The sequence below is a fragment of the Bacillus cereus group sp. BceL062 genome (genome assembly GCF_051780025.1).
In the GTDB taxonomy this organism is placed as follows: Bacteria; Bacillota; Bacilli; order Bacillales; family Bacillaceae_G; genus Bacillus_A; species Bacillus_A toyonensis.
In genome coordinates this window covers 57,672-115,342 of sequence record NZ_JBPWGY010000009.1, presented here as the reverse complement: position 1 = coordinate 115,342, position 57,671 = coordinate 57,672, and the positions used below count along the sequence as shown (strand labels likewise).

Genomic DNA, 57,671 nt, shown 5'->3' with positions numbered 1-57,671 from the left:
CTCTCTTCATATGCAGCAATTGTTTCGTCATATCCTTGATCTGCGTTCCATACTTTTGAAGTGATAAATAATTCTTCTCTTGAAATACCAGTCGCTTCAATACCTGCACGGATTCCTTCACCTACAGCTTTTTCATTTCCGTAAATTGCAGCTGTATCGATGCTACGGTATCCTGCTTTAATCGCTGATTTAATTGCTTCTACAAGTTCTGGTCCTTCTTCTACTTTAAATACACCTAAACCGAACCAAGGCATTTCTACACCATTATTTAATACTGTTTTACTTTGTAAGTTTTTCATTTTATTTTCTCTCCTTTTATTTTACTTGATCTCTTTTTTCTAATGTCATACTCCATGCTGTTAAAATAACAGCACCTACTACCATAAGGCCGCCTACCCAAGCAGTATGGATTAACCCTAACGAATTCGTTACAAGGCCACCTATATAAGAACCTAAAGCGATTCCTCCGTTAAATGCGGCAATATTAATTGCTGAAGCAACATCAACCGCACTTGGAACAAAGCGCTCTGCCAATATAACTACATATACTTGTAGCCCCGGAACATTCATAAACGCGAATAGTCCCATGAAAATAATTGTGATTAATCCAGCTACTTTAAACGGCGCTGTAAATGTTAAAACAAATAATATAATCGCTTGAATAAGGAACATGTAGAATAGCGCTCGAATTGGATTATGATTCGATAATTTTCCGCCGACCATATTCCCTATCGCAATGGCGATTCCATACACTAATAAAATGATGGTAACGGTACTTGCTTCAAATCCTGTTACTTCTTGTAATAACGGTGATAAATACGTAAATGTTACGAATGTACCGCCGTATCCTAGTGCAGTAATAATGAAAACAAGTAACAGTCTTCCATTTTTAATTAGTTTAAATTGATCACGAAACGATACAGGTACACCATTTTTTAAATTAGATGGGACGAGTATACTATTTGCGATGAAAGCAATAATTCCAATTACAACGATCGCCATAAATGACGCTCTCCAGCCAAACTCTTGACCGATAAATGTTCCAATTGGCACACCAGTAATAGTCGCAACTGTTAATCCAGTAAACATAATCGCAATTGCGCTAGCACGTTTATTCTCTGGTACGATTGCAGCCGCAATTGTAGATCCTATCGACATAAACACACCGTGTGCAAATGCAGCTACAATCCTTGCGATAATTAATACAGTGAAGCTTGTTGCTACCGCCGCAATGCCATTACCAATAATGAAAATAACCATAATCCACATTAATAATGTCTTTCGCGACATACTAGCCGTTAACGCTGTTAAAACAGGAGCTCCTACTGCCGCTCCTAACGCATATAAGGAAACCGTTAAACCAGCTGTTGTAACCGAAACATTTAAATCTTTTGAAATAGATGGTAGTAAACCGACACTAATAAACTCGGTCGTACCAATCCCAAACGCACTAATTGCTAGTGCTAATAAAGCAAACATACTTCTTCGATTCGTCTGAACTTCCGAAGATGGTACTGTATATGAACTCAATTGAATTCCTCCTTATTACAAGAAATCCAATCATAATAGTATGATAAAAAGGCCCTTCTATCTTCTAAAACATATATTTCATACTTACAAATGCTATTATGAATGGTTTCATTCTTTTTTTGAAGAACGCACTTTAAAGTACGATAGGCACCAAAAAGTAACATAGTCACTTTTCAGTACCGTACTACTCATTTGCCTCTTACATGTGCTATTATGAAACATATTTAACATAATAAAAAGTACGTACTTTAAAGTGCTATAGGTACTAAAAAGTAACATTTATATTATTTAACTTACTTTGCTCACAAAAGGAGGGTTTCATATGAAGAAATACAATATTCCTGTAGAGGCGACTTTAGAGGTTATCGGCGGCAAATGGAAAGTTGTTATTCTTTGTCACTTAACTAAAGGTACAAAGAGAACGAGTGAACTAAAACGCTCAATGCCTGGTATTACACAAAAAATGTTAACGCAGCAATTACGTGAATTAGAAGACGACGGCGTTATTCAAAGAAAAGTATACAATCAAGTCCCACCAAAAGTAGAATATTCTCTTACTGATTACGGTTGGTCTTTAGAATCGATTCTTGATTCTCTTTGTTCTTGGGGCGAATGCCATCTTGAAAAAGAAGGTAACACATCGCTGCTAATTGCGGAAGGTGAATAATAGGAAAAAGGAAAAAACGAACATGAATTTGTTCGTTTTTTCCTTTTTTTCTATATATATATGTACATTTCTAACTGAAACAAAATATTTTATACGCTTTCATACCTTGTCAGCACTACGTTATACACTCAATATCAAATAATTAGGAATCATTTTTATGTTAACATAGGTGTATATAGTATATAATATAGGATATATATTATATACACTTTCCGGTAACGGAGCTTTTCCATTATGCGGACAAGCCATATATCGGACAGTTCATAAATAATAAGTAAGACGTTATGGTTTTAGATTTATGTTTGCAGCTTAGTTGCTGTCATAAATTTAAAGGCATTTTATTGTGTTTTGTGAAACTTTGTATAAAGTTTCGTAAACGGTTACTATCTTACTTATAAAAAATAAGAGTATTGCTATCGTAAAGGAGAATTGGAGATGCCAGAAACTATGACTCAAACAAAGCCAGAACAAGAAACTGTACAAATTTCTGCTAGCCAAGGACAACTTGATGTACTTGATCAGTTGTTAAAACCTGAGGTACAAGAATCATTAACAACACTAGTAGAACAGCTTCCAAAATTAACTGAGCTTGTTAACATTTTAACTAAGTCTTATGACTTCGCTCAAACTGTTGCTACTGATGAAGTATTAAAAAGCGACACTGTTGGTGCAATCACAGAGCTTGTAGAGCCTGTAAAAGATACAGTGAAAAGCATGGCTGCAACTGCAATCGAAGCGAAAGATCGTGCTGACGAAAGCAACGAAGTTATCGGCCTATTCGGTCTATTAAAATTACTAAAAGACCCACAAGCACAAAAAATGTTCCGCTTTGTGAACGCATATCTTCAAATTAGTGCAGAACGTAACAATAAATAAGTTAACTTATAACAACAATTAGTAAAGACGGGGGATATCATACTATGTCAAAACAAATTGTCATCTTAGGCGCTGGTTATGGCGGTCTTCTTGCCGCTTTAAACGTACGTAAATTTTACAGCAAATCAGAAGCACAAGTTACAGTGATTAACCAATACCCAACACACCAAATCATCACTGAACTACATCGCCTTGCAGCTGGTAACGTTGCTGAGCAAGCAATTGCAATGCCACTTACAAAGCTTTTCAAAGGTAAAGATATCGATCTTAAAATCGCAACAGTTGAGTCATTCTCAGTTGATAGCAAAGAAATCAAACTGGCTGGTGGCACTACATTATCTTACGATGCACTTGTAGTTGCTTTAGGAAGTAAAACTGCTTACTTCGGTATTCCAGGACTAGAAGAAAACAGCATGGTATTAAAATCTGCTGCTGATGCAAACAAAATCTACAAACACGTTGAAGACCGTATTCGTGAATACGCGAAAACGAAAAACGAAGCTGATGCTACAATCGTAATCGGTGGTGGCGGATTAACTGGCGTTGAGCTAGTTGGTGAGCTTGCTGACATTATGCCTAAACTTGCAAAAAGCCACGGCGTAAATCCAAAAGAAGTTAAACTTCTTCTTGTTGAAGCAGGTCCAAAAATCCTTCCAGTATTACCAGACCACTTAATCGAACGTGCAACTACTAGCCTAGAAGCACGCGGTGTTACATTCTTAACTGGTCTTCCTGTAACAAACGTTGCTGGCAATGAAATCGACTTAAAAGACGGTCAAAAACTTGTTGCTAACACATTCGTTTGGACAGGCGGCGTACAAGGTAACCCATTAATCGGTGAATCAGGTCTTGAAGTAAACCGTGGTCGTGCAACAGTTGATGCATACCTACAATCTACTTCTCATAAAGACGTATTCGTTGCTGGAGACAGCGCTGTTGTCTTCGCTCCAGACGGACGTCCATACCCACCAACTGCACAAATCGCTTGGCAAATGGGTGAGTTAATTGGATACAACTTATACGCAGCACTAGAAGGCAAAGCATTCGAAGAGTTCGCACCTGTAAACTCTGGAACGCTTGCTAGTCTAGGACGTAAAGATGCTGTTGCTACAATTGGAGCAAGCAATACTCCACTTAAAGGCTTACCAGCATCATTAATGAAAGAAGCAAGTAACGTTCGTTACTTATCACACATTAAAGGTCTATTCAGCTTAGCTTACTAATCTGAATATAAGCCCGAATCATGCCCTGCATGGTTCGGGCTATTTTTATCCCGCATTAACGGGCAGTAAAACCTCCACCTTAAAATCCAGTGAATGCAGGGATGAAGTCGGAAGATTAACTGCCCGTAAAAGCCCGATTGGTTCAACTAATAATCAGTGGGGAGGAACAACCCCCCCCACTGATTAAAGTTTCACTTTATCCGTAATTTTCTCTAACTTATTTATTCGGCAGAAGAATCGTATAACCCTTTTAATTATCTAAATTTACTGATTATTTTATGTCTAAATTGTGTATATGAAAGGATGGAAGTATCCTTCCTACTCCCATCCCCTTCACACAAACTATTCTCCTAATTTCACAAGGCTGTAGTTCTTCTTCCCTTTACGAATAATAATAAATTTTCCATCAAATGAATTTTCTACAGTAACATCCGTACCTACATCCGTTACTTTCTCACCATTCATAGAAATCGCACCGTTATTAATGTCTTCACGAGCTTGACGTCTAGATGGTTCAATCCCTAAATCAACTAGCCACTCTACAATATTTTTCGTCTCTTTGGAAGACTGGAATGTCGGCATCTCTTTAAAGCCTTGTTCAATTTCATCAGCTGTTAACGATTTAATATCTCCGCTAAATAATGCCGAGGTAATTTTCACAGCTTGCAATAATGCCTCTTCTCCATGAACGAATTTCGTCATTTCTTCGCCTAACACTTTTTGCGCTTCACGTTTATGAGGCTCGGCTTCTACCTTCGTTGCCAATTCATCAATTCGCTCTTTCGCTAAGAATGTAAAGTATTTCAAGTATTTAATTACATCACGATCATCTGTATTCACCCAGAACTGGTAAAATTCAAATGGCGTTGTTTTTTCAGCATCAAGCCAAACCGCACCACCTGCTGATTTTCCAAATTTCGTACCGTCTGATTTTAATAATAACGGAATTGTTAGTCCAAATACTTTCGCCTCATGCCCTTCTAACTTACGAATTAAATCTAACCCGCTCGTAATATTTCCCCATTGATCACTACCACCAATTTGCAGTTGAACATCTTCTTTCGTGTATAAATGATGGAAATCCATCGCTTGCAAGATTTGGTACGTGAATTCTGTAAAAGAAATGCCTGTATCTAAACGACTTGCTACAATATCCTTCGCTAACATGCTATTGATGCTAAAGTTTTTCCCGTAATCACGTAAAAACTCGATAATGTTTATTTCATGTGTCCAGTCGTAGTTATTTACCATCTTCACTTCGCTATTTCCGCCGAAATCAAATAGCTTTTTCATTTGCGCTGTTAACGCATCTACATTATGCTGCACTACTTCTAAAGTTTGCAGTTGACGCTCTGATTGACGTCCACTTGGATCACCAATTGTTCCTGTTGCCCCGCCAATTAAAATAACCGGATGATGACCAGCTAATTGGAATCTCTTCATCATCATAAACGGAATCAAATGTCCGATATGCATACTATCACCAGTCGGATCAACTCCGCAGTATAGTGAAATCTTTTTCTCTTCTACTAACTTACGTAAACCTTCTTCATCCGTCTGTTGATTCACAGCACCGCGCCATTCTAATTCATCAATAATATTCATCTTTTGTCATCCCCTTTATTTTTTTAAAACAAAAAAGCCCCTATGTCTATGACATAGGGACGATTATTCACCGTGTTACCACCCAGTTTGCATAAATAGCATAGCTATTCATACCACTCTTAGCAATAATATCGATTGCTACTCCGCTTAGCGTTACCTAAGATACTCCAGAGTGTAATTCACAAGTTTGTTTGTGCTAGGTTCCAGCAACCCCTAGCTCTCTTTGATAACAGTGACAAACTGCTACTGGGCTCTTTCAACGTATGTTATTTGTTAAATTATTAGCCATTATATTGAATTGAAAACAAATTGTCAACAATACCCAAATGTTATTTTAAAATAATTCATACTTTTATACGCTTTTAATTCAAAAATTATTGTAGATCTTCTCCAATAATCCTTACTTCTCTCTCTAACTTCACACCGAATTTTTCTTCGACTGTCTTTTGTACGAAGTGAATTAAATCGATGTAATCTTGTGCTGTTCCATTATCAACATTCACCATAAATCCAGCATGTTTTAATGAAACTTCTACTCCGCCAATTCGCTTTCCTTGTAGTCCTGATTCTTGAATCAACTTACCAGCAAAGTTATTTGGTGGACGCTTAAATACACTACCGCATGAAGGATATTCTAAAGGTTGTTTCGATTCACGCTTATACGTTAAATCATCCATTTTTTCTTTAATCTCTTCATGTACACCTTCTTCAAGTTCAAATCTCGCTTCAAGAATAATGTAATGATTGTTCGCAAATACACTCTTACGATATCCAAATTCAAATGCTTCTTTCGTTAAAGTGCGTAACTCTCCATCACCTGTCATTACGACAGCTTCTGTTAATACAAACGATACTTCACCACCGTAGGCACCAGCATTCATATATAATGCTCCGCCAACTGAACCTGGAATGCCACAAGCAAACTCAAGACCTGTTAAATTGTGGTCTAATGCAATACGTGATACATCAATAATTGCTGCACCGCACTGTGCTACAATCGTTGTTCCTGTTACAGTAACACCTGTAATATGAATTAAACTGACCGTAATTCCGCGAATCCCACCATCTTTAATAATGACATTTGATCCATTTCCTAAAAACGTAACTGGAATATTATATTGGTTAGCATACTTAATAACTTCTTGAATTTCATCATAATTCGTAGGCGCAACGAACACATCTGCTTTTCCGCCAACTTTAATATGCGTATGATTCTTTAACATTTCATCTTGTGTAACATGACCTTCAGGCAATACCGTACTTAAATATTTATAAACCTCTTGCATATTCATTTTACGATTCCTCTATTTCTATATTCTTTTTATCCCGCTATACGGGCCCATAATATCCCCACATACATGAAATAAAACTAAAGTGGTGGATACAGTGTACCCAAAATCAATTCGAGACACCTATAAACCTCTTAAATTATAAGAGGTGCCACTCATATTAAAATATATATTGCATAATAAAGCAACCCAAATGGACTACTAAACTTGACATGTCATCAGAAAGACAACAATTTGTAAAATATATAACTTTTACAAAACACTATCCTTCAGTATCTTACTATACCACACGAAAATAAAGTGGTATTTTTTTGTAATCTTTACTTTATTTTCTTCAATATAAAAAAAGAGCACATCCCACAGAATGCGCTCTTTCTATACTCTTTACATTACTTTTCGTTCTCTTCTTTTTCCTTATCAAACCATAATAGTTCATCGTCATCAACTTCACCATTATAATTGATTAAAATCTCTTCTCCAGCTTTTATATCCTTATAAGCAAAGAAGTTAAACGTATGGTTCTCGAAGACGATATCATACGTTGCATTCGGCTTATATGAATGATTAAATAACATGCCGTATCCTAAAAGGAATGCCGTATGATTTACCCCATACTCAAATGCGTAGTCAGCAAGTAACGTTTTCTCAATATGTTCATGCTGTTCATTCGGATAAGAGATAACTGGTGCTGAATGTATCAACTCACCCTTTTTAATATCACGAGTTGCAAATACACCTCTATTAAATTCTCCATCACTAAGTTCAGAAGTCTTGACTTCGATCATATGTGTCACCTATATAATTCTTTCTTTGAAGTATTTTATCTCGCTATCCGCGAGGTTTAACTAATAATCAGTAGCTATTAGTTAAATTTTATCTCCTTAAGCTTGGCAGAAAACTCATAGAAAAGCAATTAAATTCCTATCAAGTATTCGTTCAACTGAAAAAGAGCACATCATTTGTGCTCTTTTTCAGCGATATTATTTTTCTAAAATATCTTCTAGCAACTTCACTTGCTCACTAACAGTATGTAGCGTCTTCACCGACGTATCATTTCGATTCTTTTCTTCTTCAATACTTGCTAACACTTCTTCCGTAGCTGCAGAAGTTTGCTGAATTACGTTAGAAGCATGTGTCACATCTTTAACGATATTCGTCGTTTTAACTTGGAAATTTTCTTGATGACCAACAATCTCTCTCATTACATCATTAATCGTATCAATAAACTTCCCTAAATCCGTTACATTCGTTAAAACACTTGCTAACATTTCGTTACACTCTTCTTGTACTCTTTCTGACTTCTCTACCTGCACTTCTACTTTACTTGCTTGATTACTAAACTCCTTCAAAATCCCTTGAATTCTCCCCGCAGAACGATTCGATTCTTCAGCAAGCTTTAACACTTCATTCGCTACAATAGCAAAACCTTTTCCATGTTCTCCTGCCCTTGCAGCTTCAATATTTGCATTTAAAGCTAGCAAACTCGTTTGACTTGAAATATTCGTTATTACATCTACAATTTCATTAATTTGTTTCGATTGTGTCATCAATTCTCTAAATATCGTTCCTGATTGTGAAACAACATCATTTAAACTTCTCATGTTAGCTTCAAAATTTCTTAAAGTGTTTACACTGCCCTTTGAGATTTCCAAACTTTTATCAACACGCATCGAAGCATTTCTTACTTGAGAGATGATTTGGTCAATATTTCCCTCCATATCATTCAATACTTCTACTGAACGTGACATCATCTCTGATTGTGATTGAGTACCAACTGCCACTTCTTCAAAAGCAAAATTAATTTCACTCATCGACTCCATCGAAGTGTTCATATTCTGTCTTAAATGATTGAAATTACTATCTAACTTCACAACAGTTTCCTCAATAAGCCTTTGCGTTTCTTCTAACTCCTGAGCTTTCTTCATCACTGCTTGCTTCTCATCACTTAAACGAGCCAAAAGATTAGAACCAATCTTTGTGACACCCCACATTGCGATCGTTACAATCGCTAACAAGCTTGCAAAATTTGCAGCTTCAGATGATGCTGTATAAGCAAAAAATTGATTTGGCCAATAACTACAAAGTATAAATGTAACAACAACTGCTACCCCGCCAAGAATTAAAATAAGACGTTCACTCAAATAAATAAGTGAAACTGCTAATGTAAAATAGACCATTTGAAATACAGCTGGGCTTTCATTAAATGCTTGTACCATAATGAAAGACATAATAAGTAGCATACATGTCATGATGTATTTATACATTGCTTCCATACTTTCTATAAAAGTAAGTAGCGTTCCAAATACTACGATAGAAATACCACACATCCAAAATGCTACTGCTCTCTCTGTAAAAATATATCCGTAATACCCAATCGCGAGTACCCCGAGGAAGAAACTGCAAATCGTGATAAACAGCAATAAATGATTTTTCTGTGATTCTTTCTCAAGGTTAGAAAAACAAGTTCTCTTTAACCACTCCATATATGAAGCCCCACCTTCTCATACGTATCGATTACTTCAGCTTGAATACCGCACTCACTGGGTTATGATCGCTATTTTCAAACTTCAAATCTTTCCCTTGTACATTTACAATTTCAACATTCGGTGAAACGATAAAGCCATCAATAATCGTGACAAAGTTTTCACCTTCCACGTATTTCTTTACATCATCTCTCACAGTCATAACAGACGGATCTACAGCCCACTTAAAGCCACCATCGGTAAAGTCCTTCGGTAACTCTACTAACCACTCAGGACGCTCCTTCACGAACTTCGGATCACTTAACTGAACGTTAGAAATTAATTGATTCCAGTCCCCGCCCATTATTACGTAATCACCATTTTTATAATGTTTGTTCATATATTCTTTTAAATACTCCACTTGTTGCTTTCTAATTTTTCCGCCTTCATCATAAGCAGACAAATGTAAATTTACGAGTCTAACAAATTTTCCATTATTAACAGGAATTTTATGTTCAACAATCGCTCGGTCTAAATCAAATAAACGCTTTGGCCACGGCTCCATTCCTGGTAATTGGAACCTCTTCGCTGTTTGAACTGTATATTTAGAAAACGTACTTAGTCCAGCATCAGCATATCCCATTGGACTTGTGATTGGCACCGGAACCCATTTTGTATCATAGTTCTTTCCGAACGAAGAAGCATAATCAGGCAGTCCTTTTTTCAAAAATTCATGCCCATTTATATCAAATGATCTCATTGATTTTATATCTACTTCTTGTAATAGCGCAAAATCACTATTCTCATTTTGTAAAAACGAAAGCATATTCTTTAAATTCGTTTCCGTTTGTTCTTTACTACTTGAACCAGACCCTTTTCCTCCATCCATAAAGAAGTCTTGATCCTTATCTAGTCCAGCATATCCAATATTAAACGTTGTAACTTTAAATTCATTTCCCTGCGCAATTACGCGCTTCTTATTGTTTTCCACCTTCAAGCTTATAACATCAGCTGGCTGTTCTTTTGTAAGTGTCATATACGCTAAAAACCCACCTACAACTCCCACACCTACTAAAATACATATAAGTATTATTTTTAATAACTTTTTCAAACAAACGACTCCTTTTCTAAAACATACGATTTTACTTTTCTTTATTTTCAGTCAAATAAAAAATGACAGATATACGAAACATTTTATCACACTGAAAACCTTATATCACTATATTTAGTTTATAAGTAATAATTCTCTATCTTAAACGATTAGAGAACTACAAAATACACCAACTTCTTCACTGGAAATCAAACGCAATTTTTAGTACACTATATGTAATAATTATAGGCGATGGAGTTCGCCATAACCGCTGCTTAGCTAATGACTCCTACCAGTATAACTACTGGTAGGAGTCTATTTTTTTGAGCAAGCTATTTAAAGAGGTGAGGAATTTGATTTATATTATCGTCGGTATAGCCGGTATATTAGGAGCCCTTTCTCGTTATTATTTAGGTCTTACTATCCATGAATTTTGGCATCATTCATTTCCATTAGCTACATTACTCATTAACTTAATCGGCTGCTTCTTATTAGCATGGCTGACTACATATGTTGCACGGCTAAACATCTTACCTTCGGAGGTTATCACAGGCATCGGAACTGGATTCATCGGTTCTTTTACGACGTTTTCAACATTTAGTGTAGAAACCATGCAATTAATTAATCATGCTGAATGGAGCCTGGCTTTCCTATATGTATCATGTAGCATACTTGGCGGTCTCATTATGTCTGGACTTGGCTATACACTAGGTGATTTCTTAATTAAGAAATCAGTTACGGAAGGTGATCACTTATGATGGAAGCTTTATTAGTGGCAACTGGAGGGTTTTTCGGTGCGATTACACGATTTGCAATTAGCAATTGGTTTAAAAAAAGAAATAAAACATCCTTTCCAATTGCTACATTCCTTATTAATATAACAGGAGCATTTTTACTCGGATATATAATTGGCAACGGAGTCGCTACAGGCTGGCAATTATTATTAGGAACTGGATTTATGGGCGCATTCACAACGTTTTCGACGTTTAAATTAGAATCCATTCAGCTTCTCAATCGCAAAAAAATTTACACATCCCTTTTATATGTAAGTACTACTTACATAATCGGTATCCTCTTCGCATTCCTTGGAATGAAGCTCGGTGGAATATAAAAAAGCGACTCTATTGAGTCGCTTTCTTTCATAAGAAGTAAGTCCCGCCATATGGAATGGAAAGTAAACCCGCTGGATACACATCATAATGCACACTTTGCATTGGAAATTGTGAGTATTGCATATACTGTCCTTGCATCATTTGTGCAAAATATGCTTGTTGCTGCATTTGAATCACTTGATTCACAGCATGAATTGTCCCCTGTGCCCCGGCTAGCGTTATAGCCGCTCCTACTTGTCTACCATTATAAAAATAATGATTCATCATTATTCAGCTCACTTATTATTTTTCTTCCATATGGTATGTTTCTATTTCATAGTGAGTATTTTGTCCCGATTGGGGAATCCATCACTAATTAAACTTCACTTTATCTATTACTTTTTCTCAGCTTTGAAGTAATATATCCAAATAGTAATACACCAATACCACTAAAGAACAATACATAACTTACCGGTACTAGGAAAAAGAAAGGTTCTTCAAGAAATCCATCCGCTCCTACTTTACTGTTTGAAGCATGTATAGTTAAAGAAATAATCGCTAAGATCATGAAAGAAATAGCTACTACGTATTTATTTTTCATTTTACATTCTCCTCTATTCATATAATTCTTCTTAATTAACATCATATTATCCAAAACAAAATCATTAGTCAATAACATTTTATCGTTTTACAATAAATTATTATTGACTAAAATGAAAATAAAAGGTTTATGAAGCATCTTAAATTGCCTCACAAACCTTTTATAGACAATAAATATTTACACTTCAAACTTCCTGCTTAATACAATATACATTGCGCAAAATAGTACGAATATCCCAGCATAAATTAACAAAACCTCTACACTAAACACATCAGCCAAAGGACCAAATATAATCATCCCTAAAGGTAAAGCACATGAATTCGCAATCTGTACGAGGCTAAACATTCTGCCATGCATAACTGGATCTACTTTCTCCTGCAATAACACAGTAACTGGCGTATTAAAACATGGCATTGTTATACCAATTAAAAAATTAAAGACTAAATACATAATAAATACCGGTGCAATTCCTAGTCCTACCATAAGCAGACCATATAACGCACAGGCCAACGCTGTTGTATGCATACGATTACGGAAACCACCCCATGCTGCAATCAGTACGCCACCAGCTGCTGCACCAGCACTAAAGGTCATCTCACTAGCAGTAAGTCTCCACATTTCCGCCCCGAAGGAACGAGTCACCATTAAAGGTGTTAAAAAGGCGGCTGGACTTATTAAAATCATAATAATGATTAATAAAACGAGTAGCCTTTTCATACATACATTTTCTTTTAAATAAGCAAACCCTTCTTTTATACCTTGTAGATTAGATTTTTGCTTAACCCCTACATTCGCATGTCCTTCCACTTGAATGATAAACATAATACTAATTCCGATTATAGCTGTAATAACATCAATAAAAAATGTCGTTTCAATGCTAGTAACAGAAAGAATTACGGCACTTACCGCCGGTGATAGAAACATAATTAAAGATGTAATACTACTATTTATCCCATTTACTTTCATAAGATAATCTTTCGGAACAATTTGTGGAATTAACGCATTCACAGCCGGCGTTTGTACACCTGTACCAGCTGAGCGAATGAGTAATACTATAAACAGCATCCAAATACTTTTATATCCTGTTAAAAATAAAATTGCCAAAATTAACGTAGCAATCGCTATAATTCCATCCGATAACATAATCATCTTTTTACGGTCATAACGATCAATCCACACACCAGCAAATAAAGATATCGCAATTTGTGGTAGAAAACCGCAAACAGTTGAAATGGTCAACATCGCCCCTGATGATGTTGTAAGGGTGATATACCATATAATCGCGTATTGCACGAGAGATGAACCGAACAACGAAATAGTTTGAGCGGTTAAAAATAATATAATGTTCATTCTCCAATTATTTTCATTCATATATTTCACACCCCCTTAACTAATCCCGTCTCTATATTGAAAATACTATCCGCCCAATCAAGATAAAAACTCGCTTCATGAGATACGAGTATAATGCTGCCCTTAAACTGTATTAGCGCCTTTTGCAAAGCTTCCTTCGCTTCTGCATCTAAATGATTTGTCGGCTCATCTAAAATTAAGAAGTTACAAGGTGATAGTAATAATCCACACAGTTTCACCTTCGATTGTTCACCACCACTTAACGTACGAATTTCTTGCGAGACATGAGTATCTTTCACACCACACGCAGCTAAATGATGACGTATTTCCTTCATATTCAATGTAGGAAACTGTTCCGAAATAATTTGAAGCGGAGTTAAAGAATCATTGCTCCAATTTAAATCTTGCTCATAATATCCAATCTTTATTTGCTCTGAGAAGTGAAATTCTCCAGCAATACTAGCAATAGTGCCAACAATTGTTTTTAATAAAGTAGATTTCCCTACTCCATTGAATCCTGTAATAACAAGTTTTTGCCCACTCATTACTGAAAAATTCAATTTTGGTAAGAGAGCAAAGTCATAACCAACTTCGAGATTATTTACCTCAAGAACTGTTTGAACTGAAATAGGAAGTTCCCGAAAATGAATAGACGGTTTATGGGTAAAACTTGGTGGCGCAATTCTTTCCATACGTTGCAACTGCTTTCTACGTCCTTGTGCTATTTTTGAATTCACTCCAGCAATATTTCTACGAATATACTCTTCCGTTTTTTCAATTTTCTTCTGTTGTGCATGGTATTGGCGAATATAATCTTTTCGCAAATGCTCCTTTTGTCTTACAAAATCTGAGTATTTTCCGTAATACTTCTTAACTGTTCCAAACTCTACATCACATATGCAAGAAGTCACCTTTTCCAGAAAATCAAAATCATGTGACACTACAATAAACGCCCCTTCAAAATTCATTAAATAATTAGCAAGCCACTCCACATGCTCCTTATCAAGAAAATTCGTCGGTTCATCTAGTAATAAAATAGTCGGCTCTTCTAATAAAAGCTTCGCTAAAATTACCTTTGCACGTTGTCCTCCACTTAATTCACCAATAACACGATCCATCCCGATAGCATCAATACCTAAACCAGCTGCCACCTTATTCGTTATACTGTCTACCGAATAAAAATCACGAGCCTCAAGCTGTTCTTGAATCTCTGCCGCTTTTAATAGTTGATTCTCATCTCCAGTCCTAGCACTTTCTTCATATAACTTGTTCATTCTATCTTCCATTTCATACAAATCATAAAAAGCTCTCTTTACATATTTTGAAATGGTATAGCCCCCATCAATTTCTGCGTATTGATCCAGATGTCCAATTTGAATATTAGGTTGCCACTTTATATCTCCTTTATCAGGAATGATTTCTCCAATCAATATTTTCATTAACGTGCTTTTTCCTGCACCATTCTGTCCAACAATCCCCATATGTTCTCCTTTATGCAAACTAAAAGAAGCATTTTCATATAAGGCTTTATCTATAAAACTATGTGATAAACTTTCAACTTTAAGTAAACTCATTCGTATTCCTCTTTTCCTGAAATTAAAAAAAGCAGAGAGATAGCGTCATTCGACACTAGCCCTCTGCTTCGTGGTTTTTCCTATACTACTCCAATTTATAGTAAAAGCTCATTGGAATAATATACACAAAGGGCCATAGACAAAGCATTGTCTATGACCCTTAATCTATTTTATACATCGACTTACAAACCGTAACCAAATAAGCATAGATAAACTATACTTTTTTAGAAAAGTTATTCAGCCGATGAATATAGGGGATTTATGCCCCTTGATTAAGCTCCGTACAACGCTTCACCGTATACATTTGTGCGGAGCAAAGTTTTCTAATGAGTTTTACAAATTTTATATAAAGCATGTTCTGCACCTTCCTTAATACTTAAAAGGGATTTTAGCATACGGTTTTGCGAAGCGTCAACATTACTTCCAAATCATTCAACTACTTACTTTCAAAATATTGCTTCTGAAACATACACATTCTTATCGCATTATGATAGTTACCATCAACGAAAAACTCGTCGAGAAGCTCACCTTCTACCATAAATCCAACCTTTTTATAAACATGCACAGCCTTTTCGTTTTCTTTATCGACAACTAAATATATCTTATGCATATTTAAGACAGCAAAGGCATAACCCATCGCTAAACGCGTCGCTTCTGCTGCGTAACCATGCCCCTGATAATTTGGATCAATAATAATTTGGAATTCTGTTCTTCGGTGAATATAATCAATCTCCACTAACTCAACCAATCCAACCATTTCATTATCTTTCTCAACGATAAATCGGCGTTCACTTTGATCGTGTATATGTTTATCATACAAGTCCTGCAATTCTACAAAGGCCTCATAAGGTTCTTCAAACCAATACGACATAATATGCGCGTTATTATTCAGTTCGTGTACAAACTTTAAATCTTCTCGTTCTAATGGACGTAACTTCAATTCCTGACTCATTTCTATAACCTCCAAGTAAAAGAAACCTCTTCACTTAATTTCTCAATTTTTTTCAATTTCAAACGCCCTAATTTCATTGTAAACTTTCAAGTAACTTGAAGGTCAAGGTGAAAAAAGTAGTGCAAACTTATGTCTGCACTACTACTCTTTTCTCAAATCTCTCATATTCGATATGTATAAAGCAATGACTAAAACAAGAATGGATCCCGCATATAATAACGTCTCCATCGGTTCCTCATGAGATACAATAATTAACCGAATTAATGCCGTAATTCCGATATAAATAAAATAACGTAACGGGAAATGATAGTTCGATTTAAAATACTTAATAATTAATGCAATAAACTCGAAGTATAGGAAATATACGATGATACTTTCAACCAATTTATACGATGTATATTTCTTTGTTGAAAAGATGTATTGAATAAATGTGATTGTCTCATTAATTAAAAAGATAGATAAGACAATGGATAATATAATTAGCGCTATATTTAATATCCATTGCAAAACACTAGCTATAAGATGATCGATATTAAATGACTTCATTTTCTCTTTAAACTCCCCTTCGTATACGTACGTATTTATTATAGCAAAATTATCATTGGAAAGAAGTTAAATCATATATTCGTCCTTTGTTGTTGCCAGTGTAGGGAAGATTTAGTGTGTGGAGAATTCTGTTTACAACCATACCCGACGAAACATGGAGAAACTCTTTCAAATTACCGTTCGTACATGTCGTACTAATGAGCAATGCATAATCTCGTATAGCATCCTCATGTGCCACTTTTGAAAAATCTTTACAACTTGTACAACGCCAGCCCTTCTTCACTTTAACCATTGGAATAACTAAGCATTTCTCACATTGTACTCCATTTAACAACTCCTCTTTTTCTATTTTATATTGCTCAAGTATATTTTGTTGAAGTGGAGAATGCTCCGTTATTATTTGATGAATGAGCCTATCTACATTATCTATAACTTTTCTTTTATATTTACTTTCAAACCACTTTATTTTATGAGGTAAATTTGCACTATGAATAATTGTATGAAGAAGATTGTCATCTGAAGATTTTATAATGGTACGAGGCGAGCTAATAACAACAAGGGACTCAATTGGAAGACTAGAGGAAAATCCATGTAAGCTTAACCATTTTTTTAGTTGTATTTCTTGCCTTTTTATTTGTAAAACCGGATCTGGAAATCCCTCTGAATTTCCTTCTGTTATTCGGATAAGTTGATTAAACTTTGTATCAAATATTAATGTACCTGCTATATTTTTTATCTCAAGAAAAAGAAGAAACTTTGTGGAAAGGATAATAGTATCAATTTGAAAGTATTTATCATAATTAGATAAGCGAACATCATGTAAAATACTATACTCTTTCTCAGAAATAAAACTAAGTGGATAATCAATCGATTGCTCCCCTTTATACCCCGCCATGTGTTTTACCAAGTTTTCTCCAATTAAATTTCGTTTCGGATGATGTACAGGTAACCTTCTAAGAAGTGCTTCTAACTGCCTTATATAAATCGGCATTTTTCTTTCTTTCACAATCACCTCAAACACCCCTTTACAAATATATCAACGATTTTTTCAATATATCTATCATAACTCACAATATATCAACGATTTTTCCAATATATCTATCACAACTCACAATATATCAACGATTTTTCCAATATATCTATCACAACTCACAATATATCAACGATTTTTCCAATATATCGATTGGTCGACAATATCCGACACTACCTCACTCCAATCACTCACAGCATATCCTAGAAAAACACCTTCAGCAAAAACTTAAAATCGCATTTCCTCATAAAAAACCATAACCCGCTCCTCCAGCAAAGTTATGGTTTTTACCTTATAATGCCACTCTACCTATAACTTTGCCGTGAATTCCACAAAATCCATTTGTACTTATACCAACTTTCACTTTTTTCACACTGAAACTATATACCTCAAAATCGTTTCATAATGTTATTACTTCAGCATAGCTACAATTTATATAATAACGGTACAGTACAAATAACGTGCTAAATCACTAAGTATGGGGGAATAACGATGAACGAAGCATTACTATTAGTCGACATACAAAATGATTACTTTAAAGGCGGCAATATGGAATTACATCACCCTGAAAAAGCCGTCCAAAAAGCGAAAGAAGTATTGAGAGTGTTTCGTGAAAAACATAAAACAGTTATTCATGTACAACACATTGCGAACAATGAAGGAGCTACCTTCTTCCTACCCGAGACAATAGGTGCTCAAATTCATGATGATGTACAACCGATCGCTAATGAAAGAGTCATACAAAAACACCACCCTAACAGTTTTTTAAGAACAAATTTATTACAAACATTAAAAGAAGAGAAAATAGACCAACTAGTCATTTGCGGTATGATGACTCATGTATGTATTGATGCAACAGTACGGGCTGCCAGTGATTTAGGATTTCAATGTATTGTAATTGAAGATGCTTGTACAACAAAAGATTTAGAATTCCAAGGAAATCTAATCCCAGCAGTACACGCTCATCAATCGTTCATGAGCGCATTAGAGTTTGGTAATATTTACGCAAAAGTCATGTCAGCAAAATGTTTTATAAACAAAAACAAATAAAGAATTACAGTTCCATATGAAAAAAAGAAAGAATAAATATCTTATTCTTTCTTTTTTTCATATGTCTTAATGACAGTGTTTATACGATAATCACCATAATGTAAAACATCTGCAAGCGTCTCTTCTAATTGCTGATGCGAAGATGTGTGAAGAATCATGATATAACACCCATCGCCACTTATACGATACATTTCAGTAATTACGTCTGTTTTTTCGAAAAAACTTTGAATTTGATTATGATAATGTGGTGCATGCAAAAATAGCGTAACAAACGTCATAATGGATCCTTCCAGCTTAGCTCTGTCGATATCTATCGTATATTTTTGAATGACACCTGCCTCTTCTAATTTGTTAATTCGTTTTCCAACGGCTTGGCCAGTCAAATGTACTATCTCTCCAATTTCCCTCCAGTTCATTCTAGCGTTTTCTTGTAGTAACTGTATAATTTTAAAATCTGTTGAATCAAACATGGACATCCCCTTCCTATATGAAGCGACTTCTATAAAATCTTCATTTCCCATACAGTTCAGCTCAAAAATTTTGCACTACAATCGATTAACTCTATTAGGAATTACATTATTGTTAACGGCTTTCCTTCTTCTTTACAATGTATTTTTTTGATTACTCGTAGGCATCAGAAACAACTTTGGTAAATATTCGAAAGATCCCTGCAGCAAGCTAGCGATTGCTTTTTTATAAATATGAAAATTTTTTAGGAATTAGTTTATCTTTTTTTAATGTTTTATTTAGAGGGAGTTTATACTCTGGGATTAACATAATAAACGTAGCAACTAAGTTCATTGATTCAACCTAAATCTTTTCATATAACAAAGATTCAGAAGGATGAACTACTACTATAATCACAAACCGCACTACTTAAAACCATGTGAATAACATGAAAATCATACAATGAGGAGACGATAAAAAATGAACCAAAAAACGAAAGCACTATCATCAATACTGCTCGGATTCACATTAGCATTAACAGGGTGTGCTGGTACTAAAGCCGAAGAAAATCATGGTAAACAAAAACAAGAACAAGCTGCTAAAGAGACGAAAAAGGAAAACAAGTTAACGAAAGGCCAAAAAATGGCTAACATTCTTAGCGATACTAATTGGCAAGGTACAAGAGTATATGACAAAGATAAGAATGACTTAACAAAAGAGAATGCAAACTTCATTGGCCTTGCAAAATATGATGCGAAGTCCGGCAGATATGAATTCTTTGATGCTAAGACAGGTGCAAGTCGTGGCGATAAAGGAACTTTCTTTGTCACAAATGATGGGAAGAAGAGAATATTAATTTCAGAATCAATGAAGTATCAAGCTGTTGTTGACATGACAAAACTAAATAAAAATGTATTTACTTATAAACGAATGGGGAAAGACGCTAACGGTAAAGATGTAGAAGTTTTCGTTGAACATGTTCCATATAAAGAAAAAGAACTTTCTTTCACTGATCCGGACAAGCAACTGAACACTACTACAGGCGATATTGTTAAAAATGTTGATGGAGATAAAATTTTAGGCGGCACCCTTTGGCATGGAACAAAAGTATTAGATGAAGCTGGTAATGATGTAACACAGTTTAATTCTAATTTTATAAGTCTAGCAAAATTTGATGACAAGTCTAATAAATACGAGTTCTTCAATAGCGAAACAGGTCAAAGCCGCGGTGACTATGGTTACTTCGATGTTGTACACGAAAATAAAATAAGAGCTCATGTATCAATTGGAAATAATAAATATGGTGCCGCTCTTGAACTTACTGAACTGAATAATAAGAAATTTACGTATAAAAGAACTGGTAAAGACCAATCTGGTAAAGACATAACTATATTCGTTGAACATGAACCTTATAAAGGTGATGTTAAACCACAATTTAGTTTTTAATAAAGTTTACTTAAAAATCCTGTACTGAGCTACAGGATTTTTCTTATGAGTCTACTTTTTATATTCGAAACATGAATTAGCTGTAAAATGAAATAGGATCATACCGTCAGATAAGTAATAATAGAACCCCTGTTGCATACAGCGCAGGGGTTTTGATGTTAAAAAATTCCCCTTCACTAGTCAAAGGCAAATAATGAAAAAAGAAAAATCAGATGTAAAATAATCAATAATTATTAAAAACAAATAAAAGGAGTATCTCTTATTTAATAAGAGATACTCCTTTTATTTTTGGAAACATGTCTTAGCCACAAGCAAAAGGAACCATAAACTTACATAAAGTTTATTTTAACTTCCCTATTGATAGGTTAACACGGTAATTCCCATACTTTAATAGTCGTCCTAGAAAGTTATCCAATTCTTCATTGGAAGCAAAATGTGTTTTTAATAAATAACATCCGTCACCACTTATACGATGTACTTCAGAAATCCCTTCTTCTCCTTGAAAGAAATTCATAAACTCTTGATGGTTAGCTGTTGTTACGAACAAAGTAACAAACGCAGTTACTACTTGTCCTAATTTGATTCGGTTTATTGCGATTGTGTATTGCTCAATAATCCCTAAATCCTCTAACCTTCGAATTCGATTTCCTACCGCCTGTCCCGTCATATGTATTTTTTGACCAAGTTCTTTCCATTGTATTCTTGAGTTTTCTCCTAATAATTTCAGTATCTCAAAATCTGTTTGATCAATGATATAAACCAATCCTTTCACCGTGAAAGTAGAAAGCCAGAAAGTGTTTCGCCAGCTTATTCTGCTTATCGATACAATTCACTATACTTAGTTTATCCTCTTACATCACATTGTTTATCAGTTATATTCACTTATAACATAGAGGACGCAACAAAAAATACATCTAGATTTAAAGGAGGTTACAAATATGTTATTACAAGAAATCCTATCGTTCAATGAACAATTTGTAGAAAATAAGGAATACGCTCCTTTTGAAGCAACAAAAATGCCTAAAAAACGTATGGTTGTTGTTTCTTGCATGGATGCTCGTTTAATTGAGCTACTTCCAAAAGCTTTAGATATACACGATGGTGATGCAAAAGTTATCAGAAATGCAGGTGGTAAAATTGCTTCTCCTTTCGATAGCGTTATGCAAAGTGTTATAGCATCAGTATATGATCTAAATGCAGATGAAATCTTTCTTATCGGACACCATAAATGTGGTGCAAGCCAAACTAATCCAAAAGGAACAATTCAAAAAATATTAGATCGTGGAGTAGCTTCATCCGAAATTTTATCAGCAATTGAATATGCTGGTGTTGATCTTGAAAAGTGGTTATTTGGATTCGATGATGTCTGCGATTCAACTCAAGCTAATGTTGATTTAGTAAGAAATCATCCACTTATTCCAAAAGATGTTCCTGTACATGGTTTAGTCATTGATCCTCACACAGGTAAATTAGATTTAGTAGTTGATGGATATAAAACATTAAATGGTATGAAAAATTAATTATTACTCAAATGAAGGGAAGTTATTAAATATGAATAGACAAGAAGCTACGCAAAAAATTATGGAAGCAAAAATTGCAAAAGGTTTAACATGGGAAGAAATTTCAAAAGTAAGCGAAAACTCTGAGACTTGGGTTGTAACAGCATTATTAGGACAAGCTACAATGACACGTCCGGAAGCAGAAAAAATCGGTAAATTATTAGAATTAGATGAGGAAGTGGTTCAGGCATTAACAGTAGTTCCACTTAGAGGTCAAGTAATGCAAATGCCTCCTACTGACCCAATCTTATATCGACTATATGAAATGATGTTACAATACGCACCAACTCTTAGAGAATTAATCTTAGAAAAAGCTGGCGAAGGTGTAATGAGTGCAATTAACTTCAATCTAGGTGTGGATACACAAGAAGATCCAAAAGGTGGCGATCCTCGTATCGTTATTACACTTAACGGTAAATTCTTACCATTCCGTACATGGTAATTAATTTTAAATCTATATATATAATTAAAATAATTTTATAGATTTACAAAATCCATCCTTTTTAATCTAACTGTATAGAAAGGATGGATTTTTACTATGAGATTCTTTTTCGACAAAGGAGAATAATATGAACAAAAAATACTTTAATACGAGCTTTAGTATTCTACAGTGGTTTGTGTTTCTATTAGCAAATGCAATTGCATTGCCTATCATTATTGGTGGCATATTTCATTTATCAATAGAAGATATCTCAACATTAATGCAGCGAACTTTTTTAGTCGTGGGAGTAAGTTCATTTATACAAGCATGGTTTGGGCATCGCTATCCCATAGCAGATGGTCCAGCAGGTTCATGGGTAAGTATATTTGTCATACTGGGACAAGTAGCTATGCATCAGGGACAAAGTGCAAAAGACGTGTTGCAACTTTTAGAAGGCGGGTTAATTATTGCAGGTATATTACTCTTCATACTTGGTATAACAGGGCTTGTGCATCGAATCTTGCGTTTATTTACCCCTTTAGTTACAGGAACTTTTCTTTTAATCTTAGCACTTCAGCTTAGTGGTGTGTTACTAAAAGGAATGATGGGATTACAAGGATCTGTAACTCATCCTGATTATACAACAACTACTATTGCACTCTTTGTTTTTACCACGATTACCTTCTTATCAATTAAAGGGAAAGGCTGGATGAAAAGTTACGCTGTGTTACTTGCCATTTCATTTGGTTGGCTTTTGTATGCTTTATTAGAAAAATCGTCTCATATGCCTTCACACACACCGTTAGTTAAGTTACCACAGATATTTGCTTGGGGCATGCCTAGATTCGATATTGGAATGACTCTAACTGCAATTTTATTTACATTTCTTTTAGTTGCAAATACGATTGCTGCTATTTCGGCTGTAAAACAAGTGGCTCCATTATCTAAAGAAAATGAAAAGCAAACACTGAACCGTGGTATATGGGTTGGAGGTATATCACATATTATCTCGTCGTTGTTTTCTACAATTGGAATTGTACCATTACCTGCATCAGCTGGATTTATTCAACTAACAGGACAAAGAAAAGTGAAGTCATTCCTTATAGCAAGTCTCATATTAGCAGGAATTTCTTTTATCCCCTCAATTGTAAGCTTTATATCCTTACTTCCAGGCCCTATTGCTAATGCTGCACTTTTAGCAACATTTGTCCAAGTAATAGGCCTTGCATTTCAATCAATTTTACGTGAAGAATTAAATCAACGCCGATTAACTATATTAGGAATTACATTATTAATCAGTTTAGGAATAATGTTTCTGCCAGAAAGTGCATTTAGCAGTATTCCTTCTTCCTTACAATATGTTTTAAGTAACGGATTACTCGTAGGTACTATGATCAGTATTCTGCTAGAACAGTTTTGGAAAGAGTAAAGTGTTTAGACAATGCAATAATACTCCTTGCTCAGTCCTAACAAAAGGGATCACACCAGACGGTTGATCCCTTTTGTTTTTATAATAATCTCTCTTATTTTTCTACAATATCTTTTGCTTATAAAGCTTTATGTTAACACAGCTATTAGTTAGCTTGTCCTGACATATTATGAATTTCCGTTCAATTTATCTAAGATACTCTTATCTATTTTTGTTTGATCCACTTTAGCTATTTTAGAAACAATCCCACGGCGATCTTCCCAATCAATCAAATAATATTGATTTTTTTCCAATTCATTTTGCACGGAAATTTTCAGTTTTCTTTCTTCCCCTTTTTTATCGTACACCTTCTCATCGTAAACATGATACGTAAGAACTTCTCCATTACTCAATTTTTCGTTTTCTACTATAGAATCCGTCATTACTTTTACATAATATTGTTTAGTTGAATAGTATCCATTACCTGACTTCAGATAGTAGAAAGCACCTCCTATTATAGCTAATAACACAAAAATCCTAATGATCCATTTCATATGATAATACCTAACCTTTCTATCCTACTTGTAAAATTTATATTCATTAACATATAAATCTTCCCTACCTTAAGTATGCTTTATCTAAAAAGAGGGTACAATCCAGTTTCCTTACACCCACATTACACTTTTGTAATCCTATCATTTTGGATTAAAACATTTTTATCATTTTACAAAACAAGCATAATTTTTTCGCAAACAAAAGAACCATACCCCTACCAACCTGGAAAAGTTATGGTTCTTATCATATAAAATTGTAATTTGAATATTATTGCCGTAAACGCCAATCTCACAGGATTATTTGCATAAGGTGTTCAGCAATTTTGTCCCCACTTATCTTTTTATTTTTTCCTTTTCTACCAGGGCTGCCGCCCACATTTTAACGAAAATATACGCTAAGGATTATCTTACAGCGTAACAAGCTACTTCTCCCTTACATGTAGACACACTATACCGAATCTTAACTACATCACAACTTCTTATATGAGAACGGACGAAACCTACTTTGTCTAACACAATTGTGTTAGCTTATGAGTGGATAACCAAACCAGAATATAATGATTCCCTTACATTCACCGTCCGAGTGTTCAACACGTCGCAGGACTGGGAGTAATGACATATCTGTGGAGCTATTACCAACAGCCAGAAAAATTAAGAGTTATCATGATGGGCAATCGCATAAAAAAAGCTGCTGCCCATAAAATACAGACAGCAACTTCAACTAGAGTAGCTAGCATAATTTACGCAAGCTACAGTATACATTTTGTAACTAATAAACAGCGATTGGCCCATAGGGACCATTGATAATTTCTATTTTGGTTTCAAAAATATCTGTCAAAAGTGTTGGATCCATTACCTCTTCTACTGTTCCAAAAGCAGCAATTTGACCATCTTTCATAGCACAAATTTTGTCAGAGTACTTAGCCGCAAAATTTATATCATGCATAACAGTCAAAATTGTTCTTCCGAATTCATTAGCTGCACGTCTCAAATGCTCCATCATTTGAACAGATCGAGCAACATCAAGGTTGTTCAGAGGCTCGTCCAAAAGTACGTATTCGGTCTCTTGGCACAATACCATCGCTACATATGCCCTTTGTCTTTGACCACCAGAAAGCTCATCTAAATATCTATTCTCTAAATTAGTTAAATCTAGAAAGTCGATATATTTAGAAATAATAACTTCATCCTCTTTCGTTAATCTTCCCTTTGAATAAGGAAAGCGCCCAAATCCAACTAGTTGCCTAACAGTAAGCCTAGTTACAAAATGATTTTCTTGTCGCAATATAGTCAAAACCTTTGCTAAGTCTTTTGATTTGGATTCAGAAACATCCATATTTGCTACTTGAATGTGACCTTCATCCATATCTAAGAGTCTTCCAATCATCAAAAGTGTCGTGGACTTTCCAGCGCCATTTGGTCCAATTAAAGAAGTAAAGCCTGCTTTTGGTATTTCAATATCCAAAGGTCCTATTTTTACCTTATCACTATAGAACTTTTTAACGTTATCAATTTTTATCATAAAGCCCTCTTCCTTAAAACTATAGTTAAGAATATGATTCCACCAAATAATTCAATAATAACTGAAACTACACCTTGAGCATGGAATACATGATACATTAAAAAGTATGCACTCGTCATTATCAAAAATCCTATTGCAAAAGCCATTGGAAAAATATATCTATGATCATAAGTTGACGCCGCCTGATAACTCAAAGTTGCTACTAAAAAGCCATAGAAAGTAAGTGGCCCAATTAGAGCTGTTGAGATGGACATTAAAATAGCTACTAATACAAGCGTATAAATTACACTAGGTTGATATTTAACCCCGAAAGAAGTAGCAACATCCTTTCCTAGTGACAAAACATTCAAATTCTTAGAATGAGCAAAAATCAATACTGCTACAATTATGATCATAGGAATTACAATAGGAAAATATGCAGGATCTGCATGATTAACAGAACCAAATAATCTTGCTTGTAAAATATCAAATTCTGAAGGCGCAAGTAGTTTTCTCATAAAAGTTGACACAGAATTTAGCCCGGTACCAATAATAATTCCAACTAAAAGCATAAGTTGTAAATTCCCGTATTTACCGGAAAGTAACCATCCATAAAGTATCAAACTCATGAAGACCATAACAACAACTTGGAATAAAAATGATCCAATTCCATTAAAATTTATTAACGCACTAGCACCAAAGAAGAATACTGTACTCGTTTGAATTGCTGAATAAAGTGATTCGAAACCTAAAAGTGAAGGAGTAATAATTTTATTATTCGTAATAGATTGGAAAGCAACTGTCGACAAGCTATGGCAAACCGCAGCAATAATCATTGCAACAATAGCTACTATCCTTCTCTTAACAACTGGGATAAAAGATGGTGAATCTATCGGAACTGGATTGTTATACACTAAAAGTCCATATGAAGAAAGGAGACCTAAACCAATCAATGTTATCAGTAAAATCCAATAACGTCTTGCTTCCTTCTTAGAACGAAAAGCGCTAGCTGATCTACTTTCATTATGAAGGCTAGAATCGATTTCGACATTTTCTTTATTTCTATATTCTAATGTGATCATCGTAGCCTCCTTGGTTTTCTTTGTCTCAATAAAATAGTAATAAATACGACTGCTCCCACTGTTGCAAGTATTAAAGAAACAGGTAATTCAAAAGGCTTTATAATTGTTCGAGAAATGATGTCACAGGCAGTTATTGACCCCATTCCGATCACACAAACCCAAGGTAAATTACTCCTAAGATCATCACCTCTAAACATTGAAACGATATTTGGCACAATTAATCCTAAGAAAGGTAAGTGTCCAATAACAGCTGCAACAATTCCAACTGCAACAGAGATAAGACCAGTCCCAAAAAGAACAATTCTATTGTAATTAACTCCAAGGCTTGTTGCGACATCTTCTCCTAGTCCAGCTAAAGTCAATCTATTAGCATACATAAAAATAAGAAAAGTAATGATAACAATCAGCCATAAATATTCATATCTTCCCACCTGAATGTTAGCAAATGAACCTACGAACCAAGTTTCAATACTTTGTGTCTTTTGAAAAAGGAGTCCCAAAAAAGTAGACACTGCAGAAATAACTGCTCCAAGCATCAATCCAATAATCGGGACAATTAAAGACGAACGAAGTTTAACTCTTCTTAAAAATAAAAAGAAAATCATAGTTCCTATAAAAGAAAAAATGATTGCACCAGTCATTCTTTGCACTAAAGTCGGGGCAGGGAATAATAAATATACAAAAAGCAGGCCTAAGCCTGACCATTCAATAGTCCCCGTTGTAGTAGGTTCAACAAAACGATTCTGTGTAATAAGTTGCATGACGAGCCCTGCCATCGCCATTGCAGCTCCAGTAAGCATTAATGCAACTGTTCTCGGAACACGAGTTATGAAAAACATCTCCATTCCGTCCTCTTGTCCACGTATATCATAAACTCCAGTAAACAGTGATATAATCCCTAAAATTATAACAACTATAATCGCTATTATAAAAGATTTTGTCCATAATTTATTGTGATTATAAAACTGGGGTTGAGAAATATTCTCAACCCTAGAAATTATATTTTTTGACACTGTTTCGTACTCCTTTACACTACTTAGCTAAAGTTTTTGCAAGATTTCCAAACAACTCTACATAAGTCTGAATTGATTCATTTGTGTAAGTATCTTCTGGTGCATAAACAACTTGTTTTTTAGAAACAGCAGTTGTGTTTTGAAGAGCTGGTGATTTAGAAATAACATCCTTAGCAGGTGTTGAAGTAGCTGCATCAGATGTTGCAGCATCACGATCTAATACGAAAAGCCAATCAGGATTTGTTTGTGCAATAGCTTCAACAGAAACGTCATCACCTTTATGACCTGCAGTAGAATTTGAAACTTCTAGTGCTGGAACCCAACCGAAAATTTCATACATTGGTCCCCAAACACGACCAGAATGTGGAGCAGCAAAACCAATATTCCCACCAGTAACGATAACACTCATAACTTTATCTTTTCCGTTATAAGCAGATTTTGCAGTTTCAATAGATTTATCAAAATCAGCCACTAATTTTTTAGCTTCTTTATCTTTATCAAAGATTTTTCCTAAAGTAATTGTAGAATCTTTAAGTCCTTTTACTAAGTTTTTCCCAGGCGTAGTAGATTTCTCAGAAACATCAAAATTAAGATCAATAACAGCTGCATTTGGCACTAATTTTTTGATCTCTTCGTAATGATCAGCAAATCTTTGACCAACGATTACAAGGTCAGGGTTTGCAGCTGCAATAATTTCAAGATTTGGCTCACGGTGATTCCCAATATTTTGAACTTTTTCATCCTTTTTATATGCTGAATCAGCAGGCATGATATCCTTTGGAGCAGCCGCTAATTTAATTCCCCAATCAGCTAAAGTTTCAAACGTTCTATTATCTAAAGCAACTACATTCTTTGGATTTACAGGAACAGTAACCTTTCCATGTGCATCAGTGATTTCAACCGTTTTTGGCTTATCACTACCATTATCTTTATTATTAGCCTTCGAAGTTTCTTTACTTGAATCCGAGCAAGCCACTAACATTAAAGTAAAAATTGCTAGAATACTTACTAATTTTAAAAGCATAGTTTTTTTCATACGTATACTCCTTATTATGTAATTTAGTTCGAAAATGATAAAGTTCATAGATTAAATTAGATAGTAACTTTTATACATCTAAATTGCTATTGATAATCATTTTCATTTGAACATCCTGTAAATAAGTATAGTCATTAATTCTGTGAAAATCTTGTGAATGGTGTGAGTTAATAAAATTAAAAATAAATTTGATACGGTCTCAACTAATGCGCATCAGATCCATCCCCCACACATACTAACCGATAGGCTCACACCTTATAAACCATGATTTCTACTGCAAAAAAATGACCATTTCCTGATAGCAATCTTCTTTTTATAGTTTCTGTCTTTTCATATTTCACAGAAACTACTTTATTATCTTATTTTTATCATTCAACCATTGAATAGCCTCTGCCATGTATCGTTTGAATATATCTGTCTTTCTTCTCGCACTTTAACTTTTTTCTTACATACCCAATATATAAGTCTACTACATTTGGATTTACTACTACGTTATATCCCCATACTTGATTCAAAAGCATTTCACGGCTCAATATTGTGTTTTTATTCTTGATTAAAAATACAAGTAAATCGTACTCTCGCTTAGTAAGCGAGAGGTTTTCGCCACCTTTTTTCACAATATTGCTAGATGCATCAACAAAGAGATCTTTAAACTGAAAAAAGTTTATCTCCTTTTGCTGGTTACAATCACTTCTCCTTAAAATTGCTTGAACCCTTGCTACTAATTCTTCTTTCGCAAATGGTTTTCTGATATAATCATCTGCTCCTGCTTGTAACCCTGCTACGCAATCCTTGCTAGAAACATTGTCGGTCACAATAATGATCGGTGTCGTTTTAACTAATCGTATTTGTCTACAAATTTCTGGTCCGGATATACTTAATGAATCCCAATCCAATATGATAATATCCCAATCTTGTTCATATATTATATTTAAACCTTCGTTTTCATTGTGAAGTTTTAAAATGAAATAGCCTTCTTGCGTTAGACCGCTTACGATTTTCTTCGCTAAAGACCGTTCATTCTTAATTACTAAAACCTGCTTCACCGATGGTTCACCTCTACTTCAATATCACTTAGTTAAATAAAAAATTATCCTAAAAAAATAATTTAAGATTTATAAATATTAAATTCCTAAAAAAACCATTAAAACAGCTTATTAGGAGAACTCTATATAATCTTACAATAGGTATAGATAAAAACACAAAACATATTAATATTCGAATAAATTGAATTTTTAATAGAAACTTACTACTTGGGCGTTTACGAGCAGCTATAGTATCTACCTGCTTATCATCAATAACCATTTCTTCATTTTCTGTTTCCGGGATACCGCCCGATTCCTATCAACTTAAGCATTTTATAAAACCACAAACAAAAAGAACCATAACCTCACCAATCTGGCAAAGTTATGGTTCATATCATACAAAATAAAAAAACCACCAAATATGTATTGGTGGAGACGGTGGGAGTCGAACCCACGTCCAAAAATATCGGCACTTAAGCTTCTACGAGTGTAGTCGATATATTAGCATTTCGCAAACTCTTCGGCCTATCGACAGGCTTCCAAGTTGCTAGTCTGATTGTTCTCTTCCTTCGCCCTCAGACGGCGAACTCCGGCGTAGTCCACTTAGTTTGAGTCCCTTACCCTACCACATGGACGATGGAGGGAGGAACCTTTAGTGCAATTAAGCAGCTAAAGAAAGATTGTTTTGTTTGCCAATTATAGGCTTTGACGTTTTAACGAGGCCGATCCCCTCGACTCGCAACCTAAGCTCGAACTATCCCTGTCGAATCCGTAACGTCCCCATGATAAAAATGGAGCATACGAAGAAAATATCGTGATAGCTACTAAGAGCTGTTTTTCAATGTGCAATAACCTTACATAAGTTATTATATCATACGCGCGCCGTTTTACAAATGTAAATATCTGTATTACATCTTTTGGCGATCACGGAACACGCGTGCAATTTCACGTTTCGCTTCTTTCTCTTTTAAATCATGACGTTTATCATATTGTTTCTTACCTTTTGCTAAACCAAGTGCCATCTTTGCAAATCCATTTTTCAAATAGATTCTAAGTGGAACTAATGCGTAACCTGTTTCTTTTGCAGCTCCCGCTAGTTTATCAATTTCTTTTTTATGAAGAAGTAATTTTCTCGTGCGAAGCGGATCATGGTTGAAACGATTCCCTTGCTCGTACGTATTAATATGCATATTATGAACCCATACTTCACCATTATGTATACGTGCAAACGCATCTTTCAAGTTCACGCGACCAGCGCGAATCGACTTAATTTCCGTTCCTTGAAGGACAAGCCCTGCTTCGTATGTTTCTTCGATGAAATAATCATGAAATGCTTTTTTATTTTGTGCAATAACCTTACCTGTACCTTTTGGCATATAACGTCCCTCCTCTATTTTTACTATTGTAACAAATGTAAACAAAAAGCGAAAGTAGCTCGCTCAGAATCTTTGGACATTGGAACTCCCGACAGAGAAGCGTTTTTTGCTTCGTTCGAGGGAGTGAAATGACCAATAAAAAGAAAAACGGCCCCGCTTTTCATCAAAGCGAAGCCACTCTTTTCTTACTTACGCTTTTTCTTTTTCTTCTTGAATCCTGGTACGTTTTCAAAGAATCCTTTTTTCTTCTTGCCATTACCATCTTTTTTCCCTGGCTGACTAGCGGACGTGGATGCTGATGCTGATCCTCTTCCTGTGCTTTTACCTTTGCCACCACGGTCAAATTTTCTACCTGTACCGCGTTCGCCACCGCGCTCATTACTGCGCTCGCTACGTCCACCCCGTTTCTTTCTGCCTGTTCTTGGCTGTTCGATAACGACTGGACGATCTTTGAACTTACGGCGAGGTGTACCTTTCATGCCAACGATTTCAAAGTCAATTGCGCGCTCGTCTTTGTTTACGTTAATAACACGAATTGTAATTTCGTCACCGATGCGGAATACGTTACCTGTACGTTCTCCGATCATTGCGAAATGCTTCTCGTCGTAACGGTAGTAATCATCCGTTAAGTAACTAACATGTACAAGACCTTCAATTGTATTTGGAAGCTCTACGAATAAACCGAAGTTTGTTACAGAGCTAATCATACCGTCATACTCTTCACCGATCTTATCGACCATATACTCTGCTTTTTTCATTTCGTCTGTTTCACGCTCTGCTTCAACAGCACGACGTTCCATATTAGAAGAGTGCTCTGCAATCTCTGGTAAGTTTTCACGCCATTTCGCTTGTGTTTCACTGTCGACTTTACCGTTAATGACGTATTCACGAATCAATCTATGAACGATCGTATCTGGATAACGACGAATCGGCGATGTGAAATGCGTGTAGAACTCAGTTGATAAGCCGAAATGTCCTAAGCTTTCCGAATCGTAACGTGCTTGCTTCATAGAACGAAGCATAACCGTTGAAATTACTACTTCTTCAGGCTGTCCTTGAACCATTTCAAGAATTTGTTGCAATGCACGAGGATGTACTTCATTCGCACGTCCTTTTACCGCATATCCGAAGTTCGTTACAAACTCGAAGAATCGCTCTAACTTATCTTCTTTCGGATCTTCATGGACACGGTACATGAATGGTACGTTCATCCAGTGGAAGTGTTCTGCTACTGTTTCGTTCGCAACAAGCATAAATTCTTCAATTAACTTTTCTGATACAGAACGATCACGCATTACAACATCAGTCGGTTTTCCTTCTTCATCTACTAATACTTTTGCTTCTTTAAAGTCAAAGTCGATTGCACCACGGCGCATACGCTTTTCACGTAAAATTTGTGCCAATTGGCCCATCTCTTTAAACATTGGTACTAACGGTTCATAGCGCTTGATTAACTCTTCGTCCTCATCTTCTAAAATGCTTCTTACGTCAGCATATGTCATACGCTCTGTCGTTTTAATCACACTTTGGAAAATCTCGTGTTTGACAACATCACCTAAGTTGTTGATTTCCATTTCACAAGACAGTGTCAGACGGTCTACTTTCGGATTTAATGAACAAATACCGTTAGATAGACGATGTGGAATCATTGGAATTACACGATCAACAAGATATACACTCGTCGCTCTTTCCGCTGCTTCAACATCAATTGGAGAACCTTCTTCAACGTAATGACTTACATCCGCAATATGAACACCAAGCTTGTAATTACCGTTCTCAAGCTTCGTTACTGTAACAGCATCATCTAAGTCCTTCGCGTCTGCACCATCAATCGTTACAATCATTTGGTCACGTAAATCACGGCGATCTTTCAAGTCTTCTTCTGAAATCGTTTCTGGTACACTGTTTGCATGCTCCATCACTTCCTCAGGAAATGCTAAAGGTAAATGATGTTTATGGATGACCGATAAAATATCTACTCCTGGATCATTTTTATGACCTAAAATTTGAATAACTTCACCTTCCGCACTTAAACGATTCTCTGGATAGCTCGTAATTTTAACAACTACTTTATGGCCTTCTACAGCACCCATGGATGCGCTTTTCAAGATGAAAATATCACTTGTCCAACGCTTATTGTCAGGTATAACAAACCCAAAGTTTTTCGATTCTGTATATGTACCAACTAGTTCTTTCGTTCCACGTTCTAAAATGCGTACAATTGAACCTTCTTGACGTGAACCACTTGATTGTGAACTTAGGCGTGCTAATACTGTATCACCGTGAAGTGCACCGTTTAATTCTGTAGGAGGAATGAAAAGATCATCATCTCCCGTTTTCTTCTCTTCTGGCACAACGAAAGCAAAGCCACGCGCATGTCCAATTAACTTACCACGCACTAAATTCATCTTTTCAGGAAGACCATAACGATTGCTACGTGTACGAATAACAAGTCCCTTCTCTTCCATCATTACAAGTGCCTTTACAAAATCTTTAAAGCCCTCAGAACCTTCAATTCCAAATGCCTCTTCTAACTCTTGTATCGTTAACGGTTTATACGCTTCTTCTCTCATAAATAATAACAACTTATCAATATTTTCTTGTATGATTTCTTCCAAGCAAAAATACCTCCTTTAAACCCTTATATTATTTAGTGTATCCGAAAGATGGGGGATGTATAAAGCGAAAATTTAATACTCCCCTAATGATTTTTTTACAGTTTCCATAAAAATTTCCTTATGAAAAAAAGAGGCAACTAGATCTTACCAATCTAGTTGCTCCAAGAAGTTATATACATCCTCATGTAGCTCGTCACGTTGCTTATCAAGTGTAATGACATGCGTAGAGTCTTCATACCATTTAATGTCCTTTAACGTTGATTCTACACCGTTATAAATAATGTTAGCACTATCCGTATTAATCATTTCATCATGACGCGCTTGTACAACAAACGTCGGTGCATAAATCATATCAACATTATTACGTACATCAGCAATTAGCTCTTGTAATGCTTTTAATGTATTCATCGGTGTCTGTTGGAATTCCAACATTTCTTGTTCAATTTGCTCTGGTGATTTTTGCTCACGCTTTTTATATTCGCGAGCATATGCCAATATACCTTGGTACATTGTTTCTTCACTCTTAATATACATCGGTGCACACATTGGTACCACACCTAAAACAGGGATTGTATATGCTAATTTCAGAGAAAATACTCCGCCTAGTGACAAACCAACGACAGCAATTTTCTCAAAGCCTTTATCTTTTAAAAGCTGATATGCCTCCGTTACATCTTGCCACCAATCTGTAGGACCTGTATGAACAAGTTCTTCTGGTGGTACGCCGTGTCCTTTATAAATTGGCGCATGACAAGTATAGCCTTTCTTTTCTAAGAAACGCCCTAACATACGTACATCAGCTGAGTTTCCTGTGAATCCATGTAGTAATAAAACAGCGCGGTCTCCACCCTCAAATGTAAATGGTTTCGGAGATGCTAATTTCATCATGTACTTCTCCTCTTTCTCTTCTGTAATCTAGTCGTATTCTTTCTATATCTTAGTGTACCATATTTATATTTCTATAATCTAATTAGAAACTTTTTTCAAATAACAAAATAAAAAAAGAAGAACCATTAGTACAAACTACTAACGCTTCTTCTTTCAATTCTATAAGTTTAAGTACGTAACAGCAATTGTTAATACAAAGAACAATACAGCTAAAACAATTGTAATACGGTTTAATACCGCTTCAATTCCACGTGCTTTTTGCTTACCAAATAATTGCTCTGCACCGCCGGAAATTGCACCTGAAAGGCCTGAGCTATTACTAGACTGCATAAGTACCATAACAATCATTAAAATCGATACAATAATAAGTAAAACGGATAATAACGTATGCACTTGGCGTACCTCCTACAAAGATTCAGTTATTTTAACTGTAGCATAAATCCTATAGAAAAGCGAGAGCTATAGAGTCGCTCTCGCTTTTCTTCTATTACATAAACATCATTGCAAATAACGGTCCGAGCAAACATGTCAAAATTGCTGTTAATGTCATTGTTACCGATCCAATAACACCTTCATGTTCGTTATTTTTCATTGCTCTCATAACACCCATAATATGAGAAGCACATCCAAATCCGATACCTTTACCAACCGAGTTTGTAACGCGGCTCCATTTTAATAAAATTGGACCTGTAATCGTTCCAGTAATACCTGCGATAACTACGAATGCCGCTGTTAAGGATGGAACACCACCAACTTGTTCAGAAACGCTCATCGCAACCGGCATTGTCACTGATTTTGGTAATGAAGATAAAATTAAGCTTTTATCTGTTCCCATAAGTGAGGCAATAGCAAAATCACTCGCAATCGCAACTGTTGTACCTACTAATACTCCGCCCGCAATCGGTACAACATATTTTTGCAGCACATGACGTTGTTTGTAAAGCGGGATTGCAAATGCTACAACACCTGGTCCAAGTAACTTCGCAATCCAGCCACCACCGCTTTCCATATAATGTTGATATGGTATATCAAGCACAATAAATAAGAAAGCCATTAATCCTGTCGCTACAAGCATTGGAATAGTAAATGGTGTTGGAAATAATTGATAGATTTTTTTAGATAATTGATATAATAGCACCGTAAAAAGAACCCAACCGATTCCGATTAATATTTGACTCATCACGACTCCCTTTCCTTTCTATTCGCAAGATATTGCCCTGTATGTCCTGCGACAATGATAATTAAAAACGTACTCGCTACAACTGTAATGAAAAGAGAAATTCCTTTACTCATAAAAAAAGCACCGTAATTCATTAAGCCAAGCGTTGGCGGAATTAATAAAAACGGCATAATAGCGACGAGTGTTTCCGCTCCTAAATCAAACCATTTCACTGGAAGTACTTTTAGGCTAAGTAAAACAAGTAAAAGAAACATCCCAATCAAGCTTCCTGGAATTGGAATATTCAACATTTCTTGCACCCAAGTTCCAACCATATAAAACACATAAAGAGTAGCAATTTGGACAAGGATCTTTGTAAATTTCATGTTCATCATCCCTCATGTTTATACGATCTTCTGTTAATATCTTTATCATAGTATAAATTGTAAAAAGCTGCAATTTATCAACTTGACAGCAAAAACAGCCTATGTTATACGCTTACAACCTTGATATGACTGCATTTCCAAACAAAAAATACGTCAAAAACATTGACCTAATATAAAAAGTTTTTATTTTCTGAATTTAAAGGACTATTATTTCAATAAAATAATCTTTTTATCCATAAGCTTACATATATATAAAGTAAAACTTTAATCAATGAGGGTTTCCTCATCCCCATTGATTATTAACCCTAACCAAGCGGGTTTGTACGGGATAAACAAGATAGGTGGTGAACATATGCCCAAAAAAGTTCTTATTTTTTGTGATCCTGGGATTGATGATACGATGGCTCTCCTCTTAGCATTCTTTATCAATGAAATAGAAATCGTCGGTATCGTTGCTGATTACGGCAATGTTCCAAAAAAAATGGCCGTAGAAAATGCTCATTTTCTTACAAACGAAGTAAAGGGTAGAAATATCAAAATCTTTGGTGGATCAGAACGTCCAATTACTGGTGCTCCTCCTGCTTTTTTTACAGATGTACACGGGAAACAAGGGCTCGGGCCAATTATTCCAAAGGAGAATGTGACTAACGAAGAAATGGAGAATTTTTTTGAAGTTATTCCTCTTATTGAACAGTATAAAGATGAATTAATTATTGTAAGTTTAGGAAGACTTACCTCCCTAGCAATTTTATTTATCGTATGTAAACAATTAATGGAGCAAATTAAATCTTTCTACGTAATGGGCGGTGCTTTTCTCCATCCTGGTAATGTTACCCCTATTTCCGAAGCAAACTTTTATGGCGATCCTACTGCCGCTAATATAGTCCTTCAATCCGCAGCTAACATGTACATATACCCATTAAACGTCACCCAATACTCCATCATTACACCAGAAATGGCCGAATACATCGAGGCAAAAGGAAAAGCTCCACTTGTCAAACCGTTATTCGATCACTATTACTACGGATATTATAAAGACGCCCTACCACATTTAAAGGGCAGCCCCTTCCATGACACAATGCCAATACTCGCTTTACTTGATAACGCTATGTTTACATATCACAAATCACCTATCGTTGTCATGACAGAATCTTATTCACAGGGGGCAAGCATTGGAGAATTTCGCTCTTTAGGAGAATCTAAGCCATTTATTGATTGGCCGAGTCATCAAATAGCAATTGATTTTGATTATAACCGCTTCTTTAAACATTTCATGTCGCTTATGACGGGTGAGCAATTTTAGCATAAAAAAAACAGACCGTGATTTCTCACGGTCTGTCGTTATTTTCTACAATTATCGTTTGATGTTATAGAAAGATTTTACACCATCGTAAACAGCGATTTCGCCTAATTCGTCTTCGATGCGTAATAATTGGTTGTACTTAGCAATACGGTCAGTACGGCTCATAGAACCAGTTTTGATTTGGCCAGCGTTAGTTGCAACTGCGATGTCAGCGATTGTAGCATCTTCAGTTTCACCAGAACGGTGAGATACAACTGCTGTGTAACCAGCACGTTTAGCCATTTCGATAGCTTCGAAAGTCTCAGTTAAAGTACCGATTTGGTTAACTTTAATTAAGATTGAGTTAGAGATACCTTTTTCGATACCTTCAGCAAGTTTTTGAGTGTTAGTTACGAATAAATCGTCACCAACTAATTGTACTTTATCACCGATACGCTCAGTTAATAATTTGTGACCATCCCAGTCGTTTTCGTCTAAACCATCTTCGATAGAGATGATTGGGAAGTCTTTGCAAAGCTCTTCGTAGAAATCAACCATTTCTGCAGAAGTTAAGCCAGTACGGCCTTCGCCTGCAAGGTCATATTTACCAGTTTCTTTGTTGTAGAACTCAGAAGAAGCAACGTCCATTCCTAAGAATACGTTCTCGCCAGCTTTGTAACCAGCTTTTTCGATAGCTTCGATGATTACTTCTAGAGCTTCACGGTTAGAACCAAGGTTTGGAGCGAATCCACCTTCGTCACCTACTGCAGTATTAAGACCTTTGTCATGTAATACAGCTTTAAGTGCATGGAATACTTCAGCACCCATACGGATTGATTCTTTGAATGTTGGAGCGCCAACTGGTAAGATCATGAACTCTTGGAAGTCTACGTTGTTATCAGCGTGAGAACCACCGTTGATGATGTTCATCATTGGAGTTGGTAATTGTTTTGCATTGAATCCACCAAGGTAACGGTATAATGGAAGACCTACGAAGTCAGCTGCTGCGTGAGCTACTGCCATAGATACACCAAGGATAGCGTTAGCGCCTAGTTTACCTTTGTTTGGAGTGCCATCTAATTCGATCATAGCACGGTCGATACCAGCTTGGTCAGTTACATCGAAACCAGCGATTTCTGGAGCGATAATTTCGTTAACGTTGTTTACTGCGTTAATAACACCTTTACCAAGGTAACGAGATTTGTCACCGTCACGTAATTCTACTGCTTCGTGCTCACCAGTAGATGCACCACTTGGTACGATAGCGCGTCCGAAAGCGCCGCTTTCTGTGTAAACTTCTACTTCTACAGTTGGGTTACCACGAGAGTCAAGGACTTCGCGAGCATAAACATCAATAATTGTTGACATAATAAATTCTCTCCTTTTTATATAAGCAAATTATTTAATAATTGTTTTACCTGTCATTTCTTTCGGTTGTTCCACATTTAAAAGTGTAAGCATTGTTGGGGCGATATCTCCTAAAATACCACCTTCACGAAGCTCTACATCATTTTTTGTAACGATGAAAGGAACCGGGTTAGTTGTATGAGCTGTCATAGGCCCGCCATCAGCAGTTAACTCCTGATCAGCATTACCATGGTCAGCAGTAATAAGTGCTACACCATCTTTTGCAAGAATCGCTTCTACAACTTTTCCTAAACATTCGTCAGTTGCTTCTACTGCTTTAATTGTTGGTTCCATCATCCCAGAATGGCCAACCATATCACAGTTCGCAAAGTTAAGAATGATAACATCATGTTTATCATTTTCGATTTCATTTACTAAAGCGTCCGTTACTTCGTAAATGCTCATTTCAGGTTTCAAATCATACGTTGCAACCTTTGGTGAGTTAATTAAGATACGCTCTTCTCCTGGGAATTCAGCCTCACGACCACCGCTAAAGAAGAATGTAACGTGCGGATACTTTTCAGTTTCCGCGATGCGAAGTTGCTTTAATCCCGCTTGCGCAACAACTTCACCTAAAGTGTTATCAAGGTTCATTGGCTTAAATGCCACGTAACCATCTACAGTTTCACTGAAGTGTGTCATACAAACGAATTCAGGAATGTGAGGTACTTTTTCACCACGATCGAACTCACGGAAGTCTTCGTTTGTAAATACACGAGCAATTTGAATTGCACGGTCTGGACGGAAGTTATAGAAAATAACTGCATCATCATCATTGATTGTTGCAACTGGCGTGTTATCTTCGTTAACAATTACAGACGGCAATACGAATTCATCATAGATACCGTTCGCATAAGAGTCTTCTACACACTCTTCTGCTGATTTATAAGTAGGGCCTTCACCATTCACCATAGCACTGTAACATTTTTCTACGCGATCCCAACGCTTGTCACGGTCCATGGAGTAATAACGACCAGAGATAGTCGCGAATTGTCCTACACCTGTTTCTTTAATTACTTCATTTGTTGCATCGATATAACCTTTTGCTGTTTGTGGTCCAACATCGCGGCCATCTAAGAACGCATGGATATAAACTTTCTCCACGCCTTCTTTTGCTGCTAAGCGAAGAAGAGCAAACATATGGTTCATGTGACTGTGCACACCACCGTCAGAAAGTAAACCGAATAAATGAAGAGCAGTACCTTTTTCTTTCACGCTTTTAATTGCATTTTGGAATGTTTCGTTCTGATCGAACTCACCTTCACGAATTGCAACGTTTACGCGTGTTAAGCTTTGGTATACGATGCGGCCAGCACCGATATTTAAGTGACCAACCTCAGAGTTACCCATTTGACCTTCTGGAAGACCTACTTCCTCACCACAAGCTGTAAGCGTTGTATGAGGGAATTTGTTCCAGTAACCATCAAAATTAGGTTTCTTAGCTTGTGCTACAGCATTCCCATGAGTTTCTTCACGAAGTCCGAAACCGTCAAGAATGATTAAAGCTGTTGGCTTTCTCATTTTACCGCCCCCAGAAGACCTAAGAACGAAGCAGGCTCTAAGCTAGCACCGCCAACTAAAGCGCCGTCGATGTCAGATTGTGCCATATACTCTTTAATGTTTTCTGGTTTTACGCTACCGCCGTATTGAATACGAACAGCTTCTGCAGCTTCTGGAGAAACAGCTTCTGCAACAACTTTACGGATGTGCGCACATACTTCGTTTGCATCTGCAGAAGAAGATGATTTACCTGTACCGATAGCCCAGATTGGCTCATAAGCGATAACAGTTGCTTTAACTTGCTCTTCTGTTAAACCTGCAAGTGCTTTTGTCACTTGACCTGCTACTAGATCAAATGTTTTTCCGCTTTCGCGCTCTTCTAAAGTCTCACCACAACATACGATTGGTGTTAAACCATGTTCAAATGCTGCAAGAGTCTTTTTGTTTACTGATTCGTCTGTTTCAGCAAACATTTCACGACGCTCAGAGTGGCCAAGTACTACGTAGCCTACTTTTAAGTCGCTAAGTGCTACTGGGCTAATTTCGCCAGTGAATGCACCATTTTTTTCGAAGTGCATGTTTTGTGCACCTACTTGTAAGTCCGTTCCTTCAGTTGCCGCTACTAAGCGCTCTAAGAATAGAGCTGGAGAGCAAACTACTGCATCAACAGCTGAAGCTGCTGGGATTTGACCTTTAACTTCCTCTACGAAGCTAACTGCTTCAGATAGAGTTTTATTCATTTTCCAGTTACCTGCGATAATTGGTTTACGCATGCTTTGCACCGTCCTTTTTCTTTGGCTGCTACTTATTTGTCGTTAAGACAAACTACACCTGGAAGCTCTTTACCTTCCATGAATTCTAATGACGCACCGCCGCCAGTAGAAATGTGGCTCATTTTATCAGCCATACCGAATTTTTCAACAGCTGCTGCAGAGTCACCACCGCCGATAACAGAGTATGTATCTTCTGCATCTGCTAAAGCTTGTCCTACTGCTTTTGTACCTTCTGCGAATGGAGTCATTTCGAATACACCCATTGGTCCATTCCATACAACAAGCTTAGAGTTTTTAATTACATCTGCATAAATTTCACGTGTTTTAGGACCGATGTCCACGCCTTCCCATGTAGAAGGAATAGAGTCGATACCAACGATTTGAGTTGTTGCAGTTTCAGAGAATTCCTCTGTGATTACAACATCAACTGGCATGTAGAAGTTTACGCCTTTTTCTTTTGCAAGTTGCATAAATTCTTTAGCTAGTTCGATCTTGTCGTCTTCACATAGAGATAGACCAATTTCATGACCTAAAGCTTTAACGAATGTGTAAGCAAGTCCGCCACCGATGATTAAGTTATCTACTTTGTCTAATAGATGACGAATTACACCGATTTTATCTTTTACTTTCGCACCACCAATGATAGCTGTGAATGGACGTTCTGGGTTAGAAAGTGCTTTACCAAGTACATCTAACTCTTTTTCCATTAATAAACCAGATACTGCTGGTAGGTAGTCTGCGATTCCTGCTGTAGAAGCGTGAGCACGGTGAGCTGCACCGAATGCATCGTTTACGAAGATGTCAGCAAGAGCTGCAAATTCTTTCGCAAGTTCTGCATCGTTCTTTTCTTCGCCCGCATAGAAACGTACGTTTTCAAGAACTAATACGTCGCCTTCGTTCATTGCTGCAACCATTTCTTGTGCAACTGGTCCGAATGCTTCGTCTGCTTTTTTAACATCTTTACCAAGAAGCTCGCCTAAACGTGCTGCTACTGGAGTAAGACGTAATTCTTCTACTGCTTGACCTTTTGGACGGCCTAAGTGGCTTGCTAAAATAACTTTCGCACCTTGCTCTACTAAATATTGAATTGTAGGAAGAGCTGCACGGATACGAGTTTCATCTGTAATTTTGCCTTCTTTCATAGGTACGTTGAAATCAACGCGGCAAAATACACGCTTACCTTTTAAATCTACGTCACGAATTGATTTTTTGTTCATTGGATTTCCCTCCGACTACTAGTTAGGATTGACAAAACCCATTCAAAAGCTTAACACATTTGCTTCTAAAACGAAAGAAGAGAGAGAGGGAACAAACCCTCTCCCTCGTTTTGTCATTGATTGCTTATATACTTAAGAATTAAAGACCTTTAGAAGTCATGTATGCAGCTAGGTCTACTACGCGGTTAGAGTAACCAGTTTCGTTATCGTACCAAGAAAGTACTTTAACCATGTTACCTTCCATTACCATTGTAGATAATGCATCGATTGTAGAAGAAGCTGTACATCCGTTATAGTCGATAGATACTAATGGCTCTTCGCTGTATCCAAGGATACCTTTTAATTCGCCTTCAGCTGCTGCTTTGAATGCTGCGTTTACATCTTCAACTGTTACTTCTTTGTCAAGTTCAACAACTAAGTCAACAAGAGAAACGTTAGCAGTTGGAACACGTACAGCGCCACCGTTTAATTTACCTTTAAGTTCTGGTAATACTAATGCTACAGCTTTAGCAGCACCAGTAGATGTTGGGATCATGTTTTCAGCTGCTGCACGAGCACGACGTAAATCTTTGTGTGGTAAGTCTAAGATTTGTTGGTCGTTAGTGTAAGAGTGAATTGTTGTCATCATTCCGCGTTTTACGCCGAATTTTTCGTTTAATACTTTAGCGAATGGAGCTAGACAGTTTGTAGTACAAGAAGCGTTAGATACTACATTGTGGTTAGCTGCATCGTATTGTTCGTGGTTAACACCCATAACTACAGTGATATCTTCGTCAGAAGCTGGAGCTGAGATGATAACTTTCTTAACTGATCCACCTAAGTGTTTCTCAGCGTCTGATTTTTTAGTGAAACGGCCAGTAGATTCTACTACTACTTCTACTCCGTAGTCGCTCCATGGTAATTGAGCTGGGTCACGCTCAGCGATAACTTTAATTTCTTTACCGTTAACAACGATGCTGTTTTCGTTAGCAGATACTTCTGCATTTAAAGTTCCGTGAACTGTGTCATATTTTAAAAGGTGAGCTAATGTTTTAGCATCTGTTAAGTCGTTGATTGCTACTACTTCTACCTCAGAGTTGTTAAGAGCTGCGCGGAATACGTTACGTCCGATACGTCCAAATCCATTAATACCAATTTTAGTCATTTGAATTTCCTCCTTGGGGGATTATATTAAAGGGTAATACCCTTTGTTAATTGTTTTGCTGCACCTTCATCTGTAATTAGAATTGAAGTGTGCCCTTGCTTTATTACAGCCTGTATTGCCTTTGCCTTTGAAGAACCTCCAGCGACTGCAACAACGTGAGATACATTTTGTAAATCTTCAAGTTGCATACCAACTGTTCTTACTTTATGAACAACATTTCCTTGTTCATTAAAGTAGTAACCGAAAGCTTCGCCAACTGCTTCGTTTGCTTGAATCTTTAACCAATCTGCTTCCGAAGTACTTCTGCGACGTGCCATTGTTAACGCATCACCGATTCCATGAATGACGATATTGGAAGATCGAATCAACTCAAGAACTTCTTTCACGGAGGGCTCTGTCACAATAGACGCATATGCTTCGCTACTAACATGGTCTGGAACATACAATAAGCGATAATTACTCATCGTATTTTGCGCCATCTTGGCACAAATGGTATTGGCTTCTAATTCAACACCTTCTCCAATTCCACCACGTGCTGGGACAAATAGCATATGTAAATCTTTGCAATCAAGTTGCATCATGTCCGCAGCAGCAGCTAGCGTAGTTCCTCCAGCCACAGCAACGATATTATTCGCTGTCAGACGGTCTTTTATACAAGTCACACAAGCACGGCCCATCTCCAGTTTGACCCACGGCGATTCATCACTATCACCAGGGACAACGAAAACTTCATCCAAGTCTAATGTTTCCTTAAGTTGCTTTTCTAAAACCTTTAACCCGGAAATTTCTTTCATAAAGTCTTCCAAAGCAAGAACTAAAGCTGTTCCTTCTTCTGTCAAAGTCATTCCAGAAGAAGCGACGTGAACTAAGTTTTGTTCTTTCAAAACTTGAACTTCACTTCGCAATACTCGTTCTGTCATACCGAGACTTGCTGATAAGTTTCTTCTTCCAATCGGCTGCATGAGCCTAATGTATTGAAGAATTTGCATTCTCGTTTGCATAACAGGTAGCAGATCAGGTAATAATTTTTTTGTGTTCTGAATCCATGAGCGCATATCTTTTCTCCTCACTACATTGGTTCATTTTTCCTTTGTGGTCACTTTACGTCCCGTAGTGACATTTTGTGTCCCACATAGGTTAAAAAAATAATCCCTGCTACGTGTATTATTGTAACAGGAGATAGAAACTTATTCAACTCTTAACTGCATTCTTTATATAGTTTATTATGACACCTTTGTGAATGTTACCATATTCTACTTGTTTTCCGCCTATTTCTACAACCGGAATCATTAAATGATATTTTTCTAAAAGGTCATTATCTTCATATATATCTATTTCCTCGATTTGAAAAGAATATTCACATTGTACTTCTTGTAAAACTTGTTTCGCCTGCACGCAAAGACCACAATCTACTTTTGTATATAATACAACTTTCATCTTCTTCACCTATCCGATCGTTTTTCGTAATGATGAAGCTGGGATATGCATTTGTTCTCTATACTTCGCCACTGTTCTTCGAGAAATAACAATTTCATGCTCTTCTTCTAATAATTTTGAAATCTTTTGATCTGAGAGTGGCTTTTTCTTGTTCTCTGCTTCCACAAGCGTTTGAATAAACTGTTTCACTCGCTTCGTTGAAACTGCCTCATCCTCTGTCGTCGAAACTGCATTACTAAAGAACGATTTCATCTCAAATAAACCGTGTGGTGTTTGCACATACTTATTTCTTGTTGCACGACTAATCGTAGACTCATGCACACTTAGCTCTTCCGCCACCTCTTTTAAAGCGAGTGGCTTCAAATACGCTGGACCTTCCCAAAAGAAATCACGTTGTTTTTCCATAATAATCGTCATCACTTGCAGAAGTGTTTGTTTTCTCTGTTTCAAACTGCGCATAATCCATTGCACATGCTGATACTTTTCTGAAACGTAAGATGCTACTTCACTTTCACTATTATTAAGAAGTGCACTGTACTCAGAGTGAATTTCAATTCTCGGCATATTTCTCTCATTCATCTGTAAAACGAGGCGATCGCCTTCTTTTTTCACTGCCATATCAGGCACAATATACAGTGGTTTATCCGAAGAATACGCAAGGCCTGGTTTCGGCTGCAATGATGTAATACAGTTCACCGCCGATTGTAATTCTTCATTACTACACTTCAGCACATGAACGAGCTTTCGCCAATCCTTCTTCACGAAATAAGCAAAGTGCTCCTCTACAATATCTTCCGCTAATCCATCCCTTCTTTGTAAGCGCTTCAATTGTAAAATTAGACATTCCTGAATATTACGTGCTCCTACCCCTGCTGGCTCAAGTGATTGGACAATCTCTACAGAGCGATCGACTACATGAAGCGGTGCAGAAAGGAGATCTGCTAACTCTTCATTCGTTTCTTGTAAATACCCATTTCCATCCATGTTCATAATAATGAAAGAAGCTACTTTTCGCTCTTCTTCTTCTATTTTATAATACTGTATTTGATTTAATAAATGTTGCTGAATCGTCATGGAATCCACACTGTAGATTTCCATCTGATTATCGACTTGTTTGCTGGTACTTTTACTTTTGTTAGAGCTCTTCTTCTTCTCCCTCTCAAAACCACCTAACTCAATAAGGGGATTCTCTAACGATTGCTCATACAAAAACTCCGATAATTCTTGTACATTATACTGAAGCATTGTAATCGCTTGCCTTAACTCTTGTGTCATTGCCAAACGTAAGCTTTGTTCTTGTAAAAGACTTGCCTTCAAACTAATCTCCCCCTTGTTTCTATTGTACAATAAGTTTGGTAAAAGGAGAATCCTATCGCAGACACCCATTCCAAAATATTATTAATTTATATGTATTAATGAGATTTACAACTTACAACCGAAATTTGAATAATATTGAAAGAAAATAATAGTGCACAAAAATTAGAACCACATACTAATAGTAAATCTTATCACTAGATATAACAATAGGGAAATAAAAAAGAAGATAGAATACAACTCTATCTTCTCGTGTATAAAACAATAAAATTTCATAGAAAACAACAAATCTTTAACTATAAATATTGAAAGAACTAAATTTATAACGTAAAATTTTCCATTATATACAACAATTAGAACGGGAGATGAATCATGCAAAAAATACTTCGAAGTATACCTTCATTAGGAGTTAACCTGGCATCATGTATCATTCTGCTAATCATGTGTTGGAGTATCTTTCAACAACAAGATTTGGCATTTAGTCCTTTTATCATCTTTGGGATATGTGCTTTCATCATTTTCATATATGCCCTCGTTTTCTTAACAAGAAATATAAGCACAAAAAAATACGTCTATACGATAAGCATCGTTTATCTACTGATATCTATCATAATTATTAAATTAGTCCCTTCGTCTCCAATTTCTGATTTTCAGTACATGTTGGATGGAGCTAAAGAATTAGCCGCTGGCAACATGAAAGCCATTAAGGATAATCAGTACTTCTTTTGGAATACTACTCAGTTGGGCTTTACAATTTACGAGGCACTTGTTCTTACATTAACCTCACATAGTTACTTTGCCTTACAGTTCTTGAATATTGTGTATACATTGCTAACAGGTTTAGCTATTTTTTACATAGCTAAACACCGATTAAACAATGAAACCTTCGGGCGATTTGGTTTCATTTTATACGTAACATCTATTAACTTATTTTTACTAGTCCCTGTGCTCACAAATCAGCATCTTTCTATGATGTTGTTTTCTTGGGGAACTTATCACCTATTAGCACGCGATGAAAATAAAAATTACATAAATATGGTTTTTGGTGGTCTGCTATTCGCTTTAGGAAATATTATTTATCCTATTGGGATCCTATTTTTAATAGCTGCCGGGCTTTTCCTTTTATTCTTTCACAGCAATATTTTAAAAAGGAATTTCATTTCTTCTATAACATTTATTTCTACATACTTAGTTATCTTATATACTTTAGCCTATATTCCTGTAATGCTTAATATTTCACATAACCCAATAACCAATGCGGATTCTGGCTGGAAATTTGTTATAGGCTTGAATAAAGAATCTAACGGCCAATATTCCTTAGAGGACTTCGCTAAATTAAGACAAAGTATTGTCGATTTTGATATAGAGGAACATAATCGAATTCAAAAACAATTAATTAAAGAAAGAACCGAAAATTTAACCGACCTTATCCCTCTTATGAACAAAAAAAATATTATTATGTGGGGTAGTCCAACAGATTCTTATGCATATATCCCTATAAATGATATCGCCAGAAATACTATTAACGATGTTTCATTTATAAAACTAGACTTTATACACTATGTATCGATTATGTTGCTGAGCATGGGTTCTGTCTTTATTTTTCTTTTCAGTTCTCCATTTAAAAATTTAAACATGAAGTATTTTCAAATTCTGATTATCGGTGCTTTTCTCATTTACTTAGTGACTGAAGTTCAAATTCGTTATCGCTATTTCTTCTTCCCGATCTTCATTATACTTGCAGCCTTTACTTTGCAATATATAATGAATTTATCATTATTTAAAATGAATAAAGCGCAATCTGGTTCAACGGCATCCACTGATTCATAACCCTTACCAATCTGGTATTCACGGGACAAACAATACAATTATGAATAAAAAAATCCCTAACTTACAACGATGTAAGTTAGGGATTTTTAACGCGCCCAGAGGGATTCGAACCCCCGGCAGACGTGGTACCGGAAACCACCGCTCTATCCGACTGAGCTATGGGCGCATGATTATAAAATATACTTCATTTTCTCTTCATAATAATAGCAATAAAAACCATTTAAATCAATAAAAACTCTTTGATAACACATTGTACGTACGCTTTTTCCTGCATAAAAACGCCCCCTAATTTCTACATTTAGGAGGCAATTCTTAACCATCTTATTTATCTAGTTTCTTTTTAATCCCTTTTGGAATTTCATTTGGCTGTACTTCTTAGTATGTTTCAATATATTCACCTTTTGTTTTAACCTTTACATATGCCCCTTCTCTAAGTCCACGCGGCGCATAAAACTTAACATCTCTTTCTTCACCAGAAGCGAATTAACCAGTAAATTTATAGTCTCCAGCTACCTCTCCAACTGTGGATAATCGGCCGGATTCTTTCGCTTTTACATATACAAAGTCTTCTTTCACAAGCGGATTATATCTATCAATCACCTCATTATGAGAAAAGCTTGCCACACCAATAACTAATATAAAAATTTCCAATTAAACCCATTTTCCTCTCCTTAACATATCCTTTTAACTTGCTTTACATTCTTTATTCTATGAGAAAAAGTTTTTCCACTATCGCTTACCCTTACGTATTCATTACAAAATTGTAATCTACACGTGTAATACACCTAAATTTTCCAATCATAAATTCACCTCAACTCACAAATTATAAACTTTGAATTGATATTCCAAAGGGGGCTTCATTCAATGACTGTAATTACAAAACTAAAGCAAACTGTTTCTGGATTAAAAAGTGCACAAGCTAGCTTAGAGGGATTCGCTCTTGATACGGATAATCAACAAGCAAAGCAACTTTTCCAAACAGCTGCAGAGCAAACGCAAACTATTATTGATTCTTTAAACCCACGCGTTGAAGAAGTCCAACAAGAAGAACCACAATATTCACAGCAATAACCGAAAGTACCATTTCATCTAATGGTACACAATTTGAGAAAAAGGGTGATATGCAATCATCCTTTTTCTCACATTACATAATGCAGATAGAAATGGAATGATTATAATGCGAAAACTCGGAATCATAACCGCGTTATTTATGCTGCTATTCGGTTCACTTACCGGATGTGATAATAGCCCGTTAGATAAAAAGGTAAAGAAAGAAGAAGCGAAGCGAACAGATGAGAAAAAAGGTCCTAAATTAACAAAAATGAGTACAGAATCCTTTAATCAATCTATATCGCAAGACGCTAAGAAAAGAGCTCTTGCTATGGAGGGAATTATAGAAGCTACCGCAGTTAATACAAATTTAGATCTTTACATAGCCATCAAACCTGAACATCACGAAAGATTTGGTTTAAAACCTTTACGAAGTAAATTAAAAAAGAAACTAAGTGATGAAAATCCTACTTTTGATATTCATGTAAGTACAGACAAAAAGATCTTTATGCTCATAGAAGAACTTGAAAACAAAATTAAGAAAAAGAAAGTAAGTAACGACGGCATCAAAAAACAATTGAAGCTCATTCAATCAGAAATGGGATCTAATATTTAAGCTTTCTAATAGAAAAGGAAGGATTCAAATGTCTAGTAAAGATAAAAACTTAACACCTGTACAACAAGAATATAAAAAATTCGAACAACAGCGCGAACCGAAGCGCCCCGTTTTAAAAAATTGTATAAAAGCTTTTTTCGTCGGCGGATTCATTTGTCTAATAGGCCAACTGATTTCTACCTTTTATATTACGTATTTTGATTTCACTGAGCGCTCTGCCGGGAACCCTACCGTTGCAACTCTTATTTTTATCTCCATGCTACTTACGGGATTTGGCGTATACGATCGCCTTGGACAATTTGCTGGTGCTGGTACCGCAGTTCCCGTCACTGGATTTGGTAATTCTGTTATTGCCGCATGTATTGAACACCGTACAGAAGGATTCGTTCTCGGCGTTGGTGGTAACATGTTTAAACTAGCAGGATCAGTCATCTTATTTGGCGTATTTTCCGCTTTCGTCATCGCACTTATTAAAACGATTCTCGTTCAATGGGGAGGGTTATAAATGTTACAAGGACACCGAACATGGGTATTCGAAAACAAACCAGTTATTATTTCAACAGGTGTAATCGGTGGCCCCTTTGAGGCAAAGGGAAAAATCCCTGAAGACTTCGATACCCTTCATGAAGATTTATGGCTCGGACAAGATTCCTACGAAAAAGCACATAAAATTTTGTTTGAAGAAGCTTGTAGCCGTGCTACAGAAAAAGCGAGACTTAGGAAAGATGATATTCAATTCGTTCTCGCTGGAGATTTAATTAACCAAATTACGCCTACTAGCTTTGCATGCCGCACACTTGGCACACCTTATCTCGGATTATTTGGCGCTTGCTCTACTTCTATGGAAGGTTTAGCGCTCGGTGCAAGTATCGTAAATGCAAAAGGCGCAAAATATTTATTAACTGGAGCTTCAAGCCATAACGCTGCCGTGGAAAAACAATTTCGTTATCCAACTGAATATGGTGGTCAAAAACCTCCTACGGCCCAGTGGACAGTAACTGGTGCGGGCGCAGCTATTTTAAGCGATACAGGACATGGCCCAAGAGTAACTTCCGCCACAATTGGGCGCATTGTTGATATGGGATTAACTGATCCATTTAATATGGGAGGTGCAATGGCCCCTGCTGCTGTCGATACAATTGAAGCTCATTTAAGAGAAAGAAATCTTGATGCATCTCACTATGATTTAATCGTAACAGGCGACCTCGGACATGTTGGACGCGAAATTGCTTATGACTTACTACATAAACATGGAACAGAAGTAACGAGTGAACAATTTCAAGACTGCGGACTACTCATTTATAGAGAAGGTCAACCTGTAATAGCCGGCGGAAGTGGTCCAGGCTGTTCAGCGACAGTCGTATACGGTCACTTATTAAACCGAATGAAAAGAGGAGAATTCAAAAAAATACTTGTCGTTGCGACAGGCGCTTTACTATCTCCACTTACATTCCAACAAGAAGAAACGATTCCGTGTATCGCCCACGCCGTTTCGATTGAATTTGGAGGTGCAACGCAATGATTTTCTTCTGGGCTTTTGTAATCGGTGGACTTATATGTGTAATTGGACAACTTATGTTTGATGTCGGCAAACTAACACCAGCTCATACAATGGCAACACTCGTTGTTGCTGGAGCTATATTAGACGGATTCAATTTGTATGAACCACTAATTGATTTCGCCGGAGCTGGGGCAACTGTACCTATTACAAGTTTTGGAAATGCCCTCGTTCACGGCGCGATGGAAGAAGCTGCAAAACATGGAATCGTCGGCGTAATTACTGGTATGTTTAAAGTAACGAGCGCAGGTGTATCCGCAGCGATTATTTTCGGCTTCATTGGAGCATTACTATTTAAACCGAAAGGATAAGAGGTGTTTGCATGACTGTTATCGCTAGCGTAAAAACTTGTCTTGCTAGTTTAAGGGGTGCTCAAGCAAGTTTAAGTTCCCTTTCATTAAATTCACAGGATGAAGAATCAAAACGCGTATTTCATGAATGTATGTTAGAAATGGACAGCGTCATCGCTGATGTTAAGGATAGAGTTTCAGTATTAGAACGTGAAGAACCTCAATATAAAGGGTTTTAAGCAGACTGGAGGAAATCGCTATGTCTCACCTACCTGAATGGACACTTGTCATTCTCCGTTCTGTTTTTATATTAATCATGTTATTCGCTATTACAAAATGGTTAGGGAAAAGACAAATCTCCCAACTTTCCTTTTTTGAATACATAGCTGGAATGACGATTGGTGACATCGCTGCCCAAGTATCTACAGGGCTCGATCAAAAGTTTTTCCATGGCGTCTTTGCGATACTCATTTTTGCTGCGGTACCCTTTTTCACAGGAATCCTCTCTTTAAAGAACAAAACAGCTCGAGATTTTTTTGAAGGGAAGTCTACCGTATTAATAAAAGATGGAAAAATACTTGAAGATAACTTAAAGAAAGAAAAATATACAAGTGACGAATTACTTGAACTACTCCGAGGAAAAAATGCATTCAGCGTAGCGGATGTTGAATTTGCTGTACTAGAACCGAGCGGTGAATTAAATGTATTATTAAAGAAAGATCGCCAACCACTTACAGCAAAAGACGTAGGTTTAAAAGTACCAAACGAGAAGGAACCACAAACTGTTATTATGGATGGAAATGTACTAGATGAACCTCTGTCATCAAGCGGGCATAACCGCGCTTGGCTACATTCAGAATTAGAAAAGCTCGGCGTTGTCATTGAAAATGTTTTTCTCGGTCAAGTTGACTCGTACGGGCAACTTACTATCGACATTTATAATGACAAACTCCAAATGCCTTCTCCTCAAAACAAACCTTTATTATTGGCATCTTTAAAAAAATGTCATGCTGATCTTGAGCTATTTTCTTTAGAAACAAAATCGAAATCAGCAAGCGAAATGTATAGTAAAAACGCGAAACAAATCGAAAAGATTTTAAATAGAGTAACCTATCTTTTAAAAGAATAAATATCGAAAGAACGCTTCAATCAAAAGGCGTTCTTTTCTTTTTTTCTACAGTTTTCATGACGTTTAAATTTATGTAATTCGGTTATGATGTTGAAGATACATAAGCAGGGAATTTCAAAAACATAGCGAATATTTCATGGTACAACTACATATTTTTTTGATTTAAAGTGGTTTCGTTTGACCTTTATTGACCATAATTGTATTATAAGACTAAGAAAGCTTTAGAAGGAGGAAATAACAGATGAATTTAATTCCTACAGTAATTGAACAAACAAATCGTGGAGAACGCGCTTACGATATTTACTCTCGACTATTAAAAGACCGCATCATTATGCTTGGTAGTGCAATTGATGACAACGTAGCTAACTCAATTGTTTCCCAGCTTTTATTCTTGGAATCTCAAGATCCAGAAAAAGATATTCACATCTACATCAATAGCCCTGGTGGTTCTATCACAGCAGGTATGGCAATTTACGATACAATGCAGTTTATTAAACCACAAGTATCAACAATCTGTATCGGTATGGCTGCATCTATGGGTGCATTCTTACTTGCAGCAGGTGAAAAAGGAAAACGTTTCGCTCTTCCTAACAGTGAAGTAATGATTCACCAACCACTTGGCGGAGCACAAGGTCAAGCGACTGAAATCGAAATCGCTGCAAAACGTATCCTATTCTTACGTGAAAAATTAAACCAAATTCTTGCTGACCGCACAGGTCAACCACTTGAAGTACTACAACGCGACACAGACCGCGACAACTTCATGACAGCAGAAAGAGCTTTAGAATACGGCTTAATTGATAAGATCTTTACAAATCGTTAATAGATTTAAAGCGGAAGCGGCTCGTTTAGAACAGGAGGAAGTTGGAACCCCTTCATCCGAGGCGCTTTTTGCCTCGAATGAAGGGGCGAAGCGACCGGAGATTCTAGCCGCCGGAGCTGGATACACTTAAAAGCAGAAGCGCCCTATTACAGGGCGCTTTTTTATTATCATGTCCTCCGTCTGTATACCCATCCTGGTATCCCCCTAAATATATCAACGATTTGTCAATTATATCGAACAAAACTCAAATTATATCAACGGTTCGACACAACATATCGATTTACCGACAATCTACGACAAGGACAAACCAGCTACATACCCCCTATCCCGCAAACTCCCCTTAAGTAAACAGCAAAAACAAAAAAGCTATCGCACATGCGCGATAGCCATTTTATTGTACATATGCAGCTAATGCTTCTAAAGCCTCTTCTGCATCTGAACCTTCTGTTGTAATTGTTATCATGCTACCAGTTCCGATTGCTAAGCTCATAATCCCCATTATGCTCTTTGCATTTACTGTCTTTCCATCTTTCTCAATAAAGATATCTGCATGAAAGCGATTTGCCTCTTGTACAAACAACGCAGCCGGACGTGCTTGCAAGCCGTTTTTTAATGAAACTTTAACCTGTTTTTGAACCACAGCTCCATTTCCCCTTTAACCTCTTATTTTTTTGCTATCGTTTCCCCCGCGCGTAATTTCTCTGCAATATCATCGATTTTACGCAAACGATGATTAATACCCGATTTACTAATTTTCCCCCCGGATACCATCTCACCTAACTCTTTCAATGTTACATCTTGATAATCTCTTCGTAGTTGCGCAATTTCTCTTAGTTTATCTGGCAAAATATCTAGACCAACTGACTCATCAATATAGCGGATATTTTCAATCTGCCTTAGCGCTGCACCAATTGTTTTATTTAAATTAGCTGTTTCACAGTTCACTAGTCGATTCACTGAATTACGCATATCACGAACAATTCGAATATCTTCAAATCTTAAAAGTGCGTTATGAGCACCTATAATATTTAAAAATTCCGTAATTTTTTCTGCTTCTTTCAAATACGTAATGTACCCTTTTCTTCTTTCCAACGTCTTACTATTTAAATCAAATCCGTTCATCAGTTCACATATAGCATCATTATGTTCCTTATATAACGAAAAGATCTCTAAATGATAAGATGATGTTTCTGGGTTATTTACTGAACCACCTGCTAAAAATGCACCTCGTAAATACGATCGTTTACAACATTTCTTCTCAATTAATTCTTGTGATATATTTCGAATAAATGAAAAGTCGTCCCGGACAATATGGAGATCTGCTAATATTTCACGAGACTTCTCAACAAGCCGCACAATATATACATTATTTTTCTTCAATCGCATTTTTTTACGAACAAGTAATTCTACCGTTACGTCATATCCTTTTTTCAAAAGCGTATAAATCCTTCTTGCAATTGCCGCATTTTCCGTTTGAATATCGATAGATAGACGACGATTTGAAAAAGAAAGCGACCCGTTCATTCGAAGTAATGCTGATAATTCTACTTTCTCACAGCATTCCTTCACCTCAAGATTCGTCAACTCTTTCTTTGTTTCCGATGCAAATGACACAGTCAACACCTCCTTATACGATTATTATGGAACAAAAATCTTGTCCTATATGAATGAGGAGCGTTACCTCAAAACGAGGTAACGCACATTTATAACAGTGAATATAAAATAGAAGCTAACTTTAACGTATCATGCCTTACAACACGCTCATCATACTTCGCTAATCTATCTTGAATGACATCAATATTATTTTCAATAAAACGCTCTTCATCCACTACAACTGGTGTCGACATTTCTTCCTCGTATAACTTGCGTAATTCACAAGGAATATCACGATTATTTACAATTGCAGTATCGATAAATGGTTGCCCTAAATGATCATGTAACGCCTGCACATGATCAAACGCAGTATACCCCATCGTTTCACCCGCTTGTGTCATAACATTACATACATATACCTTCTTTGCTTTTGCAGCAAGAACGGCGTCCCCAATTTTATTAACAACTAAATTCGGCAATATACTCGTATACAAACTTCCTGGACCGAAAACAAGTAAATCAGCTCGTTTAATCTCAGCTAACGTTTCATGTAACGGCTCTACATCTTCTGGAGTTAAAAAGACACGGTTAATCTTCTTTCCGAAATACGGAATCTTTGATTCACCTGTTACAATTTCTCCATCCTCTAGTTCCGCATGCAGTACTGCACTTTGATTCGCTGCTGGTAATACACGTCCTCTGACATTTAATACTTTACTCGTTTCTGTAATTGCATGGAAAAAGTCTCCTGTAATCGAGGTCATACCTGCCAATAACAGATTTCCTAACGCATGACCTTTCAGTCCGTCTCCCGTTGTGAAACGATGCTGAAATAAAGCTTCCACCAGGGGCTCTACATCCGACAGTGCAACAAGTACGTTACGAATGTCACCTGGGGGTGGAATTTCTAGCTCATCACGTAATCTACCTGAACTGCCACCATCATCAGCGATTGTAACAACTGCTGTAATATCAACAGGATATTGCTTTAATCCTCTTAATAAAACAGAGAGTCCAGTTCCTCCTCCCATGATGACAATTTTAGGTTTTCTCTCTTTTTTCATCCCCTAATGGCCCTTTCTCTTCTCCACATCACGATGAGATACATGAACGCTATACTCTGGTTTCAAATGTTTCCCAAGGTACTCTGTAAGCGTAACAGAACGATGCTGTCCACCTGTACATCCAATTGCAATTACAAGTTGACTTTTGCCTTCTCTTTTATAATGAGGCAGCATGAAAGTAATGAGATCTATCAGTTTCTCTAAAAACTTATGTGTCTCATTAAATTTCAGTACATACGACGAAACTTCTTCATCTAGTCCTGTTAATGGCTTCATATGTGGAATGTAATATGGATTTGGTAAAAAACGAACATCAAATACTAAATCTGCATCAATTGGAATACCGTACTTAAATCCAAAGGACATAACATTTACACGAAATGCTTGCTCAGTTTCAGTAGAAAACAAATGAACAATTTTTTCACGTAATTCTTTCGGTTTTAAATCCGATGTATCAAGCACAATATTCGCTCGTGCCTTCATATCTGTTAATAAACTACGCTCCGCTTCGATTCCCTTTAACGGCAAACCAGTCGGCGCAAGCGGATGCGAACGTCTCGTTTCTTTATAACGAGTTACAAGCGTACTATCTTTCGCATCTAAAAATAAAATATGAGGAATAATCCATGTACGTTCTGATAAATCATCAAGCGCTCCCCATAAATGTTCGAAAAACTCTCGGCCACGTAAATCAACGCCAAGCGCTACTTTATTCATTTTCCCTTTTGAATCCGACATAAGCTCAATAAACTTCGGCAATAACATCGGCGGTAAATTATCTACACAAAA

At 36.4% G+C, this 57,671-nt stretch carries 60 protein-coding genes, 1 tRNA gene, 1 other RNA gene, 2 pseudogenes, 1 riboswitch and 1 other annotated feature (2 of these 66 cut by a window edge); of the genes and pseudogenes, 20 read left to right on the top strand and 44 right to left on the bottom strand.

All coding sequences use genetic code 11. The annotated features are described in order from the left end of the window. Both ACS2MN_RS20615 and ACS2MN_RS20610 read right to left on the bottom strand, forming a co-directional pair. A protein-coding gene (locus ACS2MN_RS20615) for an aldo/keto reductase (RefSeq protein ID WP_000793554.1) crosses the window boundary here: on the bottom strand, nucleotides 1–299 show its beginning. Its footprint begins 541 nt before the window's first position; the window shows 299 of its 840 coding nt (coding positions 1–299); its start codon is at nucleotides 297–299; its stop codon lies off the left edge, out of view. A 16-nt stretch (nucleotides 300–315) separates the two neighbouring features. Further along, the gene (locus ACS2MN_RS20610) at nucleotides 316–1,479 is read right to left on the bottom strand and encodes an MFS transporter (protein WP_003272282.1); all 1,164 of its coding nucleotides are present in this window, start codon (nucleotides 1,477–1,479) and stop codon (nucleotides 316–318) included. A gap of 373 nt (nucleotides 1,480–1,852) precedes the next feature. Between ACS2MN_RS20610 and ACS2MN_RS20605 the strand changes: the two genes are divergently transcribed. From ACS2MN_RS20605 to ACS2MN_RS20595, 3 genes are all read left to right on the top strand, one after another. Then, complete coding sequence (locus ACS2MN_RS20605; RefSeq protein WP_088055716.1) at nucleotides 1,853–2,197, top strand: winged helix-turn-helix transcriptional regulator; 345 nt, start codon at nucleotides 1,853–1,855, stop codon at nucleotides 2,195–2,197. Between the two features lie 435 nt (nucleotides 2,198–2,632). Next, complete coding sequence (locus ACS2MN_RS20600) at nucleotides 2,633–3,073, top strand: DUF1641 domain-containing protein (RefSeq protein WP_001115309.1); 441 nt, start codon at nucleotides 2,633–2,635, stop codon at nucleotides 3,071–3,073. Between the two features lie 44 nt (nucleotides 3,074–3,117). Then, nucleotides 3,118–4,296 carry an NAD(P)/FAD-dependent oxidoreductase gene (locus tag ACS2MN_RS20595; RefSeq protein ID WP_000043190.1) on the top strand — a complete coding sequence of 393 codons (1,179 nt, stop codon included), beginning with the start codon at nucleotides 3,118–3,120 and terminating at the stop codon, nucleotides 4,294–4,296. A 342-nt stretch (nucleotides 4,297–4,638) separates the two neighbouring features. Here the strand turns inward: ACS2MN_RS20595 and tyrS are convergent, their stop codons facing one another. The 5 genes from tyrS to ACS2MN_RS20570 all read right to left on the bottom strand — a co-directional run bounded on the left by tyrS (nucleotide 4,639) and on the right by ACS2MN_RS20570 (nucleotide 10,763). Next, nucleotides 4,639–5,901 (bottom strand): tyrosine--tRNA ligase, encoded by a 1,263-nt coding sequence (tyrS, locus tag ACS2MN_RS20590; RefSeq protein ID WP_001021087.1) that lies wholly within the window; start codon nucleotides 5,899–5,901, stop codon nucleotides 4,639–4,641. A 52-nt stretch (nucleotides 5,902–5,953) separates the two neighbouring features. Beyond that, nucleotides 5,954–6,170, bottom strand: a binding site (T-box leader). A 105-nt stretch (nucleotides 6,171–6,275) separates the two neighbouring features. Further along, nucleotides 6,276–7,193 (bottom strand): UDP-N-acetylmuramate dehydrogenase, encoded by a 918-nt coding sequence (murB, locus tag ACS2MN_RS20585; RefSeq protein ID WP_001057110.1) that lies wholly within the window; start codon nucleotides 7,191–7,193, stop codon nucleotides 6,276–6,278. Nucleotides 7,194–7,579: 386 nt separating this feature from the next. Further along, nucleotides 7,580–7,975 (bottom strand): SET domain-containing protein, encoded by a 396-nt coding sequence (locus ACS2MN_RS20580; protein WP_000573656.1) that lies wholly within the window; start codon nucleotides 7,973–7,975, stop codon nucleotides 7,580–7,582. 195 nt (nucleotides 7,976–8,170) lie between these two features. Beyond that, the gene (locus ACS2MN_RS20575; protein WP_000455099.1) at nucleotides 8,171–9,673 is read right to left on the bottom strand and encodes a DUF4077 domain-containing protein; all 1,503 of its coding nucleotides are present in this window, start codon (nucleotides 9,671–9,673) and stop codon (nucleotides 8,171–8,173) included. Between the two features lie 31 nt (nucleotides 9,674–9,704). After that, nucleotides 9,705–10,763 (bottom strand): endonuclease/exonuclease/phosphatase family protein, encoded by a 1,059-nt coding sequence (locus ACS2MN_RS20570; protein WP_000734836.1) that lies wholly within the window; start codon nucleotides 10,761–10,763, stop codon nucleotides 9,705–9,707. A 218-nt stretch (nucleotides 10,764–10,981) separates the two neighbouring features. Then, nucleotides 10,982–11,041, top strand: a riboswitch (Fluoride riboswitch). Between the two features lie 54 nt (nucleotides 11,042–11,095). Between ACS2MN_RS20570 and crcB (ACS2MN_RS20565) the strand changes: the two genes are divergently transcribed. Then, nucleotides 11,096–11,500, top strand: coding sequence for a fluoride efflux transporter CrcB (gene crcB / locus ACS2MN_RS20565; RefSeq protein WP_000639320.1), 405 nt, complete (start codon nucleotides 11,096–11,098; stop codon nucleotides 11,498–11,500). Further along, nucleotides 11,497–11,853: a fluoride efflux transporter CrcB gene (crcB, locus tag ACS2MN_RS20560; protein ID WP_346994799.1), complete on the top strand. Its 357-nt coding sequence runs from the start codon at nucleotides 11,497–11,499 to the stop codon at nucleotides 11,851–11,853. The genes crcB (ACS2MN_RS20565) and crcB (ACS2MN_RS20560) overlap by 4 nt, the downstream gene beginning before the upstream one ends. Nucleotides 11,854–11,881: 28 nt before the next feature. Here the strand turns inward: crcB (ACS2MN_RS20560) and ACS2MN_RS20555 are convergent, their stop codons facing one another. The 7 genes from ACS2MN_RS20555 to ACS2MN_RS20525 form a co-directional block, all read right to left on the bottom strand. Then, nucleotides 11,882–12,121 carry a DUF3947 family protein gene (locus tag ACS2MN_RS20555; protein ID WP_000980960.1) on the bottom strand — a complete coding sequence of 80 codons (240 nt, stop codon included), beginning with the start codon at nucleotides 12,119–12,121 and terminating at the stop codon, nucleotides 11,882–11,884. Between the two features lie 100 nt (nucleotides 12,122–12,221). Beyond that, nucleotides 12,222–12,455, bottom strand: a complete 234-nt coding sequence (locus ACS2MN_RS20550; protein ID WP_140154169.1) for a DUF3955 domain-containing protein — start codon at nucleotides 12,453–12,455, stop codon at nucleotides 12,222–12,224. 156 nt (nucleotides 12,456–12,611) lie between these two features. Next, nucleotides 12,612–13,805 carry an MFS transporter gene (locus tag ACS2MN_RS20545; protein ID WP_001004944.1) on the bottom strand — a complete coding sequence of 398 codons (1,194 nt, stop codon included), beginning with the start codon at nucleotides 13,803–13,805 and terminating at the stop codon, nucleotides 12,612–12,614. Nucleotides 13,806–13,810: 5 nt separating this feature from the next. Then, on the bottom strand, nucleotides 13,811–15,358 hold the full coding sequence (locus tag ACS2MN_RS20540) for an ABC-F family ATP-binding cassette domain-containing protein (RefSeq protein WP_000054844.1): 1,548 nt from the start codon (nucleotides 15,356–15,358) through the stop codon (nucleotides 13,811–13,813). A 436-nt stretch (nucleotides 15,359–15,794) separates the two neighbouring features. Continuing rightward, nucleotides 15,795–16,310, bottom strand: coding sequence for a spermidine N1-acetyltransferase (gene speG, locus ACS2MN_RS20535; RefSeq protein ID WP_000076822.1), 516 nt, complete (start codon nucleotides 16,308–16,310; stop codon nucleotides 15,795–15,797). A gap of 141 nt (nucleotides 16,311–16,451) precedes the next feature. After that, nucleotides 16,452–16,856: a phosphate-starvation-inducible protein PsiE gene (gene psiE / locus ACS2MN_RS20530; RefSeq protein WP_000834705.1), complete on the bottom strand. Its 405-nt coding sequence runs from the start codon at nucleotides 16,854–16,856 to the stop codon at nucleotides 16,452–16,454. Between the two features lie 52 nt (nucleotides 16,857–16,908). Next, complete coding sequence (locus ACS2MN_RS20525) at nucleotides 16,909–17,862, bottom strand: nuclease-related domain-containing protein (RefSeq protein ID WP_043323160.1); 954 nt, start codon at nucleotides 17,860–17,862, stop codon at nucleotides 16,909–16,911. Nucleotides 17,863–18,378: 516 nt separating this feature from the next. Here ACS2MN_RS20525 and ACS2MN_RS20520 point away from each other — a divergent pair. Further along, on the top strand, nucleotides 18,379–18,936 hold the full coding sequence (locus ACS2MN_RS20520; protein ID WP_001001098.1) for a cysteine hydrolase family protein: 558 nt from the start codon (nucleotides 18,379–18,381) through the stop codon (nucleotides 18,934–18,936). A 41-nt stretch (nucleotides 18,937–18,977) separates the two neighbouring features. Here ACS2MN_RS20520 and ACS2MN_RS20515 read toward each other — a convergent pair whose 3' ends face one another. Next, a complete protein-coding gene (locus tag ACS2MN_RS20515; RefSeq protein WP_043323162.1) occupies nucleotides 18,978–19,412 on the bottom strand; it encodes an Lrp/AsnC family transcriptional regulator in 435 nt (144 codons plus the stop codon). A gap of 451 nt (nucleotides 19,413–19,863) precedes the next feature. Between ACS2MN_RS20515 and ACS2MN_RS20510 the strand changes: the two genes are divergently transcribed. Next, nucleotides 19,864–20,829 carry a DUF4822 domain-containing protein gene (locus ACS2MN_RS20510; RefSeq protein ID WP_088055718.1) on the top strand — a complete coding sequence of 322 codons (966 nt, stop codon included), beginning with the start codon at nucleotides 19,864–19,866 and terminating at the stop codon, nucleotides 20,827–20,829. A 340-nt stretch (nucleotides 20,830–21,169) separates the two neighbouring features. On the opposite strand, the gene ACS2MN_RS20505 is transcribed toward ACS2MN_RS20510, so the two are convergent. Further along, complete coding sequence (locus tag ACS2MN_RS20505; protein ID WP_002039967.1) at nucleotides 21,170–21,601, bottom strand: Lrp/AsnC family transcriptional regulator; 432 nt, start codon at nucleotides 21,599–21,601, stop codon at nucleotides 21,170–21,172. Nucleotides 21,602–21,767: 166 nt separating this feature from the next. On the opposite strand from ACS2MN_RS20505, the gene ACS2MN_RS20500 reads away from it, so the two are divergent. The 3 genes from ACS2MN_RS20500 to ACS2MN_RS20490 all read left to right on the top strand — a co-directional run bounded on the left by ACS2MN_RS20500 (nucleotide 21,768) and on the right by ACS2MN_RS20490 (nucleotide 24,238). Continuing rightward, the gene (locus ACS2MN_RS20500; RefSeq protein WP_000926483.1) at nucleotides 21,768–22,349 is read left to right on the top strand and encodes a beta-class carbonic anhydrase; all 582 of its coding nucleotides are present in this window, start codon (nucleotides 21,768–21,770) and stop codon (nucleotides 22,347–22,349) included. 31 nt (nucleotides 22,350–22,380) lie between these two features. Further along, complete coding sequence (gene cynS / locus ACS2MN_RS20495; RefSeq protein WP_001081567.1) at nucleotides 22,381–22,830, top strand: cyanase; 450 nt, start codon at nucleotides 22,381–22,383, stop codon at nucleotides 22,828–22,830. Nucleotides 22,831–22,957: 127 nt separating this feature from the next. After that, the gene (locus tag ACS2MN_RS20490) at nucleotides 22,958–24,238 is read left to right on the top strand and encodes a purine/pyrimidine permease (RefSeq protein ID WP_088055719.1); all 1,281 of its coding nucleotides are present in this window, start codon (nucleotides 22,958–22,960) and stop codon (nucleotides 24,236–24,238) included. A 167-nt stretch (nucleotides 24,239–24,405) separates the two neighbouring features. On the opposite strand, the gene ACS2MN_RS20485 is transcribed toward ACS2MN_RS20490, so the two are convergent. From ACS2MN_RS20485 to ACS2MN_RS20425, 13 genes are all read right to left on the bottom strand, one after another. Beyond that, nucleotides 24,406–24,771, bottom strand: coding sequence for a YxeA family protein (locus tag ACS2MN_RS20485; protein WP_000871140.1), 366 nt, complete (start codon nucleotides 24,769–24,771; stop codon nucleotides 24,406–24,408). 769 nt (nucleotides 24,772–25,540) lie between these two features. Continuing rightward, nucleotides 25,541–26,293: an iron ABC transporter ATP-binding protein gene (locus ACS2MN_RS20480; RefSeq protein ID WP_000590047.1), complete on the bottom strand. Its 753-nt coding sequence runs from the start codon at nucleotides 26,291–26,293 to the stop codon at nucleotides 25,541–25,543. Then, nucleotides 26,290–27,354 carry an iron chelate uptake ABC transporter family permease subunit gene (locus tag ACS2MN_RS20475; RefSeq protein WP_000631250.1) on the bottom strand — a complete coding sequence of 355 codons (1,065 nt, stop codon included), beginning with the start codon at nucleotides 27,352–27,354 and terminating at the stop codon, nucleotides 26,290–26,292. The genes ACS2MN_RS20480 and ACS2MN_RS20475 overlap by 4 nt, the downstream gene beginning before the upstream one ends. After that, on the bottom strand, nucleotides 27,351–28,367 hold the full coding sequence (locus tag ACS2MN_RS20470; protein WP_000041827.1) for an ABC transporter permease: 1,017 nt from the start codon (nucleotides 28,365–28,367) through the stop codon (nucleotides 27,351–27,353). The genes ACS2MN_RS20475 and ACS2MN_RS20470 overlap by 4 nt, the downstream gene beginning before the upstream one ends. A 19-nt stretch (nucleotides 28,368–28,386) precedes the next feature. After that, the gene (locus ACS2MN_RS20465; RefSeq protein ID WP_000753452.1) at nucleotides 28,387–29,403 is read right to left on the bottom strand and encodes a siderophore ABC transporter substrate-binding protein; all 1,017 of its coding nucleotides are present in this window, start codon (nucleotides 29,401–29,403) and stop codon (nucleotides 28,387–28,389) included. Nucleotides 29,404–29,771: 368 nt separating this feature from the next. Next, complete coding sequence (locus ACS2MN_RS20460; protein WP_000815804.1) at nucleotides 29,772–30,449, bottom strand: response regulator transcription factor; 678 nt, start codon at nucleotides 30,447–30,449, stop codon at nucleotides 29,772–29,774. A 406-nt stretch (nucleotides 30,450–30,855) separates the two neighbouring features. Beyond that, nucleotides 30,856–31,210: a transfer-messenger RNA gene (gene ssrA / locus ACS2MN_RS20455) on the bottom strand. Nucleotides 31,211–31,336: 126 nt separating this feature from the next. Further along, entirely contained in the window at nucleotides 31,337–31,804 is a 468-nt protein-coding gene (gene smpB / locus ACS2MN_RS20450) for an SsrA-binding protein (RefSeq protein ID WP_001123917.1), read from the bottom strand. 185 nt (nucleotides 31,805–31,989) lie between these two features. Next, nucleotides 31,990–34,422, bottom strand: coding sequence for a ribonuclease R (rnr, locus tag ACS2MN_RS20445; RefSeq protein ID WP_000391115.1), 2,433 nt, complete (start codon nucleotides 34,420–34,422; stop codon nucleotides 31,990–31,992). A gap of 144 nt (nucleotides 34,423–34,566) precedes the next feature. After that, entirely contained in the window at nucleotides 34,567–35,307 is a 741-nt protein-coding gene (gene estA / locus ACS2MN_RS20440; RefSeq protein ID WP_000761983.1) for a carboxylesterase, read from the bottom strand. A gap of 162 nt (nucleotides 35,308–35,469) precedes the next feature. Continuing rightward, nucleotides 35,470–35,703 carry a preprotein translocase subunit SecG gene (secG, locus tag ACS2MN_RS20435; protein WP_000557263.1) on the bottom strand — a complete coding sequence of 78 codons (234 nt, stop codon included), beginning with the start codon at nucleotides 35,701–35,703 and terminating at the stop codon, nucleotides 35,470–35,472. 94 nt (nucleotides 35,704–35,797) lie between these two features. Then, entirely contained in the window at nucleotides 35,798–36,490 is a 693-nt protein-coding gene (locus tag ACS2MN_RS20430) for an LrgB family protein (protein ID WP_000078307.1), read from the bottom strand. After that, nucleotides 36,490–36,855 carry a CidA/LrgA family holin-like protein gene (locus ACS2MN_RS20425; protein WP_000673227.1) on the bottom strand — a complete coding sequence of 122 codons (366 nt, stop codon included), beginning with the start codon at nucleotides 36,853–36,855 and terminating at the stop codon, nucleotides 36,490–36,492. Before ACS2MN_RS20425 ends, ACS2MN_RS20430 begins: the two co-directional genes overlap by 1 nt. A gap of 352 nt (nucleotides 36,856–37,207) precedes the next feature. On the opposite strand from ACS2MN_RS20425, the gene ACS2MN_RS20420 reads away from it, so the two are divergent. Beyond that, a complete protein-coding gene (locus tag ACS2MN_RS20420) occupies nucleotides 37,208–38,158 on the top strand; it encodes a nucleoside hydrolase (protein ID WP_098954637.1) in 951 nt (316 codons plus the stop codon). A gap of 51 nt (nucleotides 38,159–38,209) precedes the next feature. Here the strand turns inward: ACS2MN_RS20420 and eno are convergent, their stop codons facing one another. The 8 genes from eno to rpoN form a co-directional block, all read right to left on the bottom strand. Next, nucleotides 38,210–39,505, bottom strand: coding sequence for a phosphopyruvate hydratase (gene eno, locus ACS2MN_RS20415; protein ID WP_000103946.1), 1,296 nt, complete (start codon nucleotides 39,503–39,505; stop codon nucleotides 38,210–38,212). 30 nt (nucleotides 39,506–39,535) lie between these two features. Continuing rightward, nucleotides 39,536–41,065 (bottom strand): 2,3-bisphosphoglycerate-independent phosphoglycerate mutase, encoded by a 1,530-nt coding sequence (gene gpmI, locus ACS2MN_RS20410; RefSeq protein ID WP_001231145.1) that lies wholly within the window; start codon nucleotides 41,063–41,065, stop codon nucleotides 39,536–39,538. Continuing rightward, nucleotides 41,062–41,817 (bottom strand): triose-phosphate isomerase, encoded by a 756-nt coding sequence (gene tpiA, locus ACS2MN_RS20405; protein ID WP_001231042.1) that lies wholly within the window; start codon nucleotides 41,815–41,817, stop codon nucleotides 41,062–41,064. The genes gpmI and tpiA overlap by 4 nt, the downstream gene beginning before the upstream one ends. A 32-nt stretch (nucleotides 41,818–41,849) precedes the next feature. Further along, nucleotides 41,850–43,034: a phosphoglycerate kinase gene (locus ACS2MN_RS20400; protein ID WP_001036333.1), complete on the bottom strand. Its 1,185-nt coding sequence runs from the start codon at nucleotides 43,032–43,034 to the stop codon at nucleotides 41,850–41,852. A 139-nt stretch (nucleotides 43,035–43,173) separates the two neighbouring features. Next, nucleotides 43,174–44,178, bottom strand: a complete 1,005-nt coding sequence (gene gap / locus ACS2MN_RS20395) for a type I glyceraldehyde-3-phosphate dehydrogenase (protein WP_000161234.1) — start codon at nucleotides 44,176–44,178, stop codon at nucleotides 43,174–43,176. Between the two features lie 26 nt (nucleotides 44,179–44,204). Beyond that, on the bottom strand, nucleotides 44,205–45,233 hold the full coding sequence (gene cggR, locus ACS2MN_RS20390) for a gapA transcriptional regulator CggR (protein ID WP_001258184.1): 1,029 nt from the start codon (nucleotides 45,231–45,233) through the stop codon (nucleotides 44,205–44,207). 136 nt (nucleotides 45,234–45,369) lie between these two features. Next, on the bottom strand, nucleotides 45,370–45,615 hold the full coding sequence (locus ACS2MN_RS20385; protein ID WP_000869744.1) for a glutaredoxin family protein: 246 nt from the start codon (nucleotides 45,613–45,615) through the stop codon (nucleotides 45,370–45,372). Between the two features lie 9 nt (nucleotides 45,616–45,624). Continuing rightward, complete coding sequence (rpoN, locus tag ACS2MN_RS20380; protein WP_000647943.1) at nucleotides 45,625–46,932, bottom strand: RNA polymerase factor sigma-54; 1,308 nt, start codon at nucleotides 46,930–46,932, stop codon at nucleotides 45,625–45,627. A gap of 369 nt (nucleotides 46,933–47,301) precedes the next feature. On the opposite strand from rpoN, the gene ACS2MN_RS20375 reads away from it, so the two are divergent. Next, complete coding sequence (locus ACS2MN_RS20375) at nucleotides 47,302–48,759, top strand: glycosyltransferase family 39 protein (protein ID WP_001169543.1); 1,458 nt, start codon at nucleotides 47,302–47,304, stop codon at nucleotides 48,757–48,759. Nucleotides 48,760–48,849: 90 nt separating this feature from the next. Here the strand turns inward: ACS2MN_RS20375 and ACS2MN_RS20370 are convergent. The 3 genes and pseudogenes from ACS2MN_RS20370 to ACS2MN_RS20360 form a co-directional block, all read right to left on the bottom strand. Beyond that, nucleotides 48,850–48,925 (bottom strand) — tRNA-Arg (locus ACS2MN_RS20370). Nucleotides 48,926–49,134: 209 nt separating this feature from the next. Continuing rightward, nucleotides 49,135–49,191 (bottom strand): annotated as a pseudogene (locus ACS2MN_RS20365) (YxeA family protein); the annotation flags it as partial. Between the two features lie 51 nt (nucleotides 49,192–49,242). Beyond that, nucleotides 49,243–49,420, bottom strand: a pseudogene (locus tag ACS2MN_RS20360) (ABC transporter ATP-binding protein). A 203-nt stretch (nucleotides 49,421–49,623) separates the two neighbouring features. On the opposite strand from ACS2MN_RS20360, the gene ACS2MN_RS20355 reads away from it, so the two are divergent. The 8 genes from ACS2MN_RS20355 to clpP all read left to right on the top strand — a co-directional run bounded on the left by ACS2MN_RS20355 (nucleotide 49,624) and on the right by clpP (nucleotide 54,225). Next, complete coding sequence (locus ACS2MN_RS20355; RefSeq protein ID WP_000216160.1) at nucleotides 49,624–49,830, top strand: DUF1657 domain-containing protein; 207 nt, start codon at nucleotides 49,624–49,626, stop codon at nucleotides 49,828–49,830. Between the two features lie 106 nt (nucleotides 49,831–49,936). Next, complete coding sequence (locus ACS2MN_RS20350; RefSeq protein WP_001228529.1) at nucleotides 49,937–50,425, top strand: YhcN/YlaJ family sporulation lipoprotein; 489 nt, start codon at nucleotides 49,937–49,939, stop codon at nucleotides 50,423–50,425. 28 nt (nucleotides 50,426–50,453) lie between these two features. Further along, complete coding sequence (spoVAC, locus tag ACS2MN_RS20345) at nucleotides 50,454–50,930, top strand: stage V sporulation protein AC (protein WP_000095411.1); 477 nt, start codon at nucleotides 50,454–50,456, stop codon at nucleotides 50,928–50,930. Continuing rightward, nucleotides 50,931–51,947, top strand: coding sequence for a stage V sporulation protein AD (gene spoVAD, locus ACS2MN_RS20340; protein ID WP_000938947.1), 1,017 nt, complete (start codon nucleotides 50,931–50,933; stop codon nucleotides 51,945–51,947). Beyond that, entirely contained in the window at nucleotides 51,944–52,294 is a 351-nt protein-coding gene (spoVAE, locus tag ACS2MN_RS20335) for a stage V sporulation protein AE (RefSeq protein ID WP_000575919.1), read from the top strand. Before spoVAD ends, spoVAE begins: the two co-directional genes overlap by 4 nt. 11 nt (nucleotides 52,295–52,305) lie before the next feature. Then, nucleotides 52,306–52,512, top strand: coding sequence for a DUF1657 domain-containing protein (locus ACS2MN_RS20330; RefSeq protein ID WP_000215895.1), 207 nt, complete (start codon nucleotides 52,306–52,308; stop codon nucleotides 52,510–52,512). A gap of 20 nt (nucleotides 52,513–52,532) precedes the next feature. Continuing rightward, a complete protein-coding gene (locus ACS2MN_RS20325; RefSeq protein WP_000018941.1) occupies nucleotides 52,533–53,402 on the top strand; it encodes a DUF421 domain-containing protein in 870 nt (289 codons plus the stop codon). Between the two features lie 241 nt (nucleotides 53,403–53,643). After that, nucleotides 53,644–54,225: an ATP-dependent Clp endopeptidase proteolytic subunit ClpP gene (clpP, locus tag ACS2MN_RS20320; protein ID WP_001049156.1), complete on the top strand. Its 582-nt coding sequence runs from the start codon at nucleotides 53,644–53,646 to the stop codon at nucleotides 54,223–54,225. Nucleotides 54,226–54,616: 391 nt separating this feature from the next. On the opposite strand, the gene ACS2MN_RS20315 is transcribed toward clpP, so the two are convergent. From ACS2MN_RS20315 to rapZ, 4 genes are all read right to left on the bottom strand, one after another. After that, entirely contained in the window at nucleotides 54,617–54,865 is a 249-nt protein-coding gene (locus ACS2MN_RS20315) for an HPr family phosphocarrier protein (protein WP_000250298.1), read from the bottom strand. 23 nt (nucleotides 54,866–54,888) lie between these two features. Further along, the gene (gene whiA / locus ACS2MN_RS20310; RefSeq protein WP_000006570.1) at nucleotides 54,889–55,839 is read right to left on the bottom strand and encodes a DNA-binding protein WhiA; all 951 of its coding nucleotides are present in this window, start codon (nucleotides 55,837–55,839) and stop codon (nucleotides 54,889–54,891) included. An 89-nt stretch (nucleotides 55,840–55,928) separates the two neighbouring features. Continuing rightward, nucleotides 55,929–56,882: a gluconeogenesis factor YvcK family protein gene (locus tag ACS2MN_RS20305; protein WP_000712173.1), complete on the bottom strand. Its 954-nt coding sequence runs from the start codon at nucleotides 56,880–56,882 to the stop codon at nucleotides 55,929–55,931. A gap of 3 nt (nucleotides 56,883–56,885) precedes the next feature. Further along, a protein-coding gene (gene rapZ / locus ACS2MN_RS20300) for an RNase adapter RapZ (protein ID WP_000138467.1) crosses the window boundary here: on the bottom strand, nucleotides 56,886–57,671 show its 3' portion. It continues 96 nt past the right edge of the window; 786 of the gene's 882 nt are visible here — the last part of the coding sequence; its start codon lies beyond the right edge, outside the window — the gene reads right to left on this strand; it ends in the stop codon at nucleotides 56,886–56,888.

What these genes read in the sequence shown, in the direction of transcription:
- ACS2MN_RS20610 (WP_003272282.1), bottom strand. Translation starts at nt 1,479, where the DNA reads ATGTTTGCTTTATTAGCACTAGCAATTAGTGCGTTTGGGATTGGTACG.
- ACS2MN_RS20605 (WP_088055716.1), top strand. Translation starts at nt 1,853, where the DNA reads ATGAAGAAATACAATATTCCTGTAGAGGCGACTTTAGAGGTTATCGGC.
- ACS2MN_RS20600 (WP_001115309.1), top strand. Translation starts at nt 2,633, where the DNA reads ATGCCAGAAACTATGACTCAAACAAAGCCAGAACAAGAAACTGTACAA.
- ACS2MN_RS20595 (WP_000043190.1), top strand. Translation starts at nt 3,118, where the DNA reads ATGTCAAAACAAATTGTCATCTTAGGCGCTGGTTATGGCGGTCTTCTT.
- tyrS (WP_001021087.1), bottom strand. Translation starts at nt 5,901, where the DNA reads ATGAATATTATTGATGAATTAGAATGGCGCGGTGCTGTGAATCAACAG.
- murB (WP_001057110.1), bottom strand. Translation starts at nt 7,193, where the DNA reads ATGAATATGCAAGAGGTTTATAAATATTTAAGTACGGTATTGCCTGAA.
- ACS2MN_RS20580 (WP_000573656.1), bottom strand. Translation starts at nt 7,975, where the DNA reads ATGATCGAAGTCAAGACTTCTGAACTTAGTGATGGAGAATTTAATAGA.
- ACS2MN_RS20575 (WP_000455099.1), bottom strand. Translation starts at nt 9,673, where the DNA reads ATGGAGTGGTTAAAGAGAACTTGTTTTTCTAACCTTGAGAAAGAATCA.
- crcB (WP_346994799.1), top strand. Translation starts at nt 11,497, where the DNA reads ATGATGGAAGCTTTATTAGTGGCAACTGGAGGGTTTTTCGGTGCGATT.
- ACS2MN_RS20555 (WP_000980960.1), bottom strand. Translation starts at nt 12,121, where the DNA reads ATGATGAATCATTATTTTTATAATGGTAGACAAGTAGGAGCGGCTATA.
- ACS2MN_RS20550 (WP_140154169.1), bottom strand. Translation starts at nt 12,455, where the DNA reads ATGAATAGAGGAGAATGTAAAATGAAAAATAAATACGTAGTAGCTATT.
- ACS2MN_RS20545 (WP_001004944.1), bottom strand. Translation starts at nt 13,805, where the DNA reads ATGAATGAAAATAATTGGAGAATGAACATTATATTATTTTTAACCGCT.
- ACS2MN_RS20540 (WP_000054844.1), bottom strand. Translation starts at nt 15,358, where the DNA reads ATGAGTTTACTTAAAGTTGAAAGTTTATCACATAGTTTTATAGATAAA.
- speG (WP_000076822.1), bottom strand. Translation starts at nt 16,310, where the DNA reads ATGAGTCAGGAATTGAAGTTACGTCCATTAGAACGAGAAGATTTAAAG.
- psiE (WP_000834705.1), bottom strand. Translation starts at nt 16,856, where the DNA reads ATGAAGTCATTTAATATCGATCATCTTATAGCTAGTGTTTTGCAATGG.
- ACS2MN_RS20520 (WP_001001098.1), top strand. Translation starts at nt 18,379, where the DNA reads ATGAACGAAGCATTACTATTAGTCGACATACAAAATGATTACTTTAAA.
- ACS2MN_RS20515 (WP_043323162.1), bottom strand. Translation starts at nt 19,412, where the DNA reads ATGTCCATGTTTGATTCAACAGATTTTAAAATTATACAGTTACTACAA.
- ACS2MN_RS20510 (WP_088055718.1), top strand. Translation starts at nt 19,864, where the DNA reads ATGAACCAAAAAACGAAAGCACTATCATCAATACTGCTCGGATTCACA.
- ACS2MN_RS20500 (WP_000926483.1), top strand. Translation starts at nt 21,768, where the DNA reads ATGTTATTACAAGAAATCCTATCGTTCAATGAACAATTTGTAGAAAAT.
- cynS (WP_001081567.1), top strand. Translation starts at nt 22,381, where the DNA reads ATGAATAGACAAGAAGCTACGCAAAAAATTATGGAAGCAAAAATTGCA.
- ACS2MN_RS20490 (WP_088055719.1), top strand. Translation starts at nt 22,958, where the DNA reads ATGAACAAAAAATACTTTAATACGAGCTTTAGTATTCTACAGTGGTTT.
- ACS2MN_RS20485 (WP_000871140.1), bottom strand. Translation starts at nt 24,771, where the DNA reads ATGAAATGGATCATTAGGATTTTTGTGTTATTAGCTATAATAGGAGGT.
- ACS2MN_RS20480 (WP_000590047.1), bottom strand. Translation starts at nt 26,293, where the DNA reads ATGATAAAAATTGATAACGTTAAAAAGTTCTATAGTGATAAGGTAAAA.
- ACS2MN_RS20475 (WP_000631250.1), bottom strand. Translation starts at nt 27,354, where the DNA reads ATGATCACATTAGAATATAGAAATAAAGAAAATGTCGAAATCGATTCT.
- ACS2MN_RS20465 (WP_000753452.1), bottom strand. Translation starts at nt 29,403, where the DNA reads ATGAAAAAAACTATGCTTTTAAAATTAGTAAGTATTCTAGCAATTTTT.
- smpB (WP_001123917.1), bottom strand. Translation starts at nt 31,804, where the DNA reads ATGCCAAAAGGTACAGGTAAGGTTATTGCACAAAATAAAAAAGCATTT.
- estA (WP_000761983.1), bottom strand. Translation starts at nt 35,307, where the DNA reads ATGAAATTAGCATCTCCGAAACCATTTACATTTGAGGGTGGAGACCGC.
- ACS2MN_RS20430 (WP_000078307.1), bottom strand. Translation starts at nt 36,490, where the DNA reads ATGAGTCAAATATTAATCGGAATCGGTTGGGTTCTTTTTACGGTGCTA.
- ACS2MN_RS20425 (WP_000673227.1), bottom strand. Translation starts at nt 36,855, where the DNA reads ATGAAATTTACAAAGATCCTTGTCCAAATTGCTACTCTTTATGTGTTT.
- ACS2MN_RS20420 (WP_098954637.1), top strand. Translation starts at nt 37,208, where the DNA reads ATGCCCAAAAAAGTTCTTATTTTTTGTGATCCTGGGATTGATGATACG.
- eno (WP_000103946.1), bottom strand. Translation starts at nt 39,505, where the DNA reads ATGTCAACAATTATTGATGTTTATGCTCGCGAAGTCCTTGACTCTCGT.
- gpmI (WP_001231145.1), bottom strand. Translation starts at nt 41,065, where the DNA reads ATGAGAAAGCCAACAGCTTTAATCATTCTTGACGGTTTCGGACTTCGT.
- tpiA (WP_001231042.1), bottom strand. Translation starts at nt 41,817, where the DNA reads ATGCGTAAACCAATTATCGCAGGTAACTGGAAAATGAATAAAACTCTA.
- ACS2MN_RS20400 (WP_001036333.1), bottom strand. Translation starts at nt 43,034, where the DNA reads ATGAACAAAAAATCAATTCGTGACGTAGATTTAAAAGGTAAGCGTGTA.
- gap (WP_000161234.1), bottom strand. Translation starts at nt 44,178, where the DNA reads ATGACTAAAATTGGTATTAATGGATTTGGACGTATCGGACGTAACGTA.
- cggR (WP_001258184.1), bottom strand. Translation starts at nt 45,233, where the DNA reads ATGCGCTCATGGATTCAGAACACAAAAAAATTATTACCTGATCTGCTA.
- ACS2MN_RS20385 (WP_000869744.1), bottom strand. Translation starts at nt 45,615, where the DNA reads ATGAAAGTTGTATTATATACAAAAGTAGATTGTGGTCTTTGCGTGCAG.
- ACS2MN_RS20375 (WP_001169543.1), top strand. Translation starts at nt 47,302, where the DNA reads ATGCAAAAAATACTTCGAAGTATACCTTCATTAGGAGTTAACCTGGCA.
- ACS2MN_RS20355 (WP_000216160.1), top strand. Translation starts at nt 49,624, where the DNA reads ATGACTGTAATTACAAAACTAAAGCAAACTGTTTCTGGATTAAAAAGT.
- ACS2MN_RS20350 (WP_001228529.1), top strand. Translation starts at nt 49,937, where the DNA reads ATGCGAAAACTCGGAATCATAACCGCGTTATTTATGCTGCTATTCGGT.
- spoVAC (WP_000095411.1), top strand. Translation starts at nt 50,454, where the DNA reads ATGTCTAGTAAAGATAAAAACTTAACACCTGTACAACAAGAATATAAA.
- spoVAD (WP_000938947.1), top strand. Translation starts at nt 50,931, where the DNA reads ATGTTACAAGGACACCGAACATGGGTATTCGAAAACAAACCAGTTATT.
- spoVAE (WP_000575919.1), top strand. Translation starts at nt 51,944, where the DNA reads ATGATTTTCTTCTGGGCTTTTGTAATCGGTGGACTTATATGTGTAATT.
- ACS2MN_RS20330 (WP_000215895.1), top strand. Translation starts at nt 52,306, where the DNA reads ATGACTGTTATCGCTAGCGTAAAAACTTGTCTTGCTAGTTTAAGGGGT.
- ACS2MN_RS20325 (WP_000018941.1), top strand. Translation starts at nt 52,533, where the DNA reads ATGTCTCACCTACCTGAATGGACACTTGTCATTCTCCGTTCTGTTTTT.
- clpP (WP_001049156.1), top strand. Translation starts at nt 53,644, where the DNA reads ATGAATTTAATTCCTACAGTAATTGAACAAACAAATCGTGGAGAACGC.
- ACS2MN_RS20305 (WP_000712173.1), bottom strand. Translation starts at nt 56,882, where the DNA reads ATGAAAAAAGAGAGAAAACCTAAAATTGTCATCATGGGAGGAGGAACT.